The sequence below is a fragment of the Sphingobium tyrosinilyticum genome, from assembly GCF_042654265.1.
Taxonomy (GTDB): Bacteria; Pseudomonadota; Alphaproteobacteria; order Sphingomonadales; family Sphingomonadaceae; genus Sphingobium; species Sphingobium tyrosinilyticum.
Genome location: NZ_JBHSFZ010000015.1, coordinates 57,672 through 114,020, shown reverse-complemented (window position 1 = coordinate 114,020; position 56,349 = coordinate 57,672). Strand labels below are relative to the sequence as shown.

General features: G+C 64.1%; 49 protein-coding genes, 1 pseudogene and 1 riboswitch (2 of these 51 running past the window's edge). Of the genes and pseudogenes, 20 read left to right on the top strand and 30 right to left on the bottom strand.

Going from position 1 to position 56,349, the window contains the following annotated elements:
• The 5 genes in view from ACFO3E_RS09290 to ACFO3E_RS09270 are tightly spaced (each overlapping or abutting the next) and all read left to right on the top strand, a layout consistent with a single transcriptional unit that may run on beyond the window.
• Positions 1 to 461, top strand: the end of a protein-coding gene (locus ACFO3E_RS09290; protein WP_380804063.1) for a cytochrome c oxidase subunit II. The gene continues 499 nt to the left of window position 1, outside the view; only the last 461 of its 960 coding nucleotides appear in the window; its start codon lies off the left edge, out of view; its stop codon occupies positions 459 to 461.
• Positions 458 to 2,332 carry a cbb3-type cytochrome c oxidase subunit I gene (locus ACFO3E_RS09285; protein ID WP_380804061.1) on the top strand — a complete coding sequence of 625 codons (1,875 nt, stop codon included), beginning with the start codon at positions 458 to 460 and terminating at the stop codon, positions 2,330 to 2,332. The genes ACFO3E_RS09290 and ACFO3E_RS09285 overlap by 4 nt, the downstream gene beginning before the upstream one ends.
• Entirely contained in the window at positions 2,329 to 2,943 is a 615-nt protein-coding gene (locus tag ACFO3E_RS09280; RefSeq protein WP_380804058.1) for a cytochrome c oxidase subunit 3, read from the top strand. The genes ACFO3E_RS09285 and ACFO3E_RS09280 overlap by 4 nt, the downstream gene beginning before the upstream one ends.
• A complete protein-coding gene (locus ACFO3E_RS09275; protein ID WP_380804055.1) occupies positions 2,940 to 3,224 on the top strand; it encodes a hypothetical protein in 285 nt (94 codons plus the stop codon). The genes ACFO3E_RS09280 and ACFO3E_RS09275 overlap by 4 nt, the downstream gene beginning before the upstream one ends.
• Positions 3,221 to 3,649 carry a c-type cytochrome gene (locus ACFO3E_RS09270; protein WP_380804052.1) on the top strand — a complete coding sequence of 143 codons (429 nt, stop codon included), beginning with the start codon at positions 3,221 to 3,223 and terminating at the stop codon, positions 3,647 to 3,649. The genes ACFO3E_RS09275 and ACFO3E_RS09270 overlap by 4 nt, the downstream gene beginning before the upstream one ends.
• On the opposite strand, the gene ACFO3E_RS09265 is transcribed toward ACFO3E_RS09270, so the two are convergent.
• From ACFO3E_RS09265 to ACFO3E_RS09240, 6 genes are all read right to left on the bottom strand, one after another.
• Positions 3,622 to 4,368: a cytochrome c oxidase assembly protein gene (locus ACFO3E_RS09265; protein WP_066530442.1), complete on the bottom strand. Its 747-nt coding sequence runs from the start codon at positions 4,366 to 4,368 to the stop codon at positions 3,622 to 3,624. The genes ACFO3E_RS09270 and ACFO3E_RS09265 overlap by 28 nt on opposite strands.
• A 69-nt stretch (positions 4,369 to 4,437) precedes the next feature.
• Positions 4,438 to 5,619 (bottom strand): acetyl-CoA C-acyltransferase, encoded by a 1,182-nt coding sequence (locus ACFO3E_RS09260; RefSeq protein WP_380804050.1) that lies wholly within the window; start codon positions 5,617 to 5,619, stop codon positions 4,438 to 4,440.
• Between the two features lie 156 nt (positions 5,620 to 5,775).
• Positions 5,776 to 6,018, bottom strand: a complete 243-nt coding sequence (locus tag ACFO3E_RS09255) for a hypothetical protein (protein ID WP_380804047.1) — start codon at positions 6,016 to 6,018, stop codon at positions 5,776 to 5,778.
• Positions 6,019 to 6,251: 233 nt separating this feature from the next.
• Positions 6,252 to 8,273, bottom strand: coding sequence for a TonB-dependent receptor (locus tag ACFO3E_RS09250; RefSeq protein WP_380804045.1), 2,022 nt, complete (start codon positions 8,271 to 8,273; stop codon positions 6,252 to 6,254).
• Between the two features lie 181 nt (positions 8,274 to 8,454).
• A riboswitch (cobalamin riboswitch) is annotated at positions 8,455 to 8,700 on the bottom strand.
• A 278-nt stretch (positions 8,701 to 8,978) separates the two neighbouring features.
• Complete coding sequence (locus tag ACFO3E_RS09245) at positions 8,979 to 9,158, bottom strand: hypothetical protein (protein WP_066530430.1); 180 nt, start codon at positions 9,156 to 9,158, stop codon at positions 8,979 to 8,981.
• 117 nt (positions 9,159 to 9,275) lie between these two features.
• Entirely contained in the window at positions 9,276 to 10,181 is a 906-nt protein-coding gene (locus ACFO3E_RS09240; protein ID WP_380804042.1) for a LysR family transcriptional regulator, read from the bottom strand.
• A 105-nt stretch (positions 10,182 to 10,286) separates the two neighbouring features.
• Between ACFO3E_RS09240 and ACFO3E_RS09235 the strand changes: the two genes are divergently transcribed.
• The gene (locus ACFO3E_RS09235) at positions 10,287 to 12,389 is read left to right on the top strand and encodes a malate synthase G (protein ID WP_380804040.1); all 2,103 of its coding nucleotides are present in this window, start codon (positions 10,287 to 10,289) and stop codon (positions 12,387 to 12,389) included.
• Positions 12,390 to 12,518: 129 nt separating this feature from the next.
• Here the strand turns inward: ACFO3E_RS09235 and chrA are convergent, their stop codons facing one another.
• From chrA to ACFO3E_RS09210, 5 genes are all read right to left on the bottom strand, one after another.
• Positions 12,519 to 13,919 (bottom strand): chromate efflux transporter, encoded by a 1,401-nt coding sequence (chrA, locus tag ACFO3E_RS09230; protein WP_380804038.1) that lies wholly within the window; start codon positions 13,917 to 13,919, stop codon positions 12,519 to 12,521.
• Complete coding sequence (locus ACFO3E_RS09225) at positions 13,916 to 14,857, bottom strand: chromate resistance protein ChrB domain-containing protein (RefSeq protein WP_380804035.1); 942 nt, start codon at positions 14,855 to 14,857, stop codon at positions 13,916 to 13,918. The genes chrA and ACFO3E_RS09225 overlap by 4 nt, the downstream gene beginning before the upstream one ends.
• A gap of 153 nt (positions 14,858 to 15,010) precedes the next feature.
• Positions 15,011 to 15,478: a low molecular weight protein-tyrosine-phosphatase gene (locus ACFO3E_RS09220; protein WP_380804033.1), complete on the bottom strand. Its 468-nt coding sequence runs from the start codon at positions 15,476 to 15,478 to the stop codon at positions 15,011 to 15,013.
• On the bottom strand, positions 15,475 to 16,929 hold the full coding sequence (locus tag ACFO3E_RS09215; RefSeq protein ID WP_380804032.1) for a helicase HerA domain-containing protein: 1,455 nt from the start codon (positions 16,927 to 16,929) through the stop codon (positions 15,475 to 15,477). Before ACFO3E_RS09215 ends, ACFO3E_RS09220 begins: the two co-directional genes overlap by 4 nt.
• A gap of 49 nt (positions 16,930 to 16,978) precedes the next feature.
• Entirely contained in the window at positions 16,979 to 17,101 is a 123-nt protein-coding gene (locus tag ACFO3E_RS09210) for a hypothetical protein (RefSeq protein ID WP_380804030.1), read from the bottom strand.
• Here ACFO3E_RS09210 and ppc point away from each other — a divergent pair.
• The 3 genes from ppc to ACFO3E_RS09195 all read left to right on the top strand — a co-directional run bounded on the left by ppc (position 17,100) and on the right by ACFO3E_RS09195 (position 21,269).
• Complete coding sequence (gene ppc, locus ACFO3E_RS09205) at positions 17,100 to 19,796, top strand: phosphoenolpyruvate carboxylase (protein WP_380804029.1); 2,697 nt, start codon at positions 17,100 to 17,102, stop codon at positions 19,794 to 19,796. The two genes, ACFO3E_RS09210 and ppc, sit on opposite strands and share 2 nt — an antisense overlap.
• 241 nt (positions 19,797 to 20,037) lie before the next feature.
• Positions 20,038 to 20,613, top strand: a complete 576-nt coding sequence (locus ACFO3E_RS09200; protein WP_082919735.1) for a hypothetical protein — start codon at positions 20,038 to 20,040, stop codon at positions 20,611 to 20,613.
• Entirely contained in the window at positions 20,613 to 21,269 is a 657-nt protein-coding gene (locus ACFO3E_RS09195; RefSeq protein WP_380804026.1) for a hypothetical protein, read from the top strand. Before ACFO3E_RS09200 ends, ACFO3E_RS09195 begins: the two co-directional genes overlap by 1 nt.
• A 117-nt stretch (positions 21,270 to 21,386) precedes the next feature.
• On the opposite strand, the gene ACFO3E_RS09190 is transcribed toward ACFO3E_RS09195, so the two are convergent.
• Positions 21,387 to 21,839, bottom strand: coding sequence for a peptidylprolyl isomerase (locus ACFO3E_RS09190; protein ID WP_066530411.1), 453 nt, complete (start codon positions 21,837 to 21,839; stop codon positions 21,387 to 21,389).
• A 157-nt stretch (positions 21,840 to 21,996) separates the two neighbouring features.
• Here ACFO3E_RS09190 and mgtE point away from each other — a divergent pair, with 157 nt between their 5' ends.
• Together mgtE and ACFO3E_RS09180 are read left to right on the top strand one after the other, a co-directional pair.
• Positions 21,997 to 23,430, top strand: coding sequence for a magnesium transporter (gene mgtE, locus ACFO3E_RS09185; RefSeq protein WP_066530409.1), 1,434 nt, complete (start codon positions 21,997 to 21,999; stop codon positions 23,428 to 23,430).
• Positions 23,431 to 23,477: 47 nt separating this feature from the next.
• Positions 23,478 to 23,876 (top strand): DUF1489 family protein, encoded by a 399-nt coding sequence (locus ACFO3E_RS09180; protein WP_066530407.1) that lies wholly within the window; start codon positions 23,478 to 23,480, stop codon positions 23,874 to 23,876.
• Between the two features lie 128 nt (positions 23,877 to 24,004).
• On the opposite strand, the gene rpoN is transcribed toward ACFO3E_RS09180, so the two are convergent.
• Both rpoN and lptB read right to left on the bottom strand, forming a co-directional pair.
• Complete coding sequence (rpoN, locus tag ACFO3E_RS09175) at positions 24,005 to 25,510, bottom strand: RNA polymerase factor sigma-54 (protein ID WP_380804023.1); 1,506 nt, start codon at positions 25,508 to 25,510, stop codon at positions 24,005 to 24,007.
• Between the two features lie 49 nt (positions 25,511 to 25,559).
• Positions 25,560 to 26,345: an LPS export ABC transporter ATP-binding protein gene (lptB, locus tag ACFO3E_RS09170; RefSeq protein WP_380804021.1), complete on the bottom strand. Its 786-nt coding sequence runs from the start codon at positions 26,343 to 26,345 to the stop codon at positions 25,560 to 25,562.
• A 245-nt stretch (positions 26,346 to 26,590) separates the two neighbouring features.
• Between lptB and cofH the strand changes: the two genes are divergently transcribed.
• The 9 genes from cofH to ACFO3E_RS09125 all read left to right on the top strand — a co-directional run bounded on the left by cofH (position 26,591) and on the right by ACFO3E_RS09125 (position 36,210).
• On the top strand, positions 26,591 to 28,894 hold the full coding sequence (gene cofH, locus ACFO3E_RS09165; RefSeq protein WP_380804018.1) for a 5-amino-6-(D-ribitylamino)uracil--L-tyrosine 4-hydroxyphenyl transferase CofH: 2,304 nt from the start codon (positions 26,591 to 26,593) through the stop codon (positions 28,892 to 28,894).
• Complete coding sequence (locus tag ACFO3E_RS09160) at positions 28,894 to 30,096, top strand: CoA transferase (RefSeq protein WP_380804016.1); 1,203 nt, start codon at positions 28,894 to 28,896, stop codon at positions 30,094 to 30,096. Before cofH ends, ACFO3E_RS09160 begins: the two co-directional genes overlap by 1 nt.
• The gene (locus tag ACFO3E_RS09155; protein ID WP_380804014.1) at positions 30,093 to 30,911 is read left to right on the top strand and encodes an HTD2 family dehydratase; all 819 of its coding nucleotides are present in this window, start codon (positions 30,093 to 30,095) and stop codon (positions 30,909 to 30,911) included. The genes ACFO3E_RS09160 and ACFO3E_RS09155 overlap by 4 nt, the downstream gene beginning before the upstream one ends.
• The gene (locus tag ACFO3E_RS09150) at positions 30,908 to 31,762 is read left to right on the top strand and encodes an HpcH/HpaI aldolase/citrate lyase family protein (RefSeq protein ID WP_066530394.1); all 855 of its coding nucleotides are present in this window, start codon (positions 30,908 to 30,910) and stop codon (positions 31,760 to 31,762) included. The genes ACFO3E_RS09155 and ACFO3E_RS09150 overlap by 4 nt, the downstream gene beginning before the upstream one ends.
• Before the next feature lie 44 nt (positions 31,763 to 31,806).
• On the top strand, positions 31,807 to 32,919 hold the full coding sequence (locus ACFO3E_RS09145; protein WP_380804011.1) for a helix-turn-helix transcriptional regulator: 1,113 nt from the start codon (positions 31,807 to 31,809) through the stop codon (positions 32,917 to 32,919).
• Positions 32,920 to 33,074: 155 nt separating this feature from the next.
• Complete coding sequence (locus ACFO3E_RS09140; RefSeq protein ID WP_380804008.1) at positions 33,075 to 34,316, top strand: CaiB/BaiF CoA transferase family protein; 1,242 nt, start codon at positions 33,075 to 33,077, stop codon at positions 34,314 to 34,316.
• A gap of 176 nt (positions 34,317 to 34,492) precedes the next feature.
• Entirely contained in the window at positions 34,493 to 35,017 is a 525-nt protein-coding gene (locus tag ACFO3E_RS09135; RefSeq protein WP_380804145.1) for a sugar phosphate isomerase/epimerase family protein, read from the top strand.
• A gap of 246 nt (positions 35,018 to 35,263) precedes the next feature.
• Positions 35,264 to 35,725 carry an Lrp/AsnC family transcriptional regulator gene (locus ACFO3E_RS09130; protein ID WP_380804005.1) on the top strand — a complete coding sequence of 154 codons (462 nt, stop codon included), beginning with the start codon at positions 35,264 to 35,266 and terminating at the stop codon, positions 35,723 to 35,725.
• Positions 35,722 to 36,210 carry an Lrp/AsnC family transcriptional regulator gene (locus ACFO3E_RS09125; protein ID WP_082919732.1) on the top strand — a complete coding sequence of 163 codons (489 nt, stop codon included), beginning with the start codon at positions 35,722 to 35,724 and terminating at the stop codon, positions 36,208 to 36,210. Before ACFO3E_RS09130 ends, ACFO3E_RS09125 begins: the two co-directional genes overlap by 4 nt.
• A gap of 183 nt (positions 36,211 to 36,393) precedes the next feature.
• Here ACFO3E_RS09125 and ACFO3E_RS09120 read toward each other — a convergent pair whose 3' ends face one another.
• From ACFO3E_RS09120 to ACFO3E_RS09045, 16 genes and pseudogenes are all read right to left on the bottom strand, one after another.
• Entirely contained in the window at positions 36,394 to 37,617 is a 1,224-nt protein-coding gene (locus ACFO3E_RS09120) for a dicarboxylate/amino acid:cation symporter (RefSeq protein ID WP_380804003.1), read from the bottom strand.
• On the bottom strand, positions 37,614 to 38,585 hold the full coding sequence (locus ACFO3E_RS09115) for a methyltransferase (protein ID WP_380804000.1): 972 nt from the start codon (positions 38,583 to 38,585) through the stop codon (positions 37,614 to 37,616). Before ACFO3E_RS09115 ends, ACFO3E_RS09120 begins: the two co-directional genes overlap by 4 nt.
• A 208-nt stretch (positions 38,586 to 38,793) precedes the next feature.
• A complete protein-coding gene (locus ACFO3E_RS09110) occupies positions 38,794 to 42,126 on the bottom strand; it encodes a glycosyl hydrolase (RefSeq protein ID WP_380803997.1) in 3,333 nt (1,110 codons plus the stop codon).
• Between the two features lie 17 nt (positions 42,127 to 42,143).
• Positions 42,144 to 43,058, bottom strand: a complete 915-nt coding sequence (locus ACFO3E_RS09105) for an alpha/beta hydrolase (RefSeq protein ID WP_380803994.1) — start codon at positions 43,056 to 43,058, stop codon at positions 42,144 to 42,146.
• Between the two features lie 31 nt (positions 43,059 to 43,089).
• Positions 43,090 to 44,400 carry a family 1 glycosylhydrolase gene (locus ACFO3E_RS09100; protein ID WP_066530374.1) on the bottom strand — a complete coding sequence of 437 codons (1,311 nt, stop codon included), beginning with the start codon at positions 44,398 to 44,400 and terminating at the stop codon, positions 43,090 to 43,092.
• A 21-nt stretch (positions 44,401 to 44,421) separates the two neighbouring features.
• On the bottom strand, positions 44,422 to 45,261 hold the full coding sequence (locus ACFO3E_RS09095) for an alpha/beta hydrolase (protein ID WP_066530372.1): 840 nt from the start codon (positions 45,259 to 45,261) through the stop codon (positions 44,422 to 44,424).
• A gap of 65 nt (positions 45,262 to 45,326) precedes the next feature.
• Positions 45,327 to 47,675 (bottom strand): TonB-dependent receptor domain-containing protein, encoded by a 2,349-nt coding sequence (locus tag ACFO3E_RS09090; RefSeq protein ID WP_380803991.1) that lies wholly within the window; start codon positions 47,673 to 47,675, stop codon positions 45,327 to 45,329.
• A gap of 23 nt (positions 47,676 to 47,698) precedes the next feature.
• Positions 47,699 to 48,523: a fumarylacetoacetate hydrolase family protein gene (locus ACFO3E_RS09085; protein WP_066530365.1), complete on the bottom strand. Its 825-nt coding sequence runs from the start codon at positions 48,521 to 48,523 to the stop codon at positions 47,699 to 47,701.
• A complete protein-coding gene (locus ACFO3E_RS09080; protein WP_066530363.1) occupies positions 48,523 to 49,422 on the bottom strand; it encodes a VOC family protein in 900 nt (299 codons plus the stop codon). The genes ACFO3E_RS09085 and ACFO3E_RS09080 overlap by 1 nt, the downstream gene beginning before the upstream one ends.
• A complete protein-coding gene (locus tag ACFO3E_RS09075) occupies positions 49,419 to 49,850 on the bottom strand; it encodes a GlcG/HbpS family heme-binding protein (protein WP_066530361.1) in 432 nt (143 codons plus the stop codon). Before ACFO3E_RS09075 ends, ACFO3E_RS09080 begins: the two co-directional genes overlap by 4 nt.
• Positions 49,847 to 51,313, bottom strand: a complete 1,467-nt coding sequence (locus ACFO3E_RS09070) for a bifunctional 3-(3-hydroxy-phenyl)propionate/3-hydroxycinnamic acid hydroxylase (RefSeq protein ID WP_066530358.1) — start codon at positions 51,311 to 51,313, stop codon at positions 49,847 to 49,849. Before ACFO3E_RS09070 ends, ACFO3E_RS09075 begins: the two co-directional genes overlap by 4 nt.
• A gap of 16 nt (positions 51,314 to 51,329) precedes the next feature.
• Complete coding sequence (locus tag ACFO3E_RS09065) at positions 51,330 to 52,565, bottom strand: amidohydrolase family protein (protein WP_380803986.1); 1,236 nt, start codon at positions 52,563 to 52,565, stop codon at positions 51,330 to 51,332.
• Positions 52,566 to 52,653: 88 nt separating this feature from the next.
• Positions 52,654 to 53,544 carry a LysR family transcriptional regulator gene (locus tag ACFO3E_RS09060; RefSeq protein WP_066530352.1) on the bottom strand — a complete coding sequence of 297 codons (891 nt, stop codon included), beginning with the start codon at positions 53,542 to 53,544 and terminating at the stop codon, positions 52,654 to 52,656.
• Between the two features lie 260 nt (positions 53,545 to 53,804).
• Positions 53,805 to 54,695 (bottom strand): annotated as a pseudogene (gene mmsB, locus ACFO3E_RS09055) (3-hydroxyisobutyrate dehydrogenase); the annotation flags it as partial.
• A 16-nt stretch (positions 54,696 to 54,711) separates the two neighbouring features.
• On the bottom strand, positions 54,712 to 55,794 hold the full coding sequence (locus tag ACFO3E_RS09050) for an enoyl-CoA hydratase/isomerase family protein (RefSeq protein WP_380804143.1): 1,083 nt from the start codon (positions 55,792 to 55,794) through the stop codon (positions 54,712 to 54,714).
• A gap of 10 nt (positions 55,795 to 55,804) precedes the next feature.
• Positions 55,805 to 56,349: the 3' portion of an acyl-CoA dehydrogenase family protein gene (locus tag ACFO3E_RS09045; RefSeq protein WP_380803983.1), read on the bottom strand. Its footprint extends 598 nt past the window's final position; the window shows 545 of its 1,143 coding nt (coding positions 599-1,143); its start codon lies off the right edge, out of view — the gene reads right to left on this strand; it ends in the stop codon at positions 55,805 to 55,807.

Sequence of the window (56,349 nt, the reverse complement as noted above, 5' to 3'; positions counted from 1 at the left end):
GCAAGATGGACATGATACCGGGGCGGATAAACAGCATGACGGTGACGCCGGGCAAGACCGGCTGGTTCAGGGGGCAGTGCGCGGAATTTTGCGGGACGCAGCATGCCAATATGGCGCTGGTGGCGAAGGTCGAACGGCCCGGCGAGTTTACGCGCTGGCTGGCGCATCAAGCGGAACCTGTGGCAGGCGAGGCAGCAGGGCGGGCGATTGTGGAGAAAGGTAGTTGCGCGGTTTGTCACCAGATAAGGGGAACGGGCGCGCAGGGACGCGTCGGGCCTGATCTGACCCATCTGGCGTCGCGCCGCACGATCGCTGCAGGCGCGGCGCCGCTGACGCGAGGCAGCCTGCGTGGCTGGATCATACAGCCACAGGCGATCAAGCCGGGAACGTCCATGCCGCCGAGCGACCTTTCGCCGCAGGATGCCGATGCAGTGGCGCGCTATCTGGAAGCGCTACGATGAGCGTGGAGCATGACATGCTGCGCGCAACCTGGTCGGACCCGCCGGGGCTGTGGGGTTTCCTGACGAGCGTGAACCCCCATCGGATTGCGGGGCGCTACATCCTAACGGCGATGGCGCTGTTGATCCTGTCCGGGCTGCTGGCGCTCGACATGCGCGTGCAGCTAAGCCAGCCGCAGATGCACCGGATGACGGCGCAGCTCTATAATGAATCCTTCGCCCTGCATGGATCGACCATGTTGTTCCTGGTGTCGGTGCCGGTGATGGAGGCCATGGCGATGTGGCTGGTGCCGTTGATGCTGGGACAGCGCACGATGGCGTTCCCGCGCCTCAACGCGTTCAGTTTTTGGCTGTATCTGGGCGGGGTCCTGATGCTGTGGCTGCCGCATATGGTGGGGGTGACGCCCGACCTTGGCTGGTTCGAATATCCGCCGCTATCAGGTCTATCCTATTCGCCAGGACATCGCGCGGACATTTGGGCGCAGATGATCACCTTTACCGAGGTCGCCGCGCTTTCCGTGTCGGTGAATGTCGCCGTCACTATTTTGAAGATGCGCCCGCCCGGCATGACGCTAGCGCGGATGCCTGCTTTCCTGTGGGCGATGCTGGTGTCGGCGGTGATGACCATTTTGGCGCTCCCCGCGGTCATGCTGGTGACGTCCATGCTGATTGCCGACCGCCTCGTATCGACGCATTTCTTCAGTCCAGCGAGCGGCGGCGACGTGCTGTTGTTCCAGCACCTCTTCTGGTTCTTCGGTCATCCGGAAGTTTACATCATCTTCCTACCGGGGTTGGGTTTTGTTTCCGCGATAGTCGAGACATTTTCACGGCGACGGCTGTTTGGTCATGTGCCGGTCGTGCTGTCGATGCTGGCCATCGCCTTCCTCGCCTTTGGCCTATGGGTGCATCATATGTTCGCGGTCGGCCTACCCAAGGTCGGGAACGCGCTCTATACGGCGGCGAGCATGGCGATCGCACTGCCCGCTGGTATCCAGATATTCTGCTTCATCGCGACGATTGCCCTGGGACGGCCGAGCTTTCGCACGCCGCTGCTGTGGATCGTAGCGCTCATCCTGACGTTCGTCATCGGCGGGTTGTCCGGCGTGATGACCGCGTCCGCGCCGCTCGACCTACAGCTGACCGATAGCTATTTCGTTGTCGCGCACCTGCATTATGTGCTGATCGGCGGTGCGATGTTCCCGCTTTTTGGCGCCTTCACCTATTGGTATCCCAAGGCGACCGGGCGGATGATGTCGGATGGCTGGGGGATCGTCAGCTGCGCGCTGATCGTCGCGGGGTTCAACATCGCCTTCTTTCCCATGCACATATTGGGCCTGATGGGCATGCCGCGGCGCATCTACACCTATGGGCCGGAGATGGGCTGGGGCGATCTGAACCTGGTTGCGACAGGGGGAACGGTTATCGCTTCGGCGGGAGCGACGATCTTCGTGGCCAATGCCTTTCTTAGCTATTGGCGGGGGAAGCATGCGGGAGCTGACCCCTGGGGCGGATCGACGCTTGAATGGGCGAGCAGTTCGCCGCCGCCCGCCTATGGCTTTGCCTATGTGCCGGTGGTCACAAGCGCCGCGCCGATGTGGGATGCTGTGCTGGAGCCCTTCCCCGTGCTGCGCGGGCTGTCGAGCCAATGCCGGGAGGTGCTCGTCACATCGCTGCTCGATGCAAGGCCGCAATATCGTCAGCTGAGTCCTGGACCGTCCATCTGGCCGTTGATCGCGGCGCTTGTGACGTCGGCATTGTTCGTCGGAAGCATCTTCACGCCTTGGGCGCTGATATGGGGGGCGCTGCCACTGGCTGTGGCGCTCACCATCTGGTTCTGGCCGACGCGCCCCCGTCGCAAGGAGGCGAAGGCATGAGCGACCGGCCGATCTCCATCCATGGCGATGTGTCGGACCTGCCCACGAGCAGGGACGGCCCGGCGAGCCTCGCCTGGTGGGGCAATGTCGGCTTCATGGCGATCGAAGGCACCGCCTTCCTGCTGGCGGGCGGGTCTTACCTGTATCTGATGGTGGCCAGCCCGTCCTGGCCGCCGAAGGATTTTGCTCCGCCGGAACTTCTATGGGGCATCATCTTTACGGCGGGGCTGCTGCTCAGCGAGATACCCAATGGTTGGCTTATCAAGAAGGCGAAAGCGAGGGACGAGCGGGCCGTCAGGATCGGCATCGTCATCATGACGGCGGTCGCGTTCCTGCTGTTCGTGCCGCGCGCCTTGGAGTTCACGGTGCTGGGGTTGCGATGGGACGAGAATGCCTATGGTTCCGTCCTGTGGATGCTGATGATCCTGCACACGGTTCATCTGGTGACCGACTGGGGCGACACGCTGGTGCTGGCGCTGTGGCTGCACACGCATGAGGTGGGTGACCGGCAGTTCGCCGATGTCGAGGATAATGGCAATTACTGGCGGTTCGTCGAGCTAAGCTGGCTGCCGATCTATGTGCTGGTCTATTGGGCGCCGAGGATGGCATGAGCAGGAACGCGCGTTACGCCATCCTCTTCGCCGTGCCGCCGCTTTTGTGGTTCGCGAGCCAGCAGGCTTTGAGCTTCATCCTGCATGCGGCTTGTCCATCGGGGCCGCCTTGGCCGGGGGTGGGCATGGCGCTGTTTCTGCTGGTGATCGGTCTGGCCAGCTGGGCTCTGGTGCGGATTGCGGCGCACAAATGGGGCGCGCTTTTGTGGGTGGGGATATTCTTCCTGGCGCTGCTGTTCCAGGCGCTGGCGGTGCTGATCCTGACAGGGTGCAGGCCATGAGGCGCCTTCCATCAAGCCTTTGGTTCGTAACCTGGTTGGGCGGCTTCGGCGTGCTTGGATCCCTCGCCAGCTTTGTGGTGCAGCAGCGACAGGAAACCGCCCAGCAGGAAACGCATGCGCAGGCGCTGACCGACGGCGTCGTGGAACGGGGCGAGCGCGCGATCATCGCGCGGCAATGCAACGCTTGTCACGAGATACCGGGCATTGCCGGAGCGCGGGGTGCTGCTGCTCCTTCGCTGGGGGGATTTGCTGCGCGCAAGACGGTGGCGGGTGTGCTGCGCAACGATCCCGTGGCCTTGGTGCGCTGGGTCCGCTTCCCGCAATCCGTGGTCCCGGGCAGCGCCATGCCGAACATGGGGATCGGCGATCAGGAAGCGCGGGACATAGCCGCTTATCTCTATACCCTGTCGCCCAGACCGACATAGGTCAGGGGCTGTTCATCCGGCTCGGCCAGTATGTGCCAAGCGTAAAAGAGGGCTGCCGCGAGGTAGAGCGTGCCGCCCGGAATCCACATGAGGATGCCTGCCATCTGCTGATCGGCCAATGGGCTGAGGTCCCAGGCTTGGGTGGTCAGCCAGTGCGGCCGGTAAAGCGCTGTCCCAGAAAAAGCGATCAGCGCGCCGAGCAGGCTCATTTGCATCATGGTCGCGAAGAGCGCGATGATCTTAGCAGGCATCGCCGAACGCGCGAGCACATGCCAGAAGCCGGCGGCGGAAACGAGGATGGTCAGTTGCATCGTCCAAAAGACAAGCGAGGAGGACAGGGCCCAGTCATAGGCGGCCGGGGCGTGCCAGAACCAGAGGATGAGCGCCTGGAGGATCGTCCAGGCGGGCAGCGATCCTCTGATGTTCAAGGCTCCTGATGCGCGGGCGAGCAGAGGTGCGGCGATCAGGATGAGGGCGAGGTGGTGGAGAGCGCGGGCTGAAAAAAGGGCCGAGCCCAAGGCGCAAAAGGGGGATACATAGAGGAGCGCCCAAAGGCCGATGAGACCAAACGCGGCATTTCGGCGGGGGGGCGCAAGCCGCAGGGCGATGAGCAGCCAGATGGCAAGGGAAAGAAGGAGGAGCGGGTCCCAGTTCCACCGCGTCCAGAACTCATCGGGAAGAGGCGCGCCGCCGCAATAGGGAACCGGGCTATGATGCAAGGGGGAACCTCATCCTCTCTTCCCCCTGTCCAAGTCATGAAGACGGGGATCGTTCCCCCCGTCAACCGGTCAAGCGAGTTCGACAGCCATGGCGGTTGCTTCACCGCCGCCGATGCACAGGCTGGCGATGCCGCGCTTAAGGCCGCGATTTTCCAGCGCGGCGATCAAGGTGGTGAGAATGCGTGCGCCGCTCGCGCCGATCGGGTGTCCGAGCGCGGTCGCACCTCCGTTGACGTTGAGCTTGTCAGCGGGAATGCCCAGTTCCTTAGCGGCGATCATCGCCACGACGGCGAAGGCTTCGTTGACTTCGAAGAGATCGACGTCGGCCACCGACCAGCCCGCGCGGTCCAGCAGCTTGGTGATGGCGGGAACGGGCGCGGTGGTGAAGCGCGAGGGTTCATGGGCGTGGGCGGCGCTCGCTACGACGGTGGCGATGACGGGCAAGCCGAGGCGATCTGCGACGCTGCGCCGGGTCATCACCAGCGCTGCCGCGCCGTCGGAGATGGATGAGGAATTTGCGGCGGTGATCGTCCCGTCCTTGACGAAGGCGGGCTTTAGCGTGGGGATCTTTTCCGGGCGCGCTTTGCCGGGCTGCTCGTCACTCTCGACCAGCGTTTCGCCGGAGCGGCCCGGGACGGACAGCGGGGTGATCTCGCGCTCGAACGCGCCGCTGGCGATGGCGGCCTGCGCCCGTTCGAGCGAGCGGACGGCATAGGCGTCCTGCTCTTGGCGGGTGAACTGATAGTCGCGGACGGCGTCTTCGGCAAAGACGCCCATCGCCTTGCCCGGTTCATAGGCATCCTCCAGCCCGTCCATCATCATCGTGTCGATAATGCGGTCATGGCCGATGCGGGCGCCGGAGCGATGCTTGGGTAGAGCGTAGGGCGCGTTGGTCATGCTTTCCATGCCGCCCGCGACGATGATGTCGGCGCTTCCAGCCAGCAGCGCTTCCTGCGCCATGATCGCGGCCTGCATGCCCGAGCCGCACATCTTATTGACGGTTGTCGCCTCGACGGAGCGGGGGAGGCCGGCGCCCAGTGCGGCTTGGCGGGCGGGAGCCTGCCCCAGTCCGGCGGCCAGGACGCAGCCCATATAGATGCGGTCGATGGCCTTGGGGGAGACGGCTGAACGCTCGACTGCGGCCTTGACGGCCGCAGCGCCGAGTTCCGTTGCCTTAAGGGGAGAAAGGACGCCCTGGAACCCGCCCATCGGGGTTCTGGCGTAGCCCACAATGACAACTGGATCCTGCATCGTTCATCCCGTCCCGCAAGACCCTAATATGAGAGCTGGGACAAAATAATGAAGAGGAAAACGCGCTCGGGCAGGAAGGCCATGAAGGGAGGACATGGCGGGCCTGCCCGAGCACTTCCGGGGGGGCACGGGTAATTTTAGTCTATAGTATAGATTTCAGGCAGCGGTGTTGGCCGCGTGGATGCCGAAAGCCATCCGGGCCGCATTGAGGGTATATTCATATTCCTCGCTACCGGGTACGAGGTCATGCCAGTCTTTATTTGAGATGGCGGCGAAACTGTCTTGCCAGATCTTACAAGCGATCAGTTGTATTTCGGTTTCTTTAGGAGCGCGCTGCGCTTCCAGGCAGTCCCGCAGGATTGCGTGGAAGACGGCACCCCGCACTGGTGCATGTTTCATGGGCATCCTCTCCAGCAGCCGATTCTTTGTTCAGCTTGCCGTAGCGGAAAGTTGCATAGGTCGCGCACTGCGTCAACAGGTCTCCACATTTTTCAACGGCTTAACCTAAGTAAAGTGCGATATATATCCTTACTGACCGGCTCCTTTACTTTAAGAACAAGGCCGTTCTTTTAGTAAGTAATTGAAAGAAAGGCCGTAGCGAGCAGTTTCTGCCGTGGCCTTCCCAATCCTCATTAGAAGCTAAACTTTGCCCCTACACGGAGCGTGCGCGGTTCCACCACGCGGCTCAGGCGTCCCTCGACCGGCCCGCCAGAGTCAAAAGAAGGAACATAGGATTCATAAAAATAGGCGATGTCCTTGTCCCGGCTGGCGAGGATGTTGAGCAGCTCTCCATAAATTTGGATGTTTTTGCCCTTCCATGCGGCGCGGGCGTTGACGATGCTGCTACCGGGATCGCGCACGCTATTGTCCTCGATCAGTGGCGATGGGCCGAGGTGGCGGACGCGGATGCTGGCTTCCCAGGGATCGAGGACCAGTGCGGCTCCTGCGGAGGCGGCGTTTTTGAACGCGTTGGGGATATGGTCGCCATTGTCGAAGCGCGAATGGCTGGCGGTGTAATTGCCGTCGAAAGCGAGCCAGGGGAAGGGCCGCCAGAAGGCGACAAGCTCATAGCCATGGCGGCTGCTGGCCCCGCTAGGCTCAACCGCATTGGAATCGCCTACAAAGCGCAACTCGCTGCCCACATTCAGCCACCAATAGGTGGCGGTGAAAGAGAAGCCGGGCAGTTGCAGGCGCGCGCCCAATTCCTTGCCGGTGCCGCGGACGAGCAGGGGAACCGGCGTGGTGACGTTCACTGCGCCGCGCGCGTCGTTGGAATGGAAGCCCCGGCCCCAATTGGCGTACACTTCGATGCGGGGACTGAGTTGATAAGCGATCGCGGCCTTGGGTGAAACGAGGGTGTCCGACCCGCTGCCTTCCCCGAGCGCGGCGGCGGCGGCGTCCTTTGCCGTGACCGAATAATGATAATAGTCGCCCCGCAGGCCGCCGGTCAGGCGCAGGCCCGGCAGCGGGGTAAGGGTTGCCTCACCATAGAGGGCGGCGGAGGCTTCGTTCACCCGATAGCGCCCGAGCGAGGAGAGGAAGACCCGATCGGCGGTGCGGTCGACCCCGACATTGCCGATCGCGTCATAGCGATTTTCGGTGCCGATCTTCAGTTGTACCGCGGGATTGACGTCCCAGCGCTTTTCGCCGGTAAGGCCCAGAACCCACCGGCGATCGAATTGCTCGATCTGCGCGCTGGTCCCGTCCGGGTCGGCGTAGGTGGGGTTGGAGAACATCGTCCAGTCATAAAATTGAGCGTAGAGATTGGCGCGCCATGTCGGCTGGACGGCGGCGAGATTGCCGATGATGCGCGTCGTTTCGCCGCGCGCGGAAGGGTCTGGCGAGCAGAAGACGTCCGGACATTGGAGCGTGCCGATGATCCGTTCGGGAATCTGCTCGGTAGGACGCCAGGTCGCGCGATAGGCGTGGAGCGAGGCTTCGAGCTTTCCGGCCCCGGCCGGGATCGCATATTTGGCGAAGCCCGCATAATGGCGCAGATGTTCCGGCTCTTCCCAGGGACCATCATAAGCCTTGGCCTGGGCGACGATCGTGAGATCGCCTCCACCGGCCTTGACCGTGCCGCCTGCCGCCAGCCTGCGCCAGCCATAGGAGCCGCCCTCCGCCGATATCCAGGGCCGGTCATAGCCGTCGATCGTGGTCATATAGGCTGCGCCCGCCAGCGCGAAGTCGCCGCCATCGGCGCGATAGGGACCTTTGCGAAAATCCTCCCGCGCGACGATTTCCGGGATGAGGCCGTTGAGGTCGAGATAGCCATGGCCATGCCCGTGGGTGCGGAAGTTCATCTGCACGCCGTCAATGTAAGTGGTGAAGTCCGACCCATGGTCGAGGTTGAAGCCACGCAGGAAATATTGATTGGCCTTGCCGCTGCCCGAATGTTGGGCGGCGACCATGCCGGGCACGGCTTCGAGTAGTTCGGCGACGCGCAGCAGCGGGCGGACAAGCAGGTCCGCGCCGCCGACGCTGCCTTCGCTCGCCGCATGGGCGGTGCCGATCTTGTCCTCTCCCCGGCCGAAAACGATGATGGTGGCGGCCGCTTCGGCGGCTGCCGCATCATCGGCGGCAGTGGCGGGAGAAGCGGAAAGGCTGGCGGTGAGGGCGCAGGCGACCCAGGCCAAATAGCTGTGAGATTTCATGTCGTTCACTCCGGGCGTCTGGCGACATCCGGTAAGAGACCTGCCGCCCTAGCGAACGGCCGGCGCACGCAGGCAGCCGGACGCCCCCAAGGCGGCCGCCAACGTCACCGAAGCGGCCTCCACCGCTCGTTCGTCGCTCAGACGGAAATCACCGTGCCGCGGCCATCCCCTGGGCCAAGGCAAGAGCGACCATACGCCGGCAGGTCTCCTGGCTCGCGGGTCGTCGCTTGATGCACGGCCTTCCCGGAGCTCGCATGACTTAGCGTCCGCCCAGTGACTTGCACCCTCCTGCTTGTGAGGTGGGGCGATGTGCATCGCGCTCGCCGCTTACAGTTGCAGGGACAGCCTCGGCTTCGGGAGGCGGATGCCCCCCTTACCGTGTTCCCTTTTAAGCCTCTTTCGAGGCACCGGCGCGATCTTTGTCCGGGTGAACCGGACGGGGTGGCGATAGCGAGGGTGCGGGGGAGAGGCAAGGGGGTGGTTGGGTGGGGAGAAGTGGAGGGGGACTTGGAAGGGCTGTTGAGGACCAATGACGGTCGCCAGTTCTGGTCACCCCGGACTTGGTCCGGGGTCTCGCTTAACTTTGCCGATCAGAGGAAGCGGGATGCAGGCTCAAGGCCGGGATGACGGAGGAGTTGTCGGTCGGAGCGCTTCTTTCGCCCCGGCTCTCTGCCTGAAGGGGGGAGGGGGAATGGCTGTCGTTGCTCAGTTCAGCGCGTTGCCGGAGTTGCGCTTGAGGCGCAAGGCCATGGCCTGGTAGCGGACGGCGCGTTCGTTATGCAGTGCGATGGTCGCCTGGTCTGCTCCGCGCTGCCGGGCTTCTCTGGCCTGCCGCGCTTCCAGTGCCGCGCAGGCGGAAAAATGTGATGCGTCGTGGGGGCGCATGGCCCAATCCTCTCTCTGATTTCTTATGGCCGTCCCTATATCACTGGGCCGGTCGCGGCGGCAATAAAACAGATTAGAGTTGAAAAAGCATCAACTTTTGAAGCTATTTTGGCCGTCTCAGTGCTTGGATGCCGGCACTTTCCAGGGGGCATTGCGGAAGGTTTGGCGGAGAAAGGCGATGAAGGCATCGACCGCGGGGGGACGGCCCGCCGCGCGGGGATGGACGGCATAGACGGCGAGGTCAGAGGGGCCTTCCCAGCCATCGAGCAGGCGGACGAGCTTCCCCTCGGCGAGAAGCGGGCCAACGTCCCAGAGCGAGCGGAGTGCAATGCCGGCACCGGTCACGGCGAGTTCGCGGACGATCTCGCTGCTGTTGGTGCGCACATGACTACGGCCGTCGATCTGCCGGCGCATGCGGCCGTTGTCGAGCCGCCAGGGCAGTTGTCCTTCCGCGGCGAGCAGGCGGTGGCGGGAAAGGTCGGCGATCTTTTGCGGCGCGCCATGTTCCGAGAGATAGGCGGGGCTGGCGCAGAGGATGCGTTGGTTGGCGGCGAGATAATGGCCCTCCAGATGCGCGGGAACGTCGCTGGTGATGCGGATGGCGAGATCGACCCGCTGCGAGAGCAGGTCCTCATAGGCGTCGGAAAGATTGAGCTCCAGATCGACTTTGGGATGGCTCTGCAGGAAGCGCTGGACATGCGGGGCGATGTGGAGGCGGCCGAAGGAGGTGGGGGCGGAGACCCGCAGCGCGCCGGAAATCGCGCGGTGGCGGTTGGTGGCGCGGTCCTCCGCCTGCTGGATCGCTTCCAGGATGGCGGTGATGTCGCGATGAAGGCTGGCGCCTTCCTCCGTCAGCGCGAGGCGGCGGGTGGTACGGTGGATGAGGCGCACGCCGAGGCGGGCTTCTAAGCGAGAGATGCGCTTCGACATCATCGCTGGGGAAATGTTGAGCATCCGTCCGGCGCCCGAGAGGCTGCCGGCGTCGACGGCGCGGGTGAAGAGGAGATAGTCCGGGTCCATCATGATCTTTTCCAATGCGGAAAATATCTTTCAACTTTTTCTTGTCTAGTGCGAGGATGGCGGGCGGGTCTATGCTTGGCCGCAGTTATTTTCGCGCGGAGTGGATGCATGCCCGACCTGATCGAGAAATCTGGCCTGAAGGTCGCCGCCGAGCTGGCGGGCTTCATCGATGAGAAGGTGTTGCCCGGCACCGGGATCGAGGCGGATGATTTCTGGCGCGGGGTGGCCGGCATTTTCGAGCGCTTTGGCCCGCGTAATGCCGCGCTGCTGGCGAAGCGGGACGCGATGCAGGATCAGATCGATAAGTGGCATGAGGCTCACGCGGGGCAAGCGGTGGATGGGACGGCTTACCGGGCTTTCCTGACCGAGATTGGCTATCTGGCGCCGGAGCCTGCTCCCTTTGCCATCGGATCGACGCGGGTGGATGACGAGCTGGCGAGGCTGGCGGGGCCGCAGCTGGTCGTGCCGATCCTCAATGCGCGCTTCCTGCTGAACGCGGCTAATGCGCGGTGGGGGAGCCTCTATGATGCGCTCTATGGGACCGATGCGATTGGGAGCGTTCCGGCGGGGAAGGGCTATGATGCGGCGCGCGGGGCGCAGGTGATTGGCTGGGCCAAGGAGTTTCTGGACCGGGCCGTCCCGCTGGCCGATGGGAGCTGGGCGGACTGGCGAGGGGAAGCGCCGGTGTTGCGGAATGCTTCGCAATTGGTGGGACGGGCGGGGGATAATTTCCTGCTGCGCAATAATGGGCTTCATATCGAGCTGGTGATCGATGCTGGGCATGCCGTGGGGCGGGATGATCCGGCGCATTTGGCGGATGTCGTGCTGGAGTCCGCATTATCGACCATTTGCGACCTGGAGGACTCGGTCGCGGCGGTGGATGCCGCCGATAAGGTTGCGGCTTATGCCAACTGGCTGGGCCTGATGAAGGGCGATCTGGAGGATAGTTTCGAGAAGAATGGCGCGATGATGACGCGGCGGTTGAACGGCGACCGCAGCTATGTCGCGCCCGATGGGAGCAGCTTTACCCTGCCGGGGCGGTCGCTGCTGTTCGTGCGCAATGTCGGGCATTTGATGACGACGCCTGCCGTCCGGATGAGCGACGGGGCGGAGGCGCCGGAGGGGATTCTCGACGGGATTGTCACCAGCCTGATCGCCTTGCACGACCTTCGGCGGGAGGGGCGCTTCGTCAACAGCCGGGCGGGCAGCATCTATATCGTCAAGCCCAAGATGCATGGCCCGGAGGAGGTCGCCTTCACCAACGATCTGTTCGACGCGATCGAGGATCTGCTGGGGCTGGAGCGGCATCAGTTGAAGGTCGGCGTGATGGATGAGGAGCGGCGGACTTCGGCGAACCTCGCCGCCTGCATCCATGCGGTGCGGGACCGGATCGTCTTCATCAATACCGGCTTCCTGGATCGCACAGGCGACGAGATCCATACGTCGATGCGCGCGGGGCCGATGGTCCGCAAGGGCGAGATGAAGGATGCCGCCTGGATCAAAGCCTATGAGGATCGCAACGTGCAGATCGGGCTTGCCTGCGGACTGTCCGGCAAGGCGCAGATCGGCAAGGGCATGTGGGCCGCGCCGGACCGGATGGCGGACATGCTGGAGCAGAAGATCGGGCATGTGATGACGGGGGCGAATACGGCCTGGGTGCCTTCCCCGACGGCCGCGACCTTGCACGCGACGCACTATCATGCCGTCGACGTGTTTGCGCGCCAGGAGGAGCGGAAGGCGGAGCCGGTCGCGGGTCTGGACGCGCTGCTGACGATCCCGCTGGCGGCTGGGGTGAACTGGTCGGCGGAGGATATTCGCGACGAGCTGGACAATAATGCGCAGGGGATATTGGGTTATGTCGTGCGCTGGGTGGATCAGGGCGTCGGTTGCTCCAAGGTACCGGACATTCATGACATCGGGCTGATGGAGGACCGGGCGACGTTGCGGATTTCTTCGCAGCATATCGCCAATTGGCTACTGCATGGGGTGTGTTCCGCCGACGAGGTCGATGCAGCGCTCAAGCGGATGGCGGCGAAGGTGGATGCGCAGAATAAGGGCGATCCGCTTTACCAGCCGATGAGGGGGCGGGAGGAGGAGAGCCTGGCTTTCCAGGCGGCGCGGGCGCTGGTGTTTGAGGGCGTGGTGCAGCCTAACGGCTATACCGAGCCCTTGCTACATGCGTTCAGGGCTCGGGTGAAAGCGCTAGCCTAGAGTAACATGATTGGGGGTTGATCCGTTCGTTTCGGTCCAAATCGGAAAAACGTTAACGTCGCGCTCTCCGCTTCGCGACTATGTTGGTAGCGAGCGGACGCAGACGGTGCGTTCCAACATCATCGTGCGCTAGGTCAGCAGGATAAAAGCGGCGCCTGCTGCGGCGGAGCAGAGGAGGACGGGGAGGACCCCGGCCTTGAAGCGCAGGACGGCGATGAGCGCTGCGGTGGAGAGGATCAGGGCCGGGAGATTGATCGAGGCGAGGACCGGGACGTCGAGCGATCCGGTCGGCGTCGCTACGGCCTGAACCTTCCCGAAGAGCGTGTGGATCGCGAACCAGAGGGCGAGGTTCAGGATCACGCCCACCACCGCTGCGGTGATGGCGGTAAGCGCTGAGGAGAGGGCGCGGTTGCCGCGCAGGCGTTCGATGAAGGGCGCTCCCGCGAAGATCCACAGGAAACAGGGGACGAAGGTCACCCAGGTGGTGAGGATCGCGCCGATCGTCGCGGCGAGCAGTGGCGGGAGCGTCCCGGCGTCGCGGAAGGCAGCGAGGAAACCGACGAACTGCGTTACCATGATCAACGGGCCCGGCGTGGTTTCAGCCATGCCGAGGCCGTCGAGCATCTCGCCCGGACGGAGCCAGCCGAAAGTGCCGACCGCCTCCTGCGCGACATAAGCGAGGACGGCATAGGCCCCGCCGAAAGTAACGACCGCCATCTGGCTGAAGAAGCTGGCGATGCGGGCGAATACATCGTCGGGGCCGAGCGCGAGGAAGAGGGCCAGGACAGGCGCCAGCCAAAGCAGCAACAGGACGGTCGAAATCTGGAGCGACCAGCGCAGGTTCGGGCGGGCGTGATCGGGAAGCGCTTCGCCGAGCGCGGTGTCGCGGTCGTGGATGATGTTTCCGGAGGCCGGGCCATGGCCGCCGCCGCCCTTGAACTGGGCGATGCCGCTGCGGCCGCCGAGATAGCCGATGAGGCCCGCCGCCAGCACGATCAGCGGGAAGGGGGCGTCGAGGAAGAAAATGGCGACAAAGGCGGCGGCGGCGATGCCGCGCATCACGCCGTTCTTGAGCGCGCGGGAGCCGACGCGGATGACGGCTTGCACGACCACGGCAAGGACGGCGGCCTTGAGGCCGAAGAAGAGCCCTTCAACAAGCGGCACTTTGCCGAGGAGGACGTAGATGTAGCTTAGCGCCAGGATCGACAAGAAACCGGGGAGCACGAAGAGGATACCCGCGATGAGGCCGCCTTTCGTCTTGTGGAGGAGCCAGCCGATATAGACGGCGAGCTGCTGCGCTTCTGGGCCAGGAAGCAGCATGCAATAGTTGAGGGCGTGGAGGAAACGCTCCTCGCCGATCCACTTTTTTTCCTCGACCAAGATGCGGTGCATCACCGCGATCTGTCCTGCGGGGCCGCCGAAGCTGAGCGCCGCGATCTTCGTCCATTGACGGGTGGCTTCGCCGAGCGAGATGCCGTGGTCGGGGGCAGAAGTGGCGGCGGCGGAGAGGGTCGATGCGTTGCTGCTCATCGATCGGCCTTTCGATTGCTGAAGAAGGCGTGGAATTGATTGAGGGCGTCGCTGGCGAGGGCGATGCGTTGGAGATCGTCGTCGGTCGAGGCGCAGACGCCCGACAGGATCGCGCCGAGGCCCGCGGTTTCCGGGCGGGCGAACTTACCGTCGGCTATGTCGAGTTCGTGGATGATCTCGCCGATGGCGCAGAGGGCGGGATCTTCAGTGAGGGCGGCGCGGAGCAGCAGGGTTTCGAAGCTGCAACGGTCCCCTTCATGGGTAAATTCGGCGTCGGCCATGTCGAAGCGCAGCTCGCCCGGTTCCGGATCATGGGAGCGGCTATCGACGAAGCGGAAGCGCGCCTTGGGATCGATGAAGCGCTGGATCAGCCAGGCGCAGGCGATGCGATCGACATGGACGCCGCTGCGCGTGACCCAGATGCGGTCGGTGAGGTCCTGCGGCCCGGGGGTCTGGGCAGGCTCGGCGCGGCTGACATCGGGATGCTGATAGCGGTGGCGCTCGAGTTCGGCGAGGGCTGCTGCCGCCTCCTGGCGGCCGTGCGCGCCGAAAAAGTCGATCCGGCCGATCTCTTCTAGGCGCTTCTGGAGCTTGGCGATGTCGGCGGGGGTGGCGGGGCCGGTTTCGAGCAGGCGGTAGGCAGACTGGGCCAGTTCGTCATAATCGGCGTCGCGGGCGGTGTCGAAAAGGTTGCGGACTTCGGCATCCGACTGGCCAGCGAGCAGGCGGGTTTCGGTGAGGATGGCTTCGCCGCCGCTGCTGGTGATTTCTTCGAGCAGGGCGTGGAAGGCAGCTTCAGAGTCGCCCGAATGCGGAAGGACGTGGACGGCGTTTTTGAGCGGAACCGCGCCAATGGATTGGAGGCGGCGCCAGATCTTGACGCGCAGATAGGGGGGCTTGGCGGGGAGCTGGTGCAGGAGGGCTAACCACGAAGTCATGATGCAGGTGTATCATGAGATTGGCGGGTAGGAAATAGCTATATCTTCTCGGGCGGAGGGGGAGCGCCTGCGGATGGAAGGGGTATGCCGTGCCAGAGCCACCCCAACCCTTCAAACGAGTCACATGCCTCGTTTGAACCTGAAGTGGAGGGGCTATAAGGAGCCCTTTAGCCGTTCGATGAGGGCCTTTGCCGCTCTGGTTACATCTCCCCAGGTTTCGTCAAAGCCTGCATCCTCACCGAAATAGGGGTCGGTGACGCTGGTGCCTTCTCGGCCGGGGACGAGGTCCATGAGGAGGCGGAGGTCGGCGGTGCCGTCGGAGGGGCGGATGCGGCGGAGGTTTTGCAGATTGTCCGCGTCGAGGGCGAAGATGTGGTCGAAACGCTGGAAATCCTGCGCGGTGACCTGGCGGCCCCTAAAGTTGGATATGTCTATGCCGTTGCGGAGGGCGACGGCTTGTGCGCGTTTGTCGGGTGGGCATCCGACATGCCAGTCGCCGGTGCCCGCCGAGTCCACTTTGATGGACAGGCCCGCACGTTCGGCTTCGGCGCGCAAGGCCGCTTCCGCGAGGGGTGAGCGGCAGATATTGCCAAGGCAGACGAAGAGGACGGAGATGCTCATCCTTCGGCCGCTGCGGTGGAGAGGCCGAGTTGCGGCACGCCAATCGAGCGTCGGCCGCCAAAATCGGTGCGGGCGACGATGACGCCGATCTTTTCCATATAGTCGATGAGGCGGCGGACGCGGCCGGGCGAGCTGGTGCCATAGGCTCGGGCGAGGGCGGTATCGTCGGGGCAGGGCAGGCCCTGCATCGCCGCGCGCGCGATGAGGAGGAAGGGCGCGAGCATGTCTTCGGGCAGGGGTTGCGCGGCCTTCATCGCATCGTCCCAACGCGGATCAGCGGCGTCGAACATGCCCGCCTGCGCCATAGCGAAACGCTTGCGGAAGGCGGAGAGGTCGAGCGGGGGCGTGCGCAGCCCCTTCATGCGGCAGCGGACGCCGAAATCCTGATAGAGGGTCGAGACGCTGGGCTGCGCGTCGCCAAGGTCGGCGACGATCTCTTCGAGGACGGCGATGACCACGGGCTCATTCTGGCCGAAGTCGAGCTCGGGCGCGGCGGGCTTGGCCGAAGGGGCGTTGGCGAGCGCGCGCATCAGTTCCTCGGCCGGGAGCGGCGGCGGGTCGGCGCGGGGCGGCGGAGGCGGCAGCGCGTCGTCCTCGCCTGCGCTGGCGAAGAGCAGTTCCTGCATATTTTCGGTTGCTGCGGCAGGCGGCGGCATCAGCTTGTGGGTGCCGCCGCGCGTGCTGGTTTTGACCGTGCCAATCTTCACCGCGACCGGGCGGCGGCAGATGGCGGGGCCGAGCGCGAGGAAGCGGCCGCGTTCCAGGTCACGTATCTGTTCGGCCTGGCGGCGCTCCATGCCCAGCAAGTCGGCGGCGCGGGCCATGTCGATGTCGAGGAAGGTGCGGCCCATCAGGAAATTCGACGCTTCGGCCGCGACATTCTTGGCGAGCTTGGCAAGGCGCTGGGTGGCGATGACGCCCGCAAGGCCGCGCTTGCGGCCCCGGCACATGAGGTTGGTCATGGCGGCGAGGCTGAGGCGGCGGGCTTCGTCGGACACGTCTCCCGCGGCGACCGGGGCGAACATTTGTGCTTCGTCCACCACGACGAGGGCGGGATACCAATGGTCGCGCGGGGCGTCGAATAGGGTGGAGAGGAAGGTCGCGGCGCATTTCATCTGCGCCTCCAACTCCAGGCTTTCGAGGCTGAGGACCACCGACGCGCGATGTTCGCGGATGCGCGCGGCCATCTTGACGATCTCGCGCTCATTATAATCGCCCGCGTCGATGACGACATGGCCGTATTCGTCGGCGAGGGTGACGAAATCGCCTTCGGGATCGATGACTACCTGCTGGACCAGGGACGCGCTTTCCTCCAGCAAACGGCGGAGGAGGTGCGACTTGCCGGAGCCCGAATTGCCCTGAACGAGCAGGCGGGTGGCGAGCAATTCCTCGACGTCGATCGGAACGGGGTTGCCGTTGCCGTCGGTTCCTATGCTGATGGTGGCGGTCACATATGTCCTTTGGCCCAGGCGGTGGGATTCGCGCAAGGATTGTGTGGCGTCAGCACAGCTTCGGGGTGAGCTTGTGAAGGTGGTGCGCGGGCATCGCCAGGCTCAGCCCGAACGAGGGTGGGGCGTTACGAGGCTTGACCCGGCGATTGTTGCGGCGCAGCATCGATTTCATGGCGACTCTTTCCTCCCCCGTTCCGGCGGTTACGCAAAATCCGGACATTCGGTATCTCGGCCGCCTGCTCGGCGATGTGATCCGGGCCTATGGCGGAGATCGGCTGTATCGGCAGACGGAATATATCCGGTCCGCGTCGGTCGATCGGGCGCGGGGGCTGCACGGCGCGGATGTGGTGGATACCGGGCTGGAGGCGCTGAGCCTGGATGATACGCTATCCTTCGTTCGGGGGTTCATGCTGTTTTCGATGCTCGCCAATCTGGCCGAGGACCGGCAAGGCGTGGCGGCCGATCCGGACGCCGATGTGGCTTCGGCCATCGAGCGGCTGGAGGGGCATGGGGTCGATCGGGATGCGGTGCTTTCGCTGCTCAACCATTCGTTGATCGTCCCGGTGCTGACCGCCCACCCGACCGAGGTGCGGCGCAAGAGCATGATCGATCATAAGAACCGCATCGCCGACCTGATGCTGCTGAAGGATGCGGGGCGCAGCGAGACGGAAGATGGCGAGAATCTGGACGAAGCGATCGCCCGGCAGATTGCGCTGTTGTGGCAGACGCGGCCGCTGCGGCGGCAGAAGCTGTTCGTGCAGGACGAGATCGACAATGTCCTGACCTATTTCCGCGACGTGTTCCTGCCGGTGCTGCCTGCGCTTTATGCGCGATGGGAGCGGGTATTGGGCGTGCGGCCGCCGAGCTTCCTGCGGGTGGGCAACTGGATCGGCGGGGACCGGGACGGCAATCCCTTCGTCCAGGCGCCGCAATTGCGATCAGCATTGGCGCGAGGATGCGAGGCGGCGGTCGCCTTTTATCTCGACGCGCTGCATGCGCTGGGGGCGGAACTGTCGTTGTCCACCGAGTTGGCGCATGTGCCGGACGGCGTGCTGGCACTGGCGGAGGCAAGCGGGGATAGCTCGCCCAGCCGACAGGATGAGCCCTATCGGCGGGCGATTTCGGGCATTTATGCGCGGCTGGCGGCGACCTATCGCACGCTGGTGGGCAAGGAGCCGCCACGCCCTTCGCGACTGGACGGCGAGCCCTATGCGCAGCCGGGCGACTTGCGGCGCGATCTGGTGACGGTAGCGCAGGGGCTGGCGAGCGAGGGTGACGGCGCGCTGGCGACGGGGGGCGCACTGGGGCGGCTGATCCGGGCGGTGGAAACATTCGGCTTCCATCTCGCCACGCTCGACATGCGGCAGAATAGCGATGTGCATGAGCGCGTCGTTGCGGAGCTGCTGAAGGTGGCGGCCGTGCAGGAAGATTATGCCGCGCTCGATGAATATGCGCGGATCGCGCTGCTTCGGCGGGAGCTGGCAAGCAACAGGCCTTTAGGGTCGCGCTTTTCGGAATATTCTGAGGAGACCGCGTCCGAACTGGCGATCGTGCAGGCGGCGGCGGAGGCGCATCGCATCTACGGTCCGGCCTGCATTAGTCATTATATCATCTCCAAGGCGGAGAGCGTTTCTGATCTGTTGGAGGTCAACCTGCTGCTGAAGGAGGCGGGGTTGTGGCGCGCGGCGAAGGGTGATGCCCCTGCGGAGGCGGCGATCATGGCGGTGCCGCTATTCGAGACGATCGCCGACCTTGAGGCCGCGCCCAGCATCATGGCGGCCTATTTCGGGCTACCCGAGATTGCGGGCGTGGTGCGCGAGCGGGGCCATCAAGAAGTGATGATCGGCTATTCCGACAGCAACAAGGATGGTGGGTACATCACCTCTACCTGGTCGCTTTATCAGGCGAGCAAGGCGCTGGCGCCGGTGTTCGAGAAGGCGGGGACGGCGATGCAGCTGTTCCATGGCCGGGGCGGCGCGGTGGGGCGCGGTGGCGGGTCATCCTTTGCCGCGATCCAGGCGCAGCCCAAGGGCACGGTGCAGGGACGCATCCGCATCACCGAACAGGGCGAGGTGATCGCGGCGAAATTCGGCACGCGCGATGTCGCAATGACCAATTTGGAGGCGATGACGAGCGCGACGCTGCTCGCCAGCCTAGAACCGGAGGGGATTTCGGACCGGGATGCGGCGCGCTTTGCGGCGGCGATGGATGAGCTGTCGAAGACCGCTTTCGCCGCCTATCGCGACCTTGTTTATGGGACGCAGGGGTTCAAGGAGTTCTTCCGCGAGCTGACGCCGATTCAGGAGATTTCCGGCTTGAAGATCGGCTCGCGGCCCGCCAGCCGGACGAAGAGCACCCGGATCGAGGATCTGCGCGCCATCCCCTGGGTGTTCAGCTGGTCGCAGGCGCGGGTGATGCTGCCGGGCTGGTATGGCATGGGGCAGGCGTTCGACGCTTTCCGTGACAAGGCGCTGCTGGCGGACATGGCGCAGAGCTGGGCGTTCCTGCAGTCGGCGCTCGCCAATCTGGAGATGGTGCTGGCGAAGTCGGACCTCGGGATCGCCGCCCATTATCTGCCGCTGGTCGAGGATCAGGCGGGCGGTGCTGCGATATTCGAACGTATTCGCGAGGGGTGGCAGCTGACCCATGACGGGCTGCTGGCGGCAACGGGGCAGTCGCGACTGCTGGAGAAGAATCCCAAGTTGGATGAATCGATCCGACTGCGCCTGCCCTATATCGAGCCGCTCAACCTGCTGCAGGTGGAACTGATGAAGCGGCATCGCGGCGGGGAGGATGATGCGCGGATCAAGGAGGGCATCGAGCTGTCGATCAACGCGATCGCGACGGCGCTGCGCAACAGCGGGTAAGATAAGGGAATTCGGGACGGCTGCAGTCCAACGCCGCCCCGAACCCCTGGCCTCCTGGAAGGAAGGCCGAAGCGGATAAGACAGCGCGCCAGGCGGTCTGTCCAGCGCTTATGCAAACGGTTCATCCCTTTCCGACGATGAAGCATGGATGAACGCGAAGAGAGCTTCTTCGTCTCTTCATTCACAACCAATTCAACCGGGAGACGTTATCCTGCCCATATTGGAGAAAAGGAGAGAGGCGATGACGTGGTCCGGACAGAAGTTTCTGGCTGCGATTGGCCTTGCAGGTGCGGTCGCCTTGGGCGGCTGCGCCTATGACGATGGCTATTATGGCGGCGTGAGTGTAGGTTCGGGTTATTATGGCAGCGGCTATTATGGCGGCTATTATGATGATTATTGGGGCCCCGGCTATTACGGCCCCACTTATGGCTGGTATGGCGATTATTATTATCCCGGCAGCGGCTACTATGTCTTCGACCGGGGCGGTCGCCGCCACCGTTGGAACGACAGTCAGCGCCGTTATTGGGAAGGCAGGCGCGGACAGGCTCAGCAGGGCGGGCATTGGCGCGGCAGCCTGGCGCAGCCTGATCAAGGCCGCACTTGGCAGGGTCAGCGCCGGCAGGAGCAGTCTTGGCAGGGCCGCCGCTGGCGCGACCGCGATGGCGCGGGTGCTACGGCCAGTCCGCCGGTGACGCGCAGTGAACCGCGTGCGGGCAGCCCGCGCGGCAGCTGGGGCGGTGGCCGGTCGGGTGATTCCGGTGAGACGCGAGACAGGCGATCCGATGGGGATCATTGGCGCGGGACGTTGCGCCGCTGATGCGGGTTGGAACCGGCGCAGCAGCGCTTATCGCATGCCTCTCGCTCGCCGCTTGTGACGGGCGGGAGGAAAGCGCGATCGACAATCTCGCCAACGGCGCCAATGCCGTCCAGGTAGAGAACAGCTTCCGCGCCGAGGCGCAGGCGGCCTTGGAGCCGCTCAAGCCGCCGGAACCCGGAACGCCGGGCGGCCTGCCGGACGACAGAACGCCGCTGGAGGAAGGGTCGATCGATCCCAAGGGGCCGCAAGGCGCTGCCCAGGTGGTGCAGGGCTATTATGGCCTGTTGGAGGCGCGGCGTTTCGACGACGCGCAGGACCTGTGGAACGACGAGAGCGCGGTGGGCGCCGAGGAAGACGAGGTCTTCGCCCGGCGATTCCGCAATTTCAGTGAGATCCACGCGAATGTCGGTGCGCCCGGACAGATGGAGGGCGCGGCAGGGTCGCTCTATGTCGTCGTGCCGGTGCAAGTCTATGGGCGGATCGCGGCCAATGGGAAGCCCTGGTACAGGCTGCGGCAGGTCACGTTGCGGCGCGCCAATGATGTGCCGGGGTCGAGCAAAGCCGACCGGCGCTGGCATATCGAGGCGATCGGGCCTTATGTGGCCCCGGTTGAGGGTGAGACCGATAATGCGGTTGTGGGGAATGGTTCGGAGTGACGATTAGCTGAAAGGGCGAGCCTTGTGCCTCTCGACTTTGTTCGAAGCGAACGGGTGGTCAGGATTACGCTCTAACGAAGAAGGGGGCTGATCTTTGGATCGGCCCCCTCCGCTTTATCAGGAAATTGTCGCCTTCAGGATCTTGCCTGGGGTCCGGGGCGGTTCGCCCTTGGGCAGGGCATCGACATGTTCCATGCCCGAGGTGACTTCGCCCCAGACGGTATATTGGCCGTCGAGGAAGGTGGCGTCGTCGAAGCAGATGAAGAACTGGCTGTTGGCGCTGTTCGGGTTCGACGAACGAGCCATGGAGCAAACGCCGCGCACATGGGGTTCGCGGCTGAATTCAGCCTTCAGGTCAGGCAGCTTGGACCCACCCATGCCGGTGCCGGTCGGGTCGCCGCCCTGCGCCATGAAGCCGGGGATGACGCGGTGGAAGACCACGCCGTCATAAAAGCCTTCCTTGGCGAGTTGGGCGATGCGTTCCACATGGCCGGGAGCGAGGTCGGGGCGCAGCTTGATGACGACATCGCCGCCGCTGTCGAGGGTGAGGGTGAGCGTTTCGTCGGCCATGAAAATCTCCTCTTTCGGGGGAGTGGGGAAATGTTGGTCCATATAGAGCGTTAGGCGGGGGATGGAAGCGCCTCAATCAACCTTTGAGGCATTGCATTTATCCCTTTCATCGGCAAAAGCAGCGAAATGTTACAGGAACCGGACAGTAGGGGACGCGATGAGCGAGCGAGCCGATATGGCCGAACCCCGGCCGGACGACCTAGCTGCTGACGACAAGACCGTCGAGCAGCCGGAATCCCGTCATGACGAGGATGACCGGCTGAGGCCGGACTTTGTTTCCGCCGTTCTAGACGCGGTGGAAGAGGATGACCGGGACCGGGCGCGCGATCTGGTTTCGCCGCTGCACCCGGCGGATATCGCCGACCTTCTGGAACTGACCCCATCCGACCGGCGTGGCGATGTTGCGGCGGCGCTGGGCGATCTGGTGGGCGCGGAGGTTCTGTCCGAGCTCAACGACTATGTGCGCGACGACCTGCTCGACGCGCTTGAGCCGCAGCAGGTCGCCGACTTCGCCGCGGAACTGGATACAGACGACGCGGTGGCGATCATCGAGGATATGGAGGCGGCCGATCAGCAGGCCGTGCTCGATGCGCTGGACCCGGAAGATCGCGCTGCGATCGAAAGCGCGCTGTCCTATCCGGAGGAATCCGCCGGTCGTTTGATGCAGCGCGACCTGGTCGCGGTGCCCGAGCATATGACGGTCGGGCAGGTGATTGACTATCTGCGCGACAATCGCGACCTGACGACCGATTTCTGGGAAATCTTCGTGGTGGACGAGGCGCATAAGCCGATCGGCACCTGCCAGCTGAGCTGGATCCTTACCTGCCCGCGGTCGATCGCGATTGCGGACGTCATGAAGCGCGAGCAGACGCTGATCCCGGTCGATATGGATCAGGAGGAAGTGGCGCTGCGTTTCCAGAAATATGCGCTGATTTCGGCTGCGGTAGTGGATGCGAGTGGGCGGCTGGTGGGCATGATCACGGTCGATGACGTGGTCCACATCATTTCGGAAGAAGCGGGCGAGGACATATTGCGCCTGTCCGGTGCGGGCGAGGGCGACATCAACCAGCCGATCCTGGAGACGGTTCGGACGCGCCTTTCCTGGCTGGTCGTGAATCTGGGGACGGCGGTGCTGGCCGCTTCTGTCGTCGGATTGTTCCAGTCCACTATCTCAAAATATGTCGTGCTGGCCGTGCTGATGCCGATCGTGTCGGGCATGGGCGGCAATGCGGGAACGCAGACCATGGCGGTGGCGGTGCGTGCACTGGCGACCAATCAACTGACCAGTTCCAATACGATCCGGCAGATTGTGCGCGAGTTCCGGATCGCCAGCGCCAATGGAACGGCATTGGGGATATTGATCGGGATCGCGGTGGGGCTGATCTATGGCAATCATGATTTGGGGATCGTGATCGCGCTGGCGATGCTGACGAACAATCTGGTGGCTGGGCTGGCCGGGATATTGGTGCCGGTGACGCTGGACCGGTTCAATATCGATCCTGCGGTTTCGTCGGCCGTGTTTGTCACCGCTATGACCGATGTGATGGGGTTCTTTTCCTTTTTGGGGCTGGCGACGATCTGGGGGCTTTAGGGTCGCCCTATCTTGACCAGTGTGCGCAAGCGCCCATCTTCTCGCTCATGCCGCTTCATATCACCAAGATAGCCTTTGGCAGCGAAAGTCCTGCGACATTGCGGGCGTGGCTGGAAAGCCACGCGGGTGAGGCGCGGTTGACGACGCGTTACCTGCCCAAGCGTGTGGCGGAGATGGAGGGCGGTTCGCTTTACTGGGTTCACCAGCATCGGCTCGTGGGGCGCAGCCCGTTGATTGGATTTCAGGAGACGGGGCAGGGGCGCTTCTGGATCAGGCTGGAACCCAGATTGATCGCGGTGCGGGGCGCGCCCAAGCGGGCGCACCAGGGGTGGCGGTATCTGGAGGGGAAGGATGCGCCGCCGGACCTTGGCGCGGATGAGGCAGATGATCTGGATGCGATGCCGCCCGCGATGCTGGGGGAGTTGACGCGGTTAGGGTTGGTTTGAGGGGGGGGTGAGTGTGTCTCTTAGCGCCGCTCGCTTTGAGCGAAGTTGAGAAGCAGGCGCTTTCCGTTTCTCGACTTCGCTTGAAACGAACGGGGGTATGGGCATTTGACATGAACAGGCGGCGCGGATCAGGCCGCTTTGCCTTGCAGCGCCTTTTGGCGGCGCCTTTGGACGGAGGAGCCTATGCCTAAGGCTTCTCGGTATTTGGCGACCGTGCGTCGGGCTATATCCATGCCCTTGGCGCGAAGCAGATCGACTAGCGTGTCGTCGGACAGGATGGCGTCGCGCGCTTCTGCGGCGATCAGGGCCTTGATGTGGCTCTTCACGGCCTCGGCCGACACCGCGCCTTCGCCGTCCGAGGCCGAGACGCCGCTAGTGAAGAAATATTTGAGTTCATAGATGCCGCGCGGGCAGGCGAGATATTTGTTCGAGGTGACGCGGCTGACCGTAGATTCATGCATGTTGATCGCTTCGGCGACCATCTTGAGCGTCAGTGGCTTCAGATGTGCGACGCCCTTGCGGAAAAATTCCTCCTGGCAGCGGACGATCTCGGTCGCGACCTTGATGATCGTCTTCTGCCGCTGATCGAGTGCCTTGACCAGCCAGTTGGCGCTGGCGAGGCAATCGGCGAGCCACGCCTTTGAGGCGCGGCTCTGCGGGCCGGAGGCAAGCTCCACATAATAGCTGCGATTGATGAGCAGGCGCGGAAGGGTCCCGCTATTAATCTCGATCGACCAGCCAGCGCCGGTGGGATTGACGAAGAGGTCGGGCGTGACCGGTGGCGCGCGATCGGTGGAGAAGCGAAGGCCGGGCTTGGGATTATAGGCCCGCAGTTCGCGGATCATGTCGGCCATGTCCTCCTCATCCACGCCGCAGATGCGGCGCAGCTGGGGAAGGGCGCCGCGGGCGAGCAGGTCGAGATTGGCGAGCAGCTTCGCCATGCAGGGGTCGTAGCGGTTGGCTTCCTTGGCCTGGAGCGTCAGACATTCGGCGAGCGAGCGCGCCCCCACGCCAGTGGGGTCGAAGCCGTGGATGACGCCCAGCACCTCCTCCGCCTGCGCGAGCGGTACGCCGATGCCATGGGCGGTTTCGAGGAGATTGGCTTCGAGATAGCCTGCTTCGTCGATCTGGCCGATCAGCTGGGTAGCAATGAGCAGGTCCATGCCCGACAGCGCGCTGCGCGCCTGGTCCATCAGATGTTCCTGCAAGCCCTGTTCGGGATTAGCGAAGCTGTCAAAATCGGGCGCTTCGCCGCTGCCGGAGAGCAAGTCTAAGCTGCCTGAGCCAATCGCGCTCGTAGCCCGATCGGCGGGGCCGTCGTCGATGAAGGTTTCCGCACCATAATCGACGTCGAGCGGAGCGTCGGTTTCGCCCAGTCCCTGGCCGATAAGATCGTCGGTCGCGCCGGTCTCGGCGGCAAGAGCAGGGCGATCGATCTCAGCCTCGATCTCGCCGGGCGCAACGGCTTCGACTGGCGCGCCGGTTTCCAGCAGGGGGTTCTTTTCCAGCTCAGCCGCGACGAAGGCGTCGATTTCGAGGTTGGAGAGCGCCAGCAGCTTGATCGCCTGCTGGAGCTGCGGCGTCATTACCAGTGACTGGCTTTGCCGCAGGTCGAGGCGGGGCGCGAGGGCCATTAGCTGGCGCCTTGGCCGTCAGGTCGCAGGGAGGCGGGCGGGCCGCTCATCAGAGCGAGAAATTCTCGCCCAGATAGAGGCGGCGGACATCGGCGTTGGCGACCAGTTCGGTCGGGCTGCCCGCGAAGAGGACCTGACCGCCATAGATGATGCAGGCGCGATCAACGATTTCCAGCGTTTCCCGGACATTATGGTCGGTGATGAGGACGCCGATGCCGCGCGTCTTCAATTGCTTCACCAGATCGCGAATGTCGGCGATGGAAAGGGGGTCGATGCCCGCAAAGGGCTCATCGAGGAGGACAATCGAGGGATTGGCGGCCAGCGCCCGGGCGATTTCGCAGCGGCGGCGCTCACCGCCCGACAGCGCCATGGCGGAGGAATGGGCGAGGCGGGTGAGGCCGAATTCTTCGAGCAGCTGGGTAAGCCGCGCTTGGCGCGCTGCCTTGTCCGGCTCGGCCAGTTCCAGCACGGCGCTGATATTCTGGGCGACGGTGAGGCCGCGGAAGATCGAGGTTTCCTGTGGCAGATAGCCAAGGCCCAGGATCGCGCGGCGGTACATGGGGAGGCCGGTAATGTCCTGGCCATCCAGAATGATGCGGCCTTGATCGGGACGGACGAGTCCCATCACCGAATAAAAGCAGGTCGTCTTGCCCGCGCCATTGGGGCCAAGCAGGCCGACCACCTCGCCCTTGCCCACGGTCAGCGACACGTCGGTCAGGACGGCGCGTTTGTCATAGCTCTTGGCGATGGAGATGACAGATAGCCCTTCGCCCACTTCCTGCGGCGAAAAGGGCGATCGGGCGCCCTGTCTATCCTGGATCATGAGGTCGTCCATTATCCGTCCTTGCTGCTCCGCGGTGCGGAGGTAAAACACCAGCTCTGCCAAGGCAATTGGCAAGCTTTGTGCATGGGATCGCCGCGGGGGCAAGGGGAAAATGGGCAACCGTGCTTCTGCTGCCGTCAAAAGCTTGATTTAAAGCCCCGGAGGGGTCAGGGCAGGGATGGGCCGCGGCTGAAGCTTGCGCTCAACGAAAACTATCCGCTATTGTAAAATTCAGTGGCGAGAATAAGAGGCGAGGAATGAGGATCGAGGACGTGGATTCGGCCGTGTCATGGGCAAAAGCGCTTGGGCGTGAACCGCTCGGCGCGCTGCTTGACCAGGCCGAGGCGATGACGCTGGCGTCATTTGGCGCGACCGTCACCTATTCGCGCAAGGTCTTCATTCCCCTGACTCACCTATGTCGCGACGTTTGCCATTATTGCACCTTCGCCAAAGCGCCGCGCAATGCCGGACCGCCCTATCTGTCGATCGACGAAGTGCTGAAGATTGCCCGGGCGGGTGAGGCGGCGGGATGCCGAGAGGCGCTATTTACGCTCGGGGACCGGCCGGAGGATCGCTATGCCGTGGCGCGGACGGCGCTGGAGGTGTTGGGGCATGGCTCGACGCTGCGTTATTTGCGGGAGGCGGCGGCGGCGGTACTGGTGGAAACGAACCTGTTGCCCCACCTGAACCCCGGCATCATGGGGGACGCCGATCTGGCGATGCTGCGCCCAGTGGCCGCGTCGATGGGCCTGATGCTGGAAAGCACGTCCGATCGGCTGTGCGCAAAATGGGGGCCGCATCATGGATCGCCGGACAAGGTTCCTGCGGTGCGGCTGGAGGCGATCGAGGCAGCGGGGCGGGCGCGGGTGCCCTTCACCACCGGTTTGCTGATCGGCATCGGCGAGACGCGGATGGAGCGCATCGAGGCGCTGCTGGCGATTCGCGATGCACATGCGCGGCATGGGCATGTGCAGGAAGTGATCGTCCAAAATTTCCGGGCCAAACCGGACACGCGCATGGCGGATCATGCAGAACCGCCGCTGGAGGAGCATCTGTGGACCATCGCGGCGGCGCGATTGATCCTGGGGCCGGAAATGACGATCCAGGCGCCGCCCAATCTGCAGCCGGATGGTTTGGCTGCGCTGATGCGTGCGGGGGTGAATGACTGGGGCGGCGTCTCGCCAGTGACGCCCGACCATGTGAACCCCGAAGCGCCCTGGCCGCATCTGATGGCGCTGGCGGCTGCGACAGCGGCGGCGGGACGGGTGCTGACGGAGCGGCTGGCGGTAGGGCCTGCCTATGCAAAGGAGCCGGAGCGGTGGCTGGAGCCCGAAGTTGCGCTAAAGGTACGGCGAGCGGTGGATGCGCGCGGTCTGCCGATCGTCGAGCGCTGGCGCGCGGGCGCGGGAGAAGCGCCGCCGGTGCTGCCTCTGGTGGGACGGACGCTGATTGGCGGACGGATCGACGAGATTATCGCCAAGGCGGGTGAAGGGCTGGACGATAGCGAGATTATCACGCTGTTCGAAGCCGCCGGGCCGGATGCCGGGCGGGTGATGGAAGCGGCGGATACGCTGCGGCATGAGGCGGTGGGTGACGCGATTACTTATGTGATCAACCGCAACATCAACTACACGAATATCTGCAGCTATCGCTGCGGCTTCTGCGCCTTTTCCAAGGGGACGGCGAAGGCTTTGCGCGGCCCTGCCTATAAGCTGGACCTGGAAGAGGTGGGACGCAGGGCGGCTGAGGCTCATGCGCGTGGCGCGACCGAAGTCTGCCTGCAGGGCGGCATTCATCCGGACTATGATGGGCATACCTATCTGTCGATCGTCCGGACGGTGCGGGATGCCGCGCCGGGGATCCATGTCCACGCCTTTTCCCCGCTGGAGATCGCGCATGGCGCCTCCACCCTTGGCATGGAGTTGGAACCCTATCTGGCGATGCTGAAGGAGGCGGGGCTTTCGACGCTGCCAGGGACGGCGGCCGAAGTGCTGCATGAGGAAGTGCGGGCCATCATCTGCCCCGACAAGGTTTCTACGGATGAATGGGTGGCGGTGATGCGGGCGGCGCATCGCGTTGGCCTGAAAAGCACGGCGACGATTATGTTTGGCCATGTCGATGAGTATCGCCACTGGGCACGGCACTTGAACGTCGTGCGCGGCCTGCAGGAGGAGACGGGCGGCTTTACTGAGTTTGTGCCGCTGCCCTTCGTGCATATGGAAGCGCCGATGTGGCGCAAGGGCAAGGCGCGGTCGGGCCCGAGCTTCCGCGAAGCGCTGCTGATGCAGGCAGTGGCGCGTATCGCGCTGCATGGCGCGATCGGCAACATCCAGGCGAGCTGGGTGAAGCTGGGCGAGCAGGGCGTGATCGCGGCGCTGGGCGCGGGGGTCAATGACCTCGGCGGAGTGCTGATGGACGAATCCATCACGCGCGCAGCGGGCGGAGCGCATGGGCAGTGTTTCGATGTGGAGCGGATGCACCGCACGGCCGAAACAGCGGGCCGATACGCCCGGCAGCGGACCACGCTTTACGGATCGGTCGAACAGGAGGTCGCGGCCTGATGTATGGATTGCTCAAAGGACTGACGGTTGTCGAAGGCGCGGCTTTTATCGCCGGGCCGTCCTGCGGGCTGCATCTGGCGCAGATGGGCGCGACCGTGATCCGTTTCGACCAGGTCGGCGGGGGCCCCGACAGCGCGCGCTGGCCGATCGGTCCCAAGGGGCAGAGCCTTTATTGGGAGGGGTTGAACAAGGGCAAGAAATCACTGGCGATTGATCTTGGCCGACCCGAAGGACGGGAGTTGGCGCAGCGGGTGGCGACCAGCGGCGACGGATTGTTCGTCACCAATTTCCCGGTGCAGGGGTTCCTGTCCTATGAAAAGCTGTCCGCGCTGCGGGTCGATCTGGTCTGCCTGCGGGTGATGGGCTGGGCCGATGGCACGCCGGCGGTCGATTATACGGTGAATGCCAGCGTCGGGATGCCTTATCTAACCGGGCATCCAGATGATCCGCGTCCTGTCAATCATGTGCTGCCCGCGTGGGATCTGCTCGCGGGGGCCTATGGTGCCTTTGCGCTGTTGGCGGCGGAGCGGGAGCGGCAAGCGAGCGGCAAGGGGCGTGAGGTGCGACTGGCGCTTTCCGATCTGGCAGCGGCGACGATGGGCAATCTGGGCAATGTCGCCGAGGTGACGCTGAGCGGGCAGGACCGGCCGAGGAGCGGCAATAATCTGTTCGGCGCGTTCGGTCGCGACTTCGCAACGGCGGATGGCGAGCGGGTGATGCTGGTCGCGATCACTCCGCGCCAGTGGACAGGGCTAATTAAAGCGCTGGGCCTGGGAGAAGCGGTTGCCGATCTGGAGGCGCGCTTGGGCGTTGATTTCGCCGCCGATGAGGGTACACGTTTTGTCCACCGCACGGAGGTGGACGCTTTGGTGGCCAGCGCGATTGCCGAGCGGCCTCTGGCGAAATGCGCGGAACTGTTCGAAGCGACGGGCGTGACCTGGTCGATCTATCGCACGCTTGCCGAGGCGCTGGAGCGAGAGCCTCGTTTGTTTGCGCACAATCCCATTTATGGCGAGGCGACCCATGGGGGCGGGGATAGCTATCCAACGCCGCGGGCGGCAGCGCGCATTCCCGGCGAGGATCTGGGCGAGCCGTTCGCAGCGCCGCGCATCGGCCAGCATAGCGATGAGGTGCTGTCGGATCTTCTGGGCCTGTCCAGCGGCGAGATCGGCGAGCTGCATGATGCGGGGATCGTGGCATGAGCGATCTGGATCCGGCGGCGTTGGAGGAGTGGAAGGGCAGCGTCGGGCGTAGCGAGACGCGCGCAGAGGTATTGGAGCATGAGAGCCTGCGTCGTTATGCGCTGGCGGTCGGCTCCGGCCCGAAGGTGGAGCAGGTCCTGCCGCCGCTTGCTCATTGGGCCTTTTTCCTGCCGCAACCGGAAGATGGCGACATAGGCGAGGATGGGCACCCCCGGAGAGGCGGCTTCCTGCCTGCGATCAGCCTGCCGCGCCGCATGTTCGCCGCCGCAGACATCAGTTTCGAGGCGCCGCTGCTCCTCGGGCGTGAGGCGGAGATGCTGAGCAGCGTCGCGAGCGTCACGCACAAGAGCGGGCAGTCGGGTGACCTGATCTTCGTCGATGTCGATCGGGCGATCAGCCAGGATGGCGACGTGCGCGTGCGGGAGCGTCAAACCTATGTCTATCGGGACATGGGTTCGCCAGCGCCAATGCCGGTGCCAGGGGATGGGCCTGTCGAAGGGGAGCTATGGGAGCCCGGTCCCGTCAATCTGTTCCGCTTTTCCGCGGTCACCTTTAACAGCCATCGCATCCACTATGACCTGCCCTATGCACAAGAGGCAGAGGGCTATCCGGCGCTGGTCGTCCATGGGCCGTTCACCGCTGCAAAACTTGCAGCTTTCGCGGAGCTCGAGGGCAGATTAGCGCGCTTCAGTTTCCGGGCTAAGTCGCCGCTGTTCCTCGGGCAGCCGATCCGGTTGCAGCGCGGAGAGGGCGAGGTACGGGCTGTTCGCTGCGACGGGGCGACAGCTATGACTGCAAGGGTGGCATATCAATGAGCGGACTACGCCTGCGTTCCTTGTTGTTCGTGCCTGGCGACCGGCCGGAACGGATGCGTAAGGCGCTGGGCAGCGGCGCTGATGCCTTGATCCTGGACCTGGAGGATTCCGTTGCGATCGATGCGAAATCGCGGGCGCGCAAGGAGGTTTCGGCGTTCCTGACAGAAGCGGCGGGTAGCCAAGCGATGCTGTTCGTCCGGGTGAACCCGCTTGATGGCGGGCTGACCGATGCGGATCTGGACGCGATCGTTGAAGCGCGCCCCGCCGGGATCATGCTGCCCAAGGCTGAAGGCGCGGCCTCGATCGCAGACCTGGACGAGCGGCTGCGGATGAGGGGCGATGCGCAGGCGCGGATCCTGCCGATTGCGACGGAAACGCCCAAGGCGCTGTTCCGCCTCGGTGAATATGTGGAGGTCCGCGAGCGGCTCGCGGGGCTTACATGGGGCGCGGAAGATTTGCCTGCGGCGGTGGGAGCGTTGACCGCCCGTCAGGCGGACGGCGGCTATACCCCGCCTTATGAAATAGCGCGGGCGCTCACTCTGTTTGCGGCGGCCGCTGCGGAGGTGACGCCGATCGAGACGGTCTATCCGGCGATCCGCGATCTGGAGGGCCTGGCCGCCTATGCGGCGCGGGGGGCGCGCGACGGCTTTCTGGGTATGATGGCGGTGCATCCCGATCAGGTGCAGGTAATCAACGCCGCCTTTACGCCCGCGCCGGAGGAGATTGCGCATGCGCAGGCGGTGGTTGATGCCTTCGCCGCCAATCCGGGTGCGGGTGTGCTGACGCTCGACGGCAAGATGATCGATTGGCCGCATTTGAAGAAGGCGCAGGCGCTTCTCGCTCGCTGCTGAGAGCATGGCTTGACCCTTTATCTCCCATATGGGAGAGCGGATACATGCCATCGCTCTGGGCCGATCAGAATGAATTGTTCCTGCCGCTGGTGGACGGCATCCATGAAAGCCCCCCCTTTGGCGCCTTTCTGCGCAATCTCGTCGGGCGAACCTATGCCCGGCGCGCCTTCCTGATTGTTTCGCTGGCCAATGCCATGCCGGAGCAGGAGCCGACGGTAATCCATGTTGCGGCACCACGGGCATCGCAGGAGCCGCCGCTGGATTTTCGGCGGCTGGAGGCGCTGCGGCTGCATCCCTACGGCTCGTTGCGGCCAGGGCGCGTCTATGCGCTGGATGAGATGCTGAACTATGATAATGCTGAAGAGTTGGGGCGGCAGCGCGAAGCGTTGAACGAGATGAATATCCGCTATGGCCGCTGGCTGCGTGTCGCGGCGGGCGGCGTTGCAGACGCGCATTTCCTGCTGGTGCGGGAACGGGAGGATTTTTCTGCGTCGGCGGTGGCCGTCCTGTCGAGCATCGTGCCCCATTTCGCAGCGGCGCTACGGACGTTGGTCGCGCTAATCGAGGCGCAGCTACAGGTGGCAATGGCGCAGGGAGCGTTGGCGCGGCTGGGTGTGGCGCAACTGGCGTTCGATTGGGGCGGGCGGGTGATGGCGGCCGATCCAGCGGCGGAGGCGATGCTGGCCTTCACGGTCAAGCCGGGGCCTAGCCCGGAGAGGCGGCTGCAATTGCTGCCGGAGGTGGCGCATGCGCTCAACCGGGCTTGCGCGGAAATGGCGTCGGCCGCGCCCGGGGTGACGCGTGTGATCCGTATCGATGAAGCGCGGGAACTGGACCTGTTGCTGCGCAAGTCGGATGTAGCGCTAAGCGAACCGTGCGCTTTGCCCGCGGTGATCGGAATATTGCGCACGCCCCGGCGAGAGCCCGCCCTGGCGGCAACCGGTACCCTTGCGGCCTTGCATGGATTATCGGCGAGCGAGGCGGCGCTGGCCCACGCGCTGAGCAAAGGGGAGAGCATCGTCAGTGCGGGCGAGCAACTGCGCCTGACGAGTGAGACGGCGCGAAATTACTCCAAGCGGGTTTATGAAAAGACGGGGGCGAAGGGGCAGGCGGATCTGGTGCGGCTGATCCTGACCGGGCTGGCGCCTTTCGCCTGATGAGGCAGGCGGAGCTCTGATTTCCGTAGCCTCGAAACTGTAGAAATTTTGCTTCCTTCCTGCAACTTTCAGGGCGGCTCGTCTGGCGCTTTGACAGAAAAGAGAGTAAAGCGCCGCCCCACGCTACGCATATCAATCTGGACCAGCAGACGACTATGACCACTAGAAATGCTGCCCTTGGGGGCATCCGCGTTATTGACATGAGCCGCGTGTTAGCTGGCCCTGTTGGCGGGCAGATATTGGGCGACCTGGGCGCCGATGTGATCAAGGTGGAACGTCCTGGCGTCGGTGACGACGGCCGGGTGTACGGCCTGGCCGAGGTTCAGGGTAAGGATGGGATGAGCCTCCGCCAAGGGGGGTTCTTCGCGGCGGCAAACCGTAACAAGCGGTCCATCACACTTAACCATTCCAGGCCCGAGGGCCAGGAAATCCTCCTCAGGCTGGTGCGGACCGCCGATGTTCTGATCGAAAATTACAAGGTCGGCGATCTGAAGCGTTTCGGGCTTGATTATGAGAGCCTGAAGGCGATCAACCCCGGCCTGATCTATTGCTCCGTTACTGGTTTCGGCCAGACTGGACCGATGGCCGCGCGCCCGGGCTATGACGGGCTCTTCCAGGCGACAGGCGGCATGATGGCGGTGACCGGCATTCCGGACGGGCAGCCAGGAGCCGGGCCTCTCAAGGCGGGACCCAGCCTGGTTGATTTTATCACTGGCCATAATACCGCGATCGCTGTCCTGGCGGCCCTGCAACATCGTAACCGCACCGGTGAAGGGCAGCATATCGATATAGCCTTGCTGGATAGTTCGGTGGCGATGCTGAGCCATATCATGCAGGATTATCTGCTCAACGGTGTTCCGCCACCGCGCCTCGGCAATGGCGGCAATGGCGGCGGGCCGGCGGATCTGGTTCATACCAAGGACGGCATGCTGTATCTGACGGCAGGCGGCGACGAACATTGGCGCCGTCTTACCGTTCTGATGGGCCAACCTGAACTGTATCAGGACCCGCGCTTCGACGAGAACTACAAGCGTGGCAAGTTGAACCGCTTGGAGTTGATGGACATCATCAACGAATGGAGCCGTGGCTTCACTTCGGAAGAACTTCAGGCAATGTTCGATGAAGTCAGCATCCCTGCCGCGCGCTACAATGAATTGCCTGAAGTCTGGGAAGACCCGCAGGTCCAGCACCGGGGCCTACGTGTCACGACGCCGCATTCCTGGGCCGCGACGGGCTCGGTCGATCTCATTGCCAGCCCTTTGGCTAATATGTCAGCGTCTCCGGCCACGATCCGCAGGGCTCCGCCGCTGCTCGGCGAGCATACCGCCGAAGTGCTGGGCGAGTTGGGCTATGACGAAGCCCGCATTGATGAGCTGCAAGAGCTGAAGGTGATCTAATCCAGAGGGCTCCGGCGGCATTTATCAGGCCGCCGAAGCCCTTCTTCAGTTCGAGGTGACTAGGTTTGCGTGGCATACCGAGGGCTCGTTCGGAGATGATGTTGCGCTGGATTTGGTCTGTACTGGGGTAGAGTACCGACGCCGCGTCCGCCCCCGCGCTCGAGGCCGGCGCAACCCTGGGCGCCCCCCTCGCCAACGTCCTTTGCTACGATCGCGATCCTGTCCGTCGCACCGAAAGGCTCGTCGAACTGGCCGAGCTCGCCGCAACCTATGGCATCGCGCTCGCCATCGAATTTTATCCACCCTCCCAGGTCAAGACCCTCAGCGAAGCCCTCGGCGAAATCGACAAGACCGGCCGCAGCGACGTTGGTGTCACCCTCGACCTCCTCCACGTCATGCGCGGCGGCGATGTCGACGCCAGCTTCGTCCTCCTCAACCACCCTGCCATAGCCATTGCCCAACTCGCCGACGGACCCGCCACCATCGATCCCGCCCAAATCGAATGGGAAGCCGGCATCCAGCGCCTCCTCCCCGGACAAGGCGCGTTCCCCATCCCCGCCTTCCTCAACGCCCTCAATCCCAACACACCCCTCAGCATCGAAATACCCCAGCAAAACGCCATCGACAAAGGACTATCCCTCGAACGCGCCCGAAATGCCGTCAAAGCAGTAAGGGGATTCCTTCGGACTAAACTGCGCTGATCGAAAACGCAGCGTGCTGAAATTTTTTCTCCTCGGTAAAAAGCCCTATTTTTTACGCATCGCCGTAAAGAGAGGCTCGAAACAATCCGGACATTCGCCAAGTTGCGATCGATTGCTGTGCATTGCCGAAGGCGGCGCATAAAGTCGAATAAGGCCGGGCTGAGGGCTCAGTGGCACTCTCTATTTTCGCGCGCTATGGGTTTCCCAGACGGGAGGCATTGTGAAATGCAGATAAGAAATGGGCGCATGGTACCACCGCCCTCATTGGACGCCCTGGACAATAACATCATTGAAATCCTGCGGAAGAATGGCCGTGCGACCAACCAGGATATAGCGCAGCAGCTTTCGGTGACCGCAGCGACCGTTTCCGCGCGCTTGCAGAAGATGGAGGATGCGCGTGCGATGCGGGTGGTCGCTGTCACGGATTTCGCGGCGCGGGGTTATAATGTGATCATTGCAGTTGGCGTGCGGGTGCAGGGACGCAGCATCCAGGATGTGGGCCGGGACCTAGCGAAATTCCCTGAAGTGCTGAGCGTCAATGCCATGAACGGGGGCTATGACCTGGAGCTGATGGTCGCGTTGCATGATTTTTCCGAGGTTCAGGAATTTCTCTACGACCATATCTCGGGCATTGAGGGTGTAGCGCAGATCGATTCCGGTGTGGCTGTCGATATCGTGAAATATGAATTCAACGTGGTTCCACTATGACTGATATGAGCCGCCACCGGCTCGACCCGCTGGACCGCAAGATCGTCGAAAAGCTGTCGCGCGACGCCCGCATTTCCAATCGGGCGATTGCGGCAGAACTGAACGTGACGGAGGGCACCATCCGGTCGCGCATCAAGCGTCTGCAGAAGGAAGGGTTGATACACTTCACGGTCGTGACGGATTTCCGCCTGGCCGGATCGCCGAACCTTTGCATGATGGGGATCGACGCGGATCCGTCGCGTGTTACCGAACTTGCCGAGCAGATAAGGCGAATGCCGGAGATTAATTGCGTCGTGCTGCTGCTGGGCCGATACAATTTGCTGGCGATGGGGCTTTTCACCAACATCGAGCAGCTGAATGAATTGGTGACGAAGAAGGTACGGAGCCTGCCCGGCGTGCAACGGGTGGTGACAAACGTTTCCGTCCACAATCTCAAATATGAAGCTGGGGTGGCGAAGATCACTCGGGCGTCTGAGCCCAGTTGAAGCGCTTCCGAGGGACGGCATAGGCGGTTCCTTCCGGGAATCGATAACTATGTCGATGCCGACGGTGGGCAAAGGGGAAGAGGGTTCGAGAGATCCTGTCTGGATTTAATGGATGAGATAGCGAATCAAACCAGTTTTGGGGATCTCCTATCCGCTTGGAGGGGGCCGAAGGGGAGGGGTCGCCTATTCAAATTCTATTTTGCAGGTGGAAGTGCGTCCGGCTGCGCAGGCGATGGCAATGTCGTTGGTGACGTTGCCAACCGTACGGAAAAGGTCCGGTATCGCTTCGATCGCGAGGAGTAGGGGTAGCGCGGTGACGGGCACGCCGGCGGCGATGCAGACGGGCGCGATGGTTGCGAAGAAGGAGACCTGCGCCGGAAGGCCGACTGCGCCTAAGCTGACCGGCACCGCGACTAGCGCGATCAGCGCGAGTTGGCCCAGGCCGATGGGCACGGCATGGAGATGGGCGAGATAAAGGGTGACGGCGACGTTGGCGGCGACGCTTGCCGTGCGGAAGAGCGAGACGGCCATTGGCAGGACGATCGCGGTCCTTGCTTCCGGAACGTCAAGGGTGCGCGCGGCTTCGACCATGACCGGAAGGGTCGCAAGCGAGGATTGCGTGCCGAGCGCGACCGCCTGGGCCGACAAGGATGCGCGGGCGAAGCGCAGTGGCGAGACCCGGCCCAAGATTGCGGCCCAAAGATAGGCGAGCAGCGTCGCGGCAAGGCAGCAGGCGGCGACGATCGCGACATATTGAGCGAAGGCGCCCAGCACCCAGGCGCCCAGCCGCGCGCCCGCGCTAAAAGCCAGCGCGGCTATGCCGATTGGCGCAACGGCCAGGACCCAGCCAACGATCACCAGCATGGTTTCGACAAGGCCACTCAGCAGTTTCAGTAACGCCTCGGCCAAGGCCTCGCTGATCCGGGCGACCGCAAAGCCGAAGAAGAGCGCGAACACGACCAGCGGCACCATCGCGGTTTCGGCGGCCGCCCTGATGGGATTTGCGGGGATGATCGCGTGATACCATTCACCCGGCGAGGCAGGGGCAGGCGGCGCGCCCGCAGCCTGCGCCATGCCCTGTGCAACGGGCCAGAGCCGCAGCAACCCATCCGCCAATATCGCCGCCATGACGGAGGCGACTGTCAGCATAAGCGCAAAGAGGATGAGAGTGCGCATAGCGATGCTGCCCGCCGAGGCGCTGCGGGAGGCGGAGGCGACGCCAGTGACCAGCAGGCCGAAGACCAGCGGCACTACCGTCATGGTCAAGGCGTCGAGCCACAGGCTGCCGATGGGCAGGAGGACATGACCCAATGCCTTTTGCGGTGCTCCGCTGGTGACCATGCCTGCAATGAGCCCCGCGGCCAGACCGGCGAGCAATTGCAGCGGGCGCGCCTTGACCGCGATCAAGGCAGGCTCGCCCGTCGCTCGATCACTGCGGCGACCACCGCAATGCGCTCGACGTCGGCATAGGCATCGCTTTCCAGCTCCTCCCCGAAGACATCGGGGTCGATCTCTTCGTAATGGAGCAGGCATTGCTGCTGCTGTGCAAGATCGGTGAGCTGCTCGCGCAACTTGTCCCTGCCATCGACAATCGCGCTGCCGGTATAGAGGATGCACCGGCCACCCGCCGCCAATCGAGGGATGGCCTGCCGTGCCATGTCCAACGACAGCTTGCCGCCATGCATGCCGCCGCCGTCGCGATAGGCGCGGCCTGCGGCGTCCGCGATATAGGGCGGGTTTGCGAGCAGCAGGTCGAATTGGCCCCCAATCTCCGCCAGGTCGCCGGTCTCGACAAAATGCGCGTCCACGCCCGCCGCCCGCGCATTGATCCGCGCCAGATGCAGGGCGAAGGGGTTGATGTCGGTCATGACTATGTCGGCCGATGGGCACAGATGCGCGGCGACAATCGCGCCTGCCCCGGCGCCAGTGCCAATGTCCACCAGCCGCGCGCCTGCCTTTTGGGGATGATTGGAAAGCTGCTGGCGTATCAGCCGGGCGAAACGGTAGCTGTCGGGACCGAAGAATACCGCGTCCTGGCCGTCAGTGGGATAGGCGGAATGGAGGATGAGATCATCGCCAAGGGAAGAGACGCGGAGGCGGCTCTTAAGACCATCGCCCTGCTGCTTCACCATTTCGGCGTCCCGCAGGATGCGGAGCAGCAGCGGGTCGATCTGCTGCGGATCGAAGGGAAGCGACCAGCCGAAAATGTCGCGGAGGTCATGGGCTCGGGACTGGGAGGCGCGTGCGAGGACGCGGGCATGGGTTGCAGGCGTGGGCGTGACGAAGTGATAGTCACCTTCTTTCAGGAAGGTGATGAGATCGAGGAGTGCGGCTTCCTTGTCGCTGGTCCCTGCTTTGCCCGATAGGTGGACCATGCGTTCTTCTCCATTTGTTGAAGCTTTGAACGCTGTTGGCGGGCTTTGGTTGTCGGGAGCTGTGCGCTTTTTGGAAGAAGAAGGCTTCGACAAGCTCAGCCCGAACGGGTGGCGTGGCATTCCACTCCGTCATCCTGCACCTGTTTCAGCATGACGGAGTGGGGAAACGGGCCGGGTGGAGGTCATCCTGCCCACCCGTAACGCGATTTTACTCAGCCCAGAACGTCACCGGACCGATCAGGCCGCTTGGGCGCAGCGGCGCGCCGGCTTTGTAGGTGGGGACAGCGGTGTAGGTGATCTTCTGCGCGCCGGGCTGCTGATCGCCGATGAGCCGGTTGACCCAGAGATTGGCGACCTTGACTTCCAGCCGGTTGGTGCCGGATTTGACGTACCGGCCGATGTCGAGGCGGTAGGGCGCGAACCAGGTCGTTCCTGCAAGCTGGCCATTGACCCGGACTTCGGCAAGGTCGCCGACCTTGCCCAAGTCCAGCCAAAGGGGCTGGCCGCGCTTTGCGCCCTTGGGCAGGGTGAAGCGGCTGCTATAGGTCGTGACGCCGGAGAAATAACGGACGCCCTTATCCTCTGCCTCGTTGAGGGGGGAGAGTTGGGCCATGCCGAGGGAGGCAGGCGCGCCACGGCCGGGCTGGAAGCTGAGCTGCCAGGGTTGGTCCAGCGTTGCCAACTGGCGCGGCGCGGGTGCCGGGAGCGTGGCCGATGACGCGGTGGCAGGCTTGCGGAAGAGGATGAAGAAAGCATCCTCTGCGCCCACATCGAGCGGAATGACGGTTTCCTGGCCCTCGGTCCGATAAGAGACGGGTGCGGCGGTGCCGTCGATGGCGCGCCAGATTTCGGGCTGGCGGCCGGTGATGCGGAAGCGGGCCTCGACCTTCTCGGCACGGTTCTGGCGGTTGTTGACGAAATAAAGGTCGCCGTCGGGCAGTTTGCGGTGGACGAAACGATAGTCGCTATCGGATGCGCCGCCGGTGACACGGAAGTCGGGCGCGATGCCGATACGGGCGAGCGCGGCGTCCGGGTCCGCACCGGGAATGATGCGCGGCTTGGCCGTGGTCGTGCCTTTCCAGAGGCGGTCGACAAGCGCGGTGAAGGCGGCCGGATCGTCCTTAAACGCGGGGTCGCGCTGCGGCGCTTCGCCGATGATGGGAACGCCTGCGTCAGCCAGCGCGGCGATGCGGCGCAGGGTCGGCAGCGTCATGACGCGGCTCGACCCTCCGAGATAGACCGCGCGGTAACGGGCTCCGCCAGGCGCGACGAGCTGTCCATCCTCTACCTTCAGCACGTTGGACAGGATGTCCGCATTGATGAAGTCATAGGCATAACCCTTCGGCAGGCCAGCGGGCGCGCCGGTGAGGAAGAGGGCGGTGATGGGCGCATCTTCGCCAGGGAACCAGGCGAGGTCGGCATGGTCGCGGCCCTGCTGGAGCAGATAGCCGGTGCGCGCCATATAATCGACCCAGGGCTTGGCCATGTCCGCCCAGCTTTCATGCCGGTTGAAATATTGGCCGAAGATCATCAGCGACAGGCCGGGCAGCTTGTCATCGACCGGCTGATGGACCGAAGTGTGAACGATCGGCCGGTTGACGCCGGACGCAAATTCCAGGTCGATGATGCGCTTCAAGTCGGAAGGCGCGAACGCCCAGGGAGAAAAGACGGACGTCATCGATTCCGCCGAGACGATGTTCTGGCCATAGATATGGGCGACCGACGCCGCGCCCTTCATGTCGCCGAGCAGGGTCGGGCGCGGAGTGCTGTCCCGGTTCCAGGTCCAGAGCGCCGCCATCGGCACATCGGCGTAGCGGCGCATGGTGAGGTCATCGCCCAATACCGGGCGGCCATCCTCCAGCGCTTCGCCATAGACCTTCATGCCGTTTTCGTGCGCGACCTTGGCGATGGTGCCATAATGGGAGTCGGCCAACAGATCGGCGAGGGTGCGGCGGAAATCATAGAGGAACGCCTCGCTGCGGGCGGGCGAACCGACGATCGTGCCGGTGAGTACGGGAAGGTAGGGCAGCGGGTCATAGCCGCGCCGTGCGGTGAACTCCTCGACCATGCGGGGCGTCCAGTTGGATGCGCCGACCTCTATGCTGTCGGTAAGGAGCGCGCGGATGCCCTTTGCGCCGATCCAGTCCGGGCCGACCGCATCGCGATACATGGACAGGTAGGTTTCCATGTAGCGGCGGACGGCGGCGGGATCATATTTATCGACCTCCAGGCCGGTCGCTTCGACGGTGGCGGGATGATTGACCTTGCCGGTGGGCGAATAGCCGAGGCGGAGGACGCGCCAGTCGCTGCCCGAGGGCGCGGTCCAGTCGAGCGTGCCGTCAGGGCGGAGATGGCTGCTGATGTCGATCACCTTGGCTGGATCGACTGCGCCCGCGGTCGAGGATGCCGGGACCGGCAGGCTGCTATAGTCGCGCAGCACGGTGAAGCCTGCCTTGGCTTCGACACGATCGATACGCGGCTCGGCCGACAGGCGCAGTTCGCCGATGGGGAGCGTCGCCTTTCGGGCGCGGGCAAAAATATCCATGGAGATCGCGCCGGGCACGCCTTCGCCGAGGCCCGGCGCGGGTCGTGCGTCATTCGGGCGCAGAACGACGCGGAACCGGCGGGCGGTCGTTGCCGGGAAGGCGATGGTGGTCGCTGCTTCGGACAGGGCGAAGTCGCCCAGCGCGCGCCAGCTGCCGCCCTGTTCCGCCTCCAGCACGGGCCGGTAGGCGGGGTCGCGGAAGGGGGGCTTGGCGTTGGGGATGAAGATGGTGGCGGAGCGGACTGTAACCGGCTTGCCATAATCGAGGGTCAGCGTGCCGGGCTGCTCCGCGGTTCCAGTGGAAACTTTCACAGCGCTGTCGAGGTCGGCGTCGGTGAGTGCGGCCGCGTCGAGGGCGCTGCCGTCAGGAAGGCGCAGCTGAGGGACGGGCAAAGCGACAGGCTTTACCGGATATACGAGGACGCGCGCGTCGCGATAGAGCGGGGCGAGCGGCTTTGCGCCTTCGACCGCGCCGGGCATGGCTTCGGTAAGATGCGCGTTCTGGAACGGGCCTGCGACACCGGGCGGCACCGGCAGCGGGCCGGTGAAGCGGCGGCCGCCCTTTACATCGGCTTCCGCCCAGACGAGCTTCTTCATCGCGTCCTCGGGCTTGACCCAGGGGCCGCCCGTTTCGCTCCAGCCGGGAGAGGAAGCGATAGCGAATTCAAGACCCTTAGCATCGGCGGTCCGGACGGCGTGGGCGAACGCGTCCTTCCACTCAGGCGTCATGTAGGACAGGCGCTTGGGCACGATCTGGGGGGTGAGCAGGCTGGCGTCGAAATTCTGCACGCCCCCGATGCCCATGCGCGCCATCCAGTCGAGATCCTTGTCGATCCCTTCCTTCGTGACATTGCCGTTCATCCAATGCCACCAGACGCGTGGACGGGCGCTCTGTGGCGGGTTGCGGAAGCCGTCGGCCAGTTCGTCGGCGAGCAGAGGGCTGGCGAAGGCGGTGCAGGCGAGGAGCAGCGCGAGGCGCAGGGTGCGGGTCTTCATTGAGAGGTCCTCGAGGATCAGCGAGAGGCGGTCAGCAGGCCGTGCATGCGCAGCCAGTCGGTGAATTGCGGCAGTAGGCCGGTGGTGGTGGTGCCGGGGCGGCCGATGCCAAAGCCGTGGTCGCCACGCTCATAGGCGTGCAGTTCGACCGGGCGGCGGGCGTTGCGCCAGGCTTCGGCGATGGCGAAGCCCTGCTTCCTGAACAGGCCGTCGTCCATCGCGATGGCCGCGAACATGGGCGGCGCGTCGGTGGGCACGGTGACGGTGGTCATGGGGCCGTAGATATAGCCGATGAAGGCGGGGCGAGCGCTCCCTTGTCCTTCCAGCGCAGCGTTGAGGGCGGTCATGGCGCCGGCGGAGAAGCCGATCATGCCGACGCGGGCGGGATCGACGCGGAATTCCTTGGCGCGGGTGCGGATCAAGGCGAGGGCGGCGAGCGCATCCTGGGTGGCGCGGGGTTCCTTGATGTCCGCGCCGGGCAGGTTGCGGGCGGCCTGGCCCATGCGTTGGCCCAAGGCGCTCATGAACGCCTTGGAATCGCGGGGCGTTTCGTTGAGGCGATATTTGAGCACGAAGGCAGCGATGCCCTGTTCCGCGAGCCAGCGGGCGATGACTTCGCCCTCGCTCGACATGGAAAGCGACATGAAGGCTCCGCCGGGCGCGACGACCACGGCTGCGCCGGTCGCCTTGGCCGGGTCGGGCAGATAGGGGGTGATGGTGGGACGGGTGACGTTGCGGACGGTGTCATTGTCGATGACGATCTGGCCATATTTGCCGCTGACATGCTCCCACTGTTCCTTGTCCGCGTCCTTCGCGGCCGGGTAGAGCGGGATTTCGGCGAGCTTGGGCTTTGCGATCGGGGTGATCTGCATTTGCGCGGCGGCGGGCGTTGCAATGGCAAGGGCCAGCGCGGTCAGGGCCAGATGCTTCATCGAACGGGTCTCCTCTCTTCTGTTCTATTCTTCAGATCGCGTTGGCGCGAGCGATGGCACCATAGACGGCTGCGCTCGGCTTGGGAATGCGGGCGAAGGTCGTGGGATCAACGCTGTGCAGGCCGAACTTGGGACGATAGCCGAAGATCCATTCGAAATTGTCGATCAGCGACCAGTGGCAGTAGCCCATGACGGGCACTCCGGAGGCCATCGTCTTTTGCAGTTCGGCGAGCGCGGCCGGGATGAAGCGGGCGCGGATGCTGTCGTCGGCGGCGCCGACGCCATGTTCTGTGACGAAGATGGGCACGCCGCTCGCCTGATGGGCGTAGCGGACGGCGCCCGCGAGGGACGGGGCATAGACTTCCGCGCCGCTATAGTTGAGCGGCGCGCCCTTGGGCGGAGGGAGCTTGCCCTTGTCGCTCCACATGTTGCGCTCGTAGTTCTGGACGCCGAGGAAATCGTCGGCGCGGGCGGTTTCGAGCCAGTTGCCGTAAAGCTCCCGCCGCTTGGCGTCGCGGAGGCTGTTGCGGCCGATGGCTTGATCATCGAACATGGAGAGGGAGAGGCCAACCGGCAAGTCGCCGCGCACGGCCTTTATCGCTGCCTTGGCGGCCTTGTGCGCGGGGACGAGGTTCGCCTGCATGGCGTCGAGGTCGTCCAGATTGGCGGCGTTGAGCGCCGTGAATTTGGGCGTGCCCATGCGACGGGCGGCTTCGGCGAGCATGGTCTTTTGCGCTTCCAACACCTGCGGGGGGAGGATGACGGCGCGCAGGACGAGGAGGATGTTGGGTTCGTTGAAGGTGATGGCGTGGCTGATGCCGTCCGCCAGATGCCGGGCGGCGCGGTCGCAGAAGCGAGCGAAGAGCTGGATGCTTTCGCCGTTCGTCCAGCCGCCCATGGCGCTGAACCAGCGGGGCGCGGAGAAATGGTTGAAGGTGACGACGGGATTGAGGCCCCGCTCGCGTGCGCCCGCTATCATGCGCTTGTAATGATCGAGCATGGCGACGGAGAAGAGGCCGGGTTCGGGCTCAATGCGTGCCCATTCGATGGAGAAGCGATAGCTGTTGAGGCCCATGCCCCTGGCGAGGTCCATATCCTGCGGCCAAAGCGCGAAGCTGTTGGCGGCGTCGCCCGATGGCACCGAATAGATGGTCGGTTTGATATTTTCGAGCAGCCACTGGTCGCTGGCGATATTATTGCCTTCGATCTGATGCCCGGCTGTGGAAGCGCCCCAGAGGAAGCCCTTGGGGAAGCTGCGGCTGCTCAGCCGGTCGGCGGCCGCGAGCGCGGGGCTGGCCGCAAGCGCCGCGCCGGTGGCGAGCAGGGTCCGGCGGTCGATCATGTCTCTCTCTCCCTTTTTGGGTTAGTTTGTTGTGTCCTGGATGAAGGCGCAGATTTCGTCGGCAAGGCGGCCGTCCGCTGTGCCGAGGTGCATGGGCAGGCTGTAGTGATTATGTCCGCTGACGATCATCGCGCGGGGCATGACGCCGTGGCGGGTGAGCCTGTCCTGGAGCAGGGCGAGGAATTCCTGCTGAAAACGGGCGGGGTCATGCTGGGCGCAGGCGATGAAAAGGGGGAGGTTAGTGGAAGCGATGGCTTCGAGCGGCATGCGCTCGGGGTAAAGAGACGGGTCGCCATAATAGAGCGTGTCTCGCTCATCGAGCGGGGTGTAGCCGTAAAGGCCCGAGAGCAGGATGGCGGCGCGGATGTCGGCGGTGCCGGAGCGCTTGATATAGCCGGCGACATGGACGGCCCCGGCTGAGGTTCCGGCAAGGACGATGCGGGTCGGGTCGCCGCCATGCTGCGCGGCGTTGGCCTTTGTCCAGGCGATGAGGGCGGCGACGTCTTCGGGGCCAGCGGGCCATTGGTGATCAGGCGCCAGGCGGTAGTTGGGAACGATGCCGACAAAGCCCGCCTGCGCGGCCATGCGGCCGACATTGGCGTTGGGCCAGTTCTGATCGTCGCCCTTGTCGCCTTTCAGGAAGCCGCCGCCATGGAAGAATATGAGGATGGGGGCGTTTGAGGCGCCTTGCGGGGCGTATAGGTCGAGGCGATGGCGTTCGTGGGGGCCGTAAGGGAGGTCTGTGGCGGAAGCGCGCACGCGTTCCGCAAATGCGCTCTGTTCCGCACCAAAGAGCGCCTTGACCTGATCGAGAATGGCAGGACCCAGGGTCTGACCCATGGCTGCGATGCTGTCCTTCATCCTCTCCCTTTCCTCACCGCCGGGGCGAGATGGGCGGTCCTGCACGAACCGCCCGCCCACCTGATTTAGAACCGTGCCTCGAACGACACACCGAAGGTGCGTTCAGCTTCGCGCGTCCGCCAGTTCACATAGCCGCCATCCGAGAAGGGCAAGCCGAGGATCGCCGAGTTGAAATCAACGTCGAACAGGTTACGCACGAACCCACCGACGCGCCATGCGCCGTCCGCATCGCCGATGCCCAGGTTGACGTTTACCACCTCATAGGCTGGCTGAATGGTGTTCTTATCGCCAACAGCATTCTGCGTCTTCGACCGGAAGGACAGGTTGCTGGACGCGTCGAAGGTCAGCCGGTCGGTAATCGGATATTCCCAGTTTGCGCCCAGGACGATGCTATATTTGGGGGAGCCCGGCAGGACTTCGCCGCTGGCGTCGAACAACTGGCCCGGCGTGGCCGACGCGTTGCAGACGGTCGCGGCCGTTCCAGCGACGACGAACACGGTCGGACAGGCGGTGATGTAATCGGTGAATTTCGCGTCCGAATAAGTGAAGGACGCGTTGACCGAGAAGGTCTTGGATGGCCGGGCGACCAGTTCCACTTCGAAGCCCTTCACTTCTGCGCCACCGGCATTTTCGGTGAGAAATTCCTGACCATCGAACACCGACGTCTGAAGATCCTTATACTTATCCCAGAAGGCATTGAGGTTCACGGTCAGCGTGCGATCGAGAAACTGCATTTTTGCGCCAGCCGTGATGTCGTCCACCGTCTGCGGCGCCACGGTGCTGCGCGTACCGCTGAGACCGGAGAAAGTGACCGTCGGCCCCAGATAGCCGCGCGCGTAGGTGGCGTAGAAAAGGAGGTCGCGATCGGGCTTATATTCCAGGCCCAAGCGGCCCGAAATGTCGGTCTTCTTGGCACGGCCGGTCTGCGGTGCGCGGACCGCGTAGGGTAGGGTGCCCGAGGGCGTGAAGTTGTTGGCGGGCGTCGGCGGGACGAACGGCTCCAGTTCGGGATCGACATAGGAGTAGTTCAGTGCCGTCACCTTGTCGCGGGTCAGACGCGCGCCGCCGAGCAGGCTTAGCGTGTCGGTGATGTGATATTTGCCGTCGAAGAACAGCGCGGCACTGTCCGACTTGGTGCGCGTTACATTGTAGCCAGCCGTGATTGAAATAGTCGGGAAGGTCGAATAGGGCAGCGCCGGACGCAGGATTGCGCTCTGCCCGCCGCCAAGGCCGGTCTTCTGGCGCGAGAAGAAGAGCCCGGCGATATATTCAAGCGGCTGACCCTGGGGAGACGTTAACCGCAGTTCTTGCGAATAGAAGCGCTTGGTTTCGCCCTTCGACTTGGCGAAGAATTTTTCATAGGGCAGACCGTCGATCGCGTAGGTGAAAGGCGCTTCGTTGAATTCGCGCCAGGCGGAGACGGAGGTCAGTGTGTAGTCGCCCAATTCCAGGTCCAGCTGAAGCGAAGCGCCGTAATTTTCGACGTCGTAGAAGCCCGCGCCATCCTCGATCGACACTTCATTGTGCAGGTCGGGCGTGACGCCCAGCGCGGCGAGATTGACAAAGGGAACACCCGCGATGCCGCCAGGCGCGGTCTGCGCGGCGGACAGCTTGTTGAGCGTCCAGGTTTGCCCCGGCCCCTTCTGCTTCTGGCGGGAATAGTCGCCGATCAGCGTGACAGACAGCCCTTCGGTCGGCTCCACCAGCAGCTTGGCGCGGGTGCCGTAATAATGCTGGCCGCCCCAGGTTTCGTCGCGGACGACATTCTTGATGAAGCCGTCATAGGCGCGGTCGAAGGCATAGATGTTGAGCGCGGCCTTGCTGCCGATGGGCACGTTGACCGCGCCATGAATGTCCCGTTCGTCAAACGAGCCATAGGAGCCATAGATATTGCCGCTGAATTCGCCCAGCTCGGGTTTTTTGGTCGTGATGTTGATGACGCCCGACGAGGCGTTCTTCCCGAACTGGGTGCCCTGAGGCCCCTTGAGCACTTCGATGCGTTCGAGATCGCCCAGGCTGTTGACCGGGCTGCCGAAGCCGATGACGACGTTGTCCACGACCAAGCCGACCGGCGCTTCCGATGCGCTGGTAAAGCCGCCCAACGTCCCGACGCCGCGCACGCGGAAGCCCGCGTCATTGGGCGTCGTCCCGAACTGCACGCCCGAGAAGGTATAGGCGATGTTAGTCAGATCCTTGAAACCAGTCGCGGCGAGTTGTTCGCCCCCGAGCGCGGATACGGCGAGGGGCACGTCCTGCAGACGTTCGGCGCGGCGCGTGGCAGTGACGACGATGTCCGCGCTGGAGCCGGAGGCTTGCTCGGCCGCCTGCTCGGGCGCGGTGGCTTCCTGTGCGAAGGCGGGCGTGGCGAGGGCCAGCAGGCTGGCGCCTGTCAAAGCTTTGGTGATCTTACGCATGATGTTTCCTCTCCCCTTTTTAATTACTGTTCGTCGATGATGCGGTTGGTGAGCGTGCCGATGACGCCGATGCTGATTTCGACCTTGTCGCCAGCCTTCATGTAGAGAGGCGGGGTGCGCTTATCGCCGACGCCGCCGGGGGTGCCGGTGGCGATGACGTCGCCGGGCGCGAGGGGCGTGAAGGCCGAGATATATTCGATGACCGTGGGGATATCCCAGATCATGTCGCTGACCGGCTGGTCCTGGACCAGTTCGCCGTTGAGGCGGGTCTGGACGCGCTGGGACGCGAGGTCGCCCGCCTCGTCGGGCGTCACCAGCGTGGGGCCGAAGCCGCCTGTGCCGGGGAAGGTCTTGCCGGGCGTGAATTGGATATTATGGCGCTGCCAGTCGCGGGCGGAGCCGTCGTTGAAGCAGGCGTAACCGGCGATGTAGGCCATAGCGTCGGCGCGGGCGACCTTGTGCGCGGGCTTGCCGATGATGACGGCCAATTCGCCTTCATAGTCGAAGCGGGTCGTGACGGAGGGCTTCACCATTGGCTGGCCGTCCGCGACGAGGCTGTCGGCATAGCGGACGAAGATTGCCGGATGCTCCTTCTGCTCGCGGCCGGTTTCCTTCACATGTTCGGCATAGTTGAGACCGACGCAAAGGATCTTGGCCGGGTCCGGGATGACGGGCAGCAAGACGATGTCGTTGCGGTTGAAGCTCGCGCCGTCGGTGAGGCCCGCAAGATTGCCTGCGGCGAGCGCAGCCTTGAGGCTGGGCGCGCCGGTCAGTTCGACGATCGCCTCGTCGTCCAGGCGGCCGAAGCTGGGGGTGCCGTCGGGGCGGCGGAAGCTCACATAACGCATTAGGCTTGTTCCTCATTGAGCGGTTGCGGGCCCCAGTCGCGGCGGTGGCGGAATTTTTCCTCGGCCGCGCGGAGCCCTGCGAAATCCTTGTCCGACATGCCCCATTGGTCGATGCGGCCTTCGGGCCAGGTCCAGTCTTCGGGCGCGCCGGGTTGATAGTCCTCCGGGACCTTCTCGACGGCGGTCGAGAATTCGATCACCGGGCCGAAGGGGGCGATGAAATAGGCAAAGACATTGGCGCCCGGACCGTGTCGACCGGGGCCCCAGGCGGGGACCATGCCATGGTCGCGCAGGCGGCCGATGCCGCGCATCACTGCGTCCATGTCCGCCATTTCGAAGGCGATATGGTTGAGGGAGGAGAAACCCGCGCGGGCGAAGGCGGTCGAGTGGTGGGATTCGTTGCAGCGGACGAAGACCATGCCCTTGGTGCGGTCGGAGACGCGGAAGCCCAGCGCCTGCTCGATCAGCGTTCCGGTGGCTTCAGCATCGGTCGCGTTGAAGACGATATGGGTCAGCTTGACGGGTAAGTCCTTGCCCTCGATCGGGGCGACTTCGCTCGTGTCGGTGAGGAAGCGGAGCAATTCGCCTTCGGCCAGTTCGACGATGATGCCACGGCCGCCGCCCGGATCGTCCGAGGTGACCGGGCGCGCGGGGAGATTGGCTCGGGTGACGCTGACCTTCAGTTCCTCCAGCCGCTCGCGCGCGCAGGTGAAGGTGGTGGAGCGGACATAGGCCTCCGCCGACTCTTCGAGCGCGACGAGATAGGGGAAGGGGCCTGAGCCGCGCAGATAATGGGTCTGCCCACGGACTTCAGCGGAGGCCATGCCCCATATGCCGGTCAGGAAGGCAGCGGCCTCTGCGGCGTGGGGCAGCGCCAGTTCGATGCTGCGTAATTTCATGATGCGGCTCCGTGGGTAAGGCCGGCGGCGGTGATCCCGGCGATGGCGCAGGCTTCGTCTATGTCGCCCGTGTCGCCGCTGGTCCCGACGGCGCCGATTAGCCGCCATTCCGAGTCACGGATGATGACGCCGCCGGGTGACAGAGCGAGCTGGCCGCCGGTGACGGCCACCACGCTCTGGAAGAAGGCGGGGTTGGCGACGGCGCGGGTCGCGATGACCCGTGTATCCGCTCCCAACCCCAATGCGCCCGAGGCCTTTGCCCTGGCTATGTCGAAGCGGAAGAGACTGGCGCCGTCCTCGCGCGCGAAGGCGACGGGGTGCGCGCCTGCGTCGAGGATGACGATCGCGAGCGGCTGCGCATCCTGCGCGCGGGCGTGGGTGAGCGCGGCGTCGAGGATGGAGCGTGCCTGGGCGAGTGTGATGGTCATGGCCGGAGCTTTCCTTCGAGCTGGGCGAGGAGGTCGGCGGGTGCGCCGGTGCCAAAGACATAATGGTCCGGGCGGACGAGGACGGCTTGCGCGTCATGGGCGGTGAGCCAATCCTCGATCGCGCCTTCGGTTATGAGGACGACGGTGATCTCGGTGGGGGCGTCGATGGGCGCGCGGGAGAAGAGACGCCAGCCGCTGCCGGTGATGTCGTCGAGTAACTGGCCATTGACGCAGGGCTGGATGAAGCGTTCACCTGCACCGGGCATGCCAGTGGCAACGATGCCCTGCGCGATGGGCGGGATGAGGTCGGCGGCGGTGCCTTGACTAACGCTCTTGGCGGCCTCGCGCATCTGCGTGTCGCGGGCGGCGGCCTGTGCGGGGTCGAGCATGCAGATGTAGCGGCCAGCGGCGACGGCGGCGGAGATGACCGCGCGGACATGGGGGTCACGCTCTGTCTGGTAGCTGTCGAGGAGGGTGGCGGGGGCGCGATCGGCCAGCGCCAGTTCGAGTTTCCAGGCGAGGTTCGCGATGTCGCGCAGGCCGTGGCACATGCCCTGACCGAAGAAGGGCGGCGTCTGATGCGCAGCGTCTCCGGCAAGGAAGACGCGGCCCTGCCGCCATTGTTCGGCGATGAGGCCGTGGAAGCGGTAGGTGGCGGCGCGTACGATCTTGTGCGGGACGTCGGTCAGATAGGGAGCGACGAGCGCGGCGACATTGTCCGGCTGCATCAGGACGCTGTCATCCTCACCGGGGAGGAGCATGAATTCCCAGCGGCGGTGATTACCACGGCCCGGCACGATGGTCGCGGGACGCTTTGGGTCGCAGATCATGACCGAGAGCTTCTGCAGATCGGCAGCTTTCGGCACGCCCCAGAGATCGGGGAAACGGACCGGGCCATCGACTTCGGCATCGACGACGAGCCAGGGTTCCTCAAAATCGAGATCGTCAAGCGCGATGCCGAGCGCCTTGCGAACAGCGCTGCGGGAACCGTCGCAGGCGATGACATAGCGGGCGCGTTCGGTGCGGTTGCCCGAGAGGCGGAGGGTGACGGCTTCGTCGTCCTGTTCCAGCCCTTCGAACGCGGTGCCGAGCTGCACGGCGACATTGGGATAGGCGGCGAGCGCGTTGCGGAGATGCTGTTCCAGTTCGGGCTGGTAGAAGAAATAGTCGTTGGACCAGCTGAACGGGCGGGGGCGGCCGACCGTGCCCATATAGCGGATGACGCCATGGTCCGCGCCGACATGAAGATGACCTTCGGTATCGCGCATGTCGGGGGCGACGCGATCGATGACGCCCGCCGATTGGAACAGGCGCATCATCTCATGATCGAGATGGACGGCACGGGGGAGGGGATAGGGCTGCGCCTCCTGCTCGACGACGAGCACTGACAGGCCCGCCTTGCCGAGGAGATTGGCGGCAAAAGCCCCTACCGGACCGCAACCGATGATCGCTACGTCGAACATTCTGGGATCGGCTCTTTCAGGCGGAAACCGGCTGGGCGGCGGGGGCTTTGTGAAGGCGGCCGCCCTGCATGATCACCGTGAGGCGCGCGGGATCCTGGAGGATGGCAATGTCCTGCGTGGGATCGCCGTCGACCAAGAGGAGGTCGGCAAGATAATTTTCGCGGATGAGGCCGACCTGCTGGCCCATCAACTGGCCGCCGAGCATGGTTGCAGCGCTCAGCGCCTCCGCCGGGGTGAAGCCGTAATAGTCCACGAAGTGCTGGAGATCGCGGGCGTTGCGGCCATGGGGATTGAAGGGGAAGCCATAGTCGCCGCCGATAAGGATGCGCACGCCCCGGCGCTTGAGTTCTGGAACGAGGTTCGCCTCCAGCTGCAGGCGCTGGGTGGCGCTGGCCTTCATCGCTCCCATGTCGATATGCGGCGGCGGCGTGGCTTCGAGCGCGGCGACCGACACGCCGGGGCCGGGAGCATAGAAGAAATCAGCCTTGTGCGCGGCCATCAGGTCGATGGCGGCTTCGTCGGCGAAGGAGCAATGATAGAGGATGCGAGCGCCAGCCCTGATCGCCATCTCGATGGCGCGGGTGGAGTAGGTATGGGCGGCGATCCACAGGCCGTTCTCCTTTGCCGCTTCGCCTGCGGCCTCGATTTCCTCGTCGCTGTAGAGAATGTCCTGGGCTGATCCGGGCTTCAGCGCATCCTCGCCCGAGATGACGAGCTTCACCGACTTGACGCGGGTGTCGCGGCAATGGTCCATGAACGCGCGCATCGCGTCCGGGCCGCGGCCGTTGAAGACATCACCGGTCTCCACGCCCTGTTCGCCTTCGGGGCTGCGTTCGAGGGTGGAGGGGATAAGGCGCGGGCCTGCGGTTTCCCCCGCCTCAATGGCGCAGGCGAGGGCAGCCTCTATATTTTCGCCAAGGGCTCCGGCGGAATAGGCGCTGGTGAAACCATGGTCGAGCAGGACGCGGGCGTTGCGCCAGGCGGCGGTCTTCAGTTCCTCGGGCGGCAGGATGAACTGGTGGTAGATATGCTCGACGGAGCTGCCCCAGGTGAGATGGCAATGGGCGTCAACCATGCCCGGCATGAGGGTGTTGCCTCGCCCATCGATGCGGGTGTCGCTCGTGATCGTCGTGAGGTCTGCGCCTTCGGGAAGAATGGCGGCGATCTGGTCGCCGTCGATCAGCACAGAGCCCGGCGCGCTGGCAGCGCCGCTACCATCGAAAATGCGCACATCATGGATGAGCTGCCGCATGCCTTCCTCTCCCGGTCCTTGTCTTGCCGGGCAGGGAATGCGCCATTATTTCACAAAAGAAAAATAATCATTTTTTCTATTACCATAGTCACCGGCTATGGATGAGTTGGTCAAGCAGGTGTTGAGCCAGAGCGGATAGCCGGGCGCCCTTCAGCTTGCGGATGCCGATGCTGCGGGGAAATATGGCTTCCTGAATCGCGATGGCGCGCAGGACGCCGATGGATAATTCGGCGGCTGCGACCTGCATCGGGAGGATAGTCACGCGGCTGCTGGCCCGCACGATCGCCTTGGTGGTGAGAAGAGAGTCACAGCGGATGCTGTCACGCGGCACGGCAGCGCTCGCGCCCAGGAACAGCGCGTCGATCTGGCGGCGGAATGCGCCGCGTGCTTCGGGGAGGACCCAGCGGAGGTCCGCTACATCCTTGAGCGAGACTTCGCTTGGCAGATGTTCGTTGGCGCGGCCGACTATGAGGGCGAAGGGGTCCTGCGAAAAAGTGATTTCGTCTAGGTCGTCGGGCGGCGTGTCTATGCCGGTGGTGACGAAGGCCAATTCTATGTCGCCCTGACGCAGCAGGGTTGCGAGGTCGGGATCGGGCCGTTCGATGACGTGGAGCGCGAAGCTGCCGATGTCATCTTCCAGGAAGCGGACCGCGCCGGGGAGAAGGCTGACCAGCGCGCCGGGTGTGCCTCCGATGCGCAAAGGGCCGGCGATGCCCTGACGGGACAGTTGCAGCTCTTCCTCGGCGTCTTTCAACAGCCCCTCCATCGCCTGAGCGCGGCGGAGCAGCATGCGTCCTTCGGCGGTGAGCAGGATGCCCGCGCGTGAGCGTTCGAGCAGGGTTGCGCCGATCGATTGTTCGAGCTGCGCAATGGCGATGGAAACGGAGGGCTGAGAAATGTTGAGTAGCCGCGCGCCGCCGCTGATCGAATTAGCGCGGCAGACGGCAAGGAAGGTGCGGAGGGCTCTGGGGTCGATCATTTATCGCGGCTGTTATGCCTGCCCCCTTCGTCATGCTGAAATTGGTTCGGCATCTTTGCTTTGATTGAGCTTCGATGTGTGGGGCGAAATGGATCGTGAAACAAGTTCAGGATGAGGTGCTTGTGGGATGGACGCAAATTCCCTCTCTCCTGAGGGAGAGGGTGGCGAGCGTAATGGTGCCGCGAGAGGGGGAGTGAGTGACCTGCTGTCGCTCCTCTCTCCCCTGCCTCTCATCGACCCCTTAAGGGGAGAGAAGGATGTTATTTCCCCTCCAGCATCTCGATCATCAAGGAGAAGTCGCGGCCCGACTCCCCCTGGTTGGCAAGCAGTTGGTAGAGGGCTTCAGCGGTGCTGCCCATCGGCACTGAGGCGCCCACCGAAGCGGCGGCTTCAGTGGCGAGCTTGAGGTCCTTGAGCATCAGGCCCACCGCGAAGCCGCCCTGATAGCCATTGTCGGACGGGCTTTGCGGGCCGACGCCGGGGACCGGGCAATAGCTGGTCATCGACCAGCTCTGGCCCGAGGACACGCTGGAGATGTCGTAAAAGGTTTGTGGGTCGAGGCCGAGCTTTTTGGCCATGGCGAAGCTTTCGCAGGTGGCGACCATCGTCGCGCCGAGCAACATGTTGTTGCAGATCTTGGCTGCCTGACCATTGCCTGCGCCGCCTGCGTGGATCACAGCCTTGCCCATGGCGGACAGGATGGGCTTTGCCCTGCCGTAGGCGGCCTCGCTGCCGCCCACCATGAAGGTCAGCGTGCCGCCGGCGGCAGCGGCGATGCCGCCCGAGACGGGGGCATCGACCATTTCGAACCCCTTAGCCTGAGCTGCTTCCTCGACGCGGCGCGCGGTGGCGACGTCGATGGTGGAGCAGTCAACGAAAAGAGCGCCGGGCTTTGCCGCGCCAAAGACCTCGCTGGAATAGACGGCTTCGACATGCTTGCCCGCGGGGAGCATGGAGACCACAGCGTCTGCCTGCTCAACGGCATTGGCGGCGCTGGCGCAGTGGACGGCGCCTGCCGCTTCCGCCTTCGCCAATGCGTCCTCTGACAGGTCGAAGGCGCGGACGGCAAAGCCGTTCTTCAGCAGGTTGGCGGCCATGCCGCCGCCCATATTGCCGAGGCCGATGAAGGCGATGGTCTGGCTCATGTCAGGCTCTCCTTTGTTCTTCTCAGCCGCGCAATTGGGGAAGCGGCGTCCATTCCTTTTCCGGCGGCAGCGGGGCGAACAGGCTGTCGATTAGCTCGTCCGTCACCTCTTCGGGCGTGGCCGGGTTCCATCGCGGCGCATTATCCTTGTCAAAGATCACCGCGCGCACGCCTTCGATGAAGTCGGGACGGCGGATGACATGGCAGCCGATGCGATATTCGTTGCGCATATTGTCGGCAAAGTCGGTGAAAGCCGCACCCTCCGCCATTTGCCGCAGTGCGACCTTTATCGTTTGAGGCGATTTGGTGGCAAGGGTTGCGAGTTGCGCTCGCGCCCATTCCGATCCGTCTGCCTGAAGCGCGGCGAGAATGTCCTGGTAACGGTCCGAAGCGAAGAGGCGATCGATATCTTCGCGCCGCGCTTCCCATTCGGAAGGTGGCGGCGTGTCGCTCATTTCGTCGAGGATTTCGCCAAGGCCGTCCGGGTCGGCGATGATCCGCGCCTTGACGGCGTCGAGCTTGTCCGACGCCATATAATGGGTGGCGATGCCTATCGCGAGGCAGTCCGCGCCCTTGATCCGCGCGCCTGTGGTCGCGAGCCATGCGCCCGCGCGGCCGGGCATGCGGGGGAGGAACCAGCCGCCGCCCACGTCCGGGAACAGGCCGATGCCGGTTTCGGGCATGGCGTAAGTCGTTCGTTCGGTCGCGATGCGGAAACGGGCGGGATCGGAGATGCCGACGCCGCCGCCCATAACGATGCCATCGATGAAGGCGATGACCGGCTTTTCATAGACGAACAGCAGATGATTGAGGCGATATTCCGTATGGAAAAATTGCTCGGCCTGTGCGCAGTCGCCCTTCGCGCTGCCCGCGAGCATGGCGATGTCGCCGCCTGCGCAGAAGCCGCGCGACAATTTGGGATCGCCATCCGGCGAGGGTGCGTGGTCGAGCATCACCGCGACGACGCTGTCGTCCTGACGCCAGGCCAGCAGCGTATCGATCATCGCGGCGCACATCTCGGTTGTGAGCGCGTGAATTGCCTTTGGCCGATTCAACCGGATGCGGCCGACGCCATTGTCGATCGAAATCAGAAGCTGGTCCGTCATCATCTCTCCCCTATTGCCGCAGCATGTCGCGGGCAACGATCATGCGCATGACCTGATTGGTGCCTTCCAGAATGGAATGGACGCGCAGGTCGCGCCAGAGGCGTTCGATCGGATAATCCATCAGGTAGCCATAGCCGCCGTGCAACTGCAGCGCACGGTCGGCGACAGAAGAGCCGGTGTCCGTAGCGATGCGCTTGGCCATGGCGGCGAAGCGGGTCTTGTCCGGCGCGTTTTCCGTGACCTTGACGGCGGCCATGTAGAGCAGCGCGCGGGCGGCCTGAAGCTCCGTTTCCATGTCGGCCAAGGTGAATTGCGTGTTCTGGAAATCGGCGATGCTCTGGCCGAACTGCTGCCGGTCCTTGGTATAGGCGACCGCTTCGTCGATGCAGCGCTGCGCGCCGCCGAGCGAACAGGCGCCGATATTGAGACGGCCGCCGTCGAGGCCCATCATCGCGATGCGGAAACCTTCGCCTTCTGCCCCGACGAGATTTTCCACCGGCACGCGTACGCCGTCGAAATTGACCTGGGCGGTCGGTTGGGAATGCCAACCGAGCT

Coding starts and splice junctions, on each gene's coding strand:
- ACFO3E_RS09095 (WP_066530372.1), bottom strand. CDS start 45,261: ATGAAGGACAGCATCGCAGCCATGGGTCAGACCCTGGGTCCTGCCATT.
- ACFO3E_RS09250 (WP_380804045.1), bottom strand. CDS start 8,273: ATGAAATCTCACAGCTATTTGGCCTGGGTCGCCTGCGCCCTCACCGCC.
- ACFO3E_RS09130 (WP_380804005.1), top strand. CDS start 35,264: ATGGTACCACCGCCCTCATTGGACGCCCTGGACAATAACATCATTGAA.
- ACFO3E_RS09100 (WP_066530374.1), bottom strand. CDS start 44,400: ATGATCGACCGCCGGACCCTGCTCGCCACCGGCGCGGCGCTTGCGGCC.
- ACFO3E_RS09240 (WP_380804042.1), bottom strand. CDS start 10,181: ATGATGGACCCGGACTATCTCCTCTTCACCCGCGCCGTCGACGCCGGC.
- ACFO3E_RS09090 (WP_380803991.1), bottom strand. CDS start 47,675: ATGCGTAAGATCACCAAAGCTTTGACAGGCGCCAGCCTGCTGGCCCTC.
- mgtE (WP_066530409.1), top strand. CDS start 21,997: ATGAGCGAGCGAGCCGATATGGCCGAACCCCGGCCGGACGACCTAGCT.
- ACFO3E_RS09180 (WP_066530407.1), top strand. CDS start 23,478: ATGCCGCTTCATATCACCAAGATAGCCTTTGGCAGCGAAAGTCCTGCG.
- ACFO3E_RS09110 (WP_380803997.1), bottom strand. CDS start 42,126: ATGAAGACCCGCACCCTGCGCCTCGCGCTGCTCCTCGCCTGCACCGCC.
- chrA (WP_380804038.1), bottom strand. CDS start 13,919: ATGAGCAGCAACGCATCGACCCTCTCCGCCGCCGCCACTTCTGCCCCC.
- ACFO3E_RS09200 (WP_082919735.1), top strand. CDS start 20,038: ATGACGTGGTCCGGACAGAAGTTTCTGGCTGCGATTGGCCTTGCAGGT.
- ACFO3E_RS09275 (WP_380804055.1), top strand. CDS start 2,940: ATGAGCAGGAACGCGCGTTACGCCATCCTCTTCGCCGTGCCGCCGCTT.
- ACFO3E_RS09145 (WP_380804011.1), top strand. CDS start 31,807: ATGCCATCGCTCTGGGCCGATCAGAATGAATTGTTCCTGCCGCTGGTG.
- lptB (WP_380804021.1), bottom strand. CDS start 26,345: ATGGACGACCTCATGATCCAGGATAGACAGGGCGCCCGATCGCCCTTT.
- ACFO3E_RS09065 (WP_380803986.1), bottom strand. CDS start 52,565: ATGCGGCAGCTCATCCATGATGTGCGCATTTTCGATGGTAGCGGCGCT.
- ACFO3E_RS09235 (WP_380804040.1), top strand. CDS start 10,287: ATGCCCGACCTGATCGAGAAATCTGGCCTGAAGGTCGCCGCCGAGCTG.
- ACFO3E_RS09260 (WP_380804050.1), bottom strand. CDS start 5,619: ATGCAGGATCCAGTTGTCATTGTGGGCTACGCCAGAACCCCGATGGGC.
- ACFO3E_RS09060 (WP_066530352.1), bottom strand. CDS start 53,544: ATGATCGACCCCAGAGCCCTCCGCACCTTCCTTGCCGTCTGCCGCGCT.
- ACFO3E_RS09280 (WP_380804058.1), top strand. CDS start 2,329: ATGAGCGACCGGCCGATCTCCATCCATGGCGATGTGTCGGACCTGCCC.
- ACFO3E_RS09070 (WP_066530358.1), bottom strand. CDS start 51,313: ATGTTCGACGTAGCGATCATCGGTTGCGGTCCGGTAGGGGCTTTTGCC.
- ACFO3E_RS09285 (WP_380804061.1), top strand. CDS start 458: ATGAGCGTGGAGCATGACATGCTGCGCGCAACCTGGTCGGACCCGCCG.
- ACFO3E_RS09160 (WP_380804016.1), top strand. CDS start 28,894: ATGTATGGATTGCTCAAAGGACTGACGGTTGTCGAAGGCGCGGCTTTT.
- cofH (WP_380804018.1), top strand. CDS start 26,591: ATGAGGATCGAGGACGTGGATTCGGCCGTGTCATGGGCAAAAGCGCTT.
- ACFO3E_RS09050 (WP_380804143.1), bottom strand. CDS start 55,794: ATGACGGACCAGCTTCTGATTTCGATCGACAATGGCGTCGGCCGCATC.
- ACFO3E_RS09080 (WP_066530363.1), bottom strand. CDS start 49,422: ATGAAATTACGCAGCATCGAACTGGCGCTGCCCCACGCCGCAGAGGCC.
- ACFO3E_RS09085 (WP_066530365.1), bottom strand. CDS start 48,523: ATGCGTTATGTGAGCTTCCGCCGCCCCGACGGCACCCCCAGCTTCGGC.
- ACFO3E_RS09155 (WP_380804014.1), top strand. CDS start 30,093: ATGAGCGATCTGGATCCGGCGGCGTTGGAGGAGTGGAAGGGCAGCGTC.
- ppc (WP_380804029.1), top strand. CDS start 17,100: ATGGCGACTCTTTCCTCCCCCGTTCCGGCGGTTACGCAAAATCCGGAC.
- ACFO3E_RS09225 (WP_380804035.1), bottom strand. CDS start 14,857: ATGACTTCGTGGTTAGCCCTCCTGCACCAGCTCCCCGCCAAGCCCCCC.
- ACFO3E_RS09150 (WP_066530394.1), top strand. CDS start 30,908: ATGAGCGGACTACGCCTGCGTTCCTTGTTGTTCGTGCCTGGCGACCGG.
- ACFO3E_RS09245 (WP_066530430.1), bottom strand. CDS start 9,158: ATGCGCCCCCACGACGCATCACATTTTTCCGCCTGCGCGGCACTGGAA.
- ACFO3E_RS09210 (WP_380804030.1), bottom strand. CDS start 17,101: ATGAAATCGATGCTGCGCCGCAACAATCGCCGGGTCAAGCCTCGTAAC.
- ACFO3E_RS09220 (WP_380804033.1), bottom strand. CDS start 15,478: ATGAGCATCTCCGTCCTCTTCGTCTGCCTTGGCAATATCTGCCGCTCA.
- ACFO3E_RS09270 (WP_380804052.1), top strand. CDS start 3,221: ATGAGGCGCCTTCCATCAAGCCTTTGGTTCGTAACCTGGTTGGGCGGC.
- ACFO3E_RS09115 (WP_380804000.1), bottom strand. CDS start 38,585: ATGGTCCACCTATCGGGCAAAGCAGGGACCAGCGACAAGGAAGCCGCA.
- ACFO3E_RS09140 (WP_380804008.1), top strand. CDS start 33,075: ATGACCACTAGAAATGCTGCCCTTGGGGGCATCCGCGTTATTGACATG.
- ACFO3E_RS09125 (WP_082919732.1), top strand. CDS start 35,722: ATGACTGATATGAGCCGCCACCGGCTCGACCCGCTGGACCGCAAGATC.
- ACFO3E_RS09195 (WP_380804026.1), top strand. CDS start 20,613: ATGCGGGTTGGAACCGGCGCAGCAGCGCTTATCGCATGCCTCTCGCTC.
- ACFO3E_RS09255 (WP_380804047.1), bottom strand. CDS start 6,018: ATGAAACATGCACCAGTGCGGGGTGCCGTCTTCCACGCAATCCTGCGG.
- ACFO3E_RS09105 (WP_380803994.1), bottom strand. CDS start 43,058: ATGAAGCATCTGGCCCTGACCGCGCTGGCCCTTGCCATTGCAACGCCC.
- rpoN (WP_380804023.1), bottom strand. CDS start 25,510: ATGGCCCTCGCGCCCCGCCTCGACCTGCGGCAAAGCCAGTCACTGGTA.
- ACFO3E_RS09190 (WP_066530411.1), bottom strand. CDS start 21,839: ATGGCCGACGAAACGCTCACCCTCACCCTCGACAGCGGCGGCGATGTC.
- ACFO3E_RS09075 (WP_066530361.1), bottom strand. CDS start 49,850: ATGACCATCACACTCGCCCAGGCACGCTCCATCCTCGACGCCGCGCTC.